Genomic DNA, 55,428 nt, shown 5'->3' with positions numbered 1-55,428 from the left:
AGGCACGCCGCCAGCGTTCGTCCTGAGCCAGGATCAAACTCTCCGATAAAGTAGTTTGACTGACTACGCACATCGCTGTGCGATTTATAAAAAATGAATTAACAGGTACGTTTTGTCTTGTTTAGTTTTCAAAGATCATTTTGTCCACTTCGTTCAAGCGACTTTATTATTATAACTCGTTGACTCAGTGAAGTCAATAACTTTTTTTGAAGTTCTTTTTTCGTTATCGCCTTGTTTAGCGGCAACGAATATTAATATACCACCTTGTAAATAATAGTGCAATAGTTTTTTTGAAGAAATACTAAGAATTTAAAAAGAGCGGTATCCTCCATAGAGAAAGGATACCGCTCTTCTTTATTAGCGTTGTCTCATTTGCGGGAATAACAGCACATCGCGAATAGAAGGGGCATTCGTCAACAGCATCACCAGACGGTCGATACCAATGCCTAAACCTCCTGTTGGCGGCATACCGTATTCCAGAGCTTCAACAAAGTCTTCATCCATTAGATGAGCTTCATCATTACCGGCTTCACGTTCTTTTAATTGGGCTTCAAAGCGTTCTCTTTGATCAATAGGATCATTCAGCTCTGTAAACGCGTTGGCATGTTCACGGCCGACGATAAACAGTTCAAAACGGTCTGTAAAACGCGGGTCCTCAGGGTTTTTCTTAGCGAGAGGAGAAATTTCTACAGGATGCCCGTAAATAAACGTTGGCTGAATAAGCGTTTCTTCAATTTTTTGTTCGAAGAATTCGTTAATGATATGGCCTACTGTCATAGAGTCTTTAATTTCCACTCCATGTTCTTTTGCATATTCACGCGCCTTTTCAACAGTAACCTCTTCCCAGAAATCAACGCCAGTCGCTTCTTTGACTGCGTCAACCATATGGATTCTTTTCCACTCCGGTTTAAGGTCGATTTGCTCTTCCCCGTATTGAATTGTAGTTGTGCCAAGCACTTCTTGGGCGATATGAGCGACAAGGTTTTCAGTTAAGCTCATGATATCTTTATAGTCCGCATATGCTTCGTATAATTCAATCATCGTAAATTCAGGGTTATGGCGTGTAGAGACACCTTCGTTACGGAAAACACGGCCGATTTCATATACTTTTTCTAAACCGCCGACAATTAGGCGTTTTAGGTGTAGTTCAATTGCAATACGCATATAGAGTGGAATATCTAATGCATTGTGGTGAGTGATAAATGGACGTGCAGAAGCTCCCCCAGGAATGCTGTGCATTGTAGGTGTTTCTACTTCTAAGTATCCATGATCATCAAGATATCTTCTCATAGCTTGAATGATCTTGCTTCGGGTAATGAATGTATGTTTGCTGTCCGGGTTTACGATAAGATCCAGGTAGCGTTGACGATAGCGCTGCTCAACGTCTTTTAAACCATGGTATTTGTCAGGAAGCGGACGAAGCGCTTTTGTCAGCAATTCAAAGGAAGTTGCCTTAACAGACAATTCGCCTACATTTGTTTTGAAGACTTTTCCGGTTACGCCGATCAGATCACCAAGGTCAGAAGACTTGAAGATTTCATACTGGTCGTCACCGACACTGTCTTTTCTTACGTAGATTTGGATTTGCCCTTCTAAGTCCTGAATATGAGCAAAGCCGGCTTTTCCTTTGCCGCGTTTTGTCATCATGCGGCCTGCGATTGTAACTTCAATCGCTTTTTCTTCTAACTCTTCTTTGGTTAGATCTTGATATGCCGAAATAACTTCTTGAGACTGATGAGTTCTTTCAAAACGTGCCCCAAATGGATCGATGCCGTTATCTCTCAGCTGATTCATTTTATCGCGTCTGACTTGCAGCTGATCATTCAATTCTTCATGGTTATGCTCTTCTTGACTCATTGTTATCACTCCATTACAGTTATTGTTTCATGAAAAAAGCAGAAAAACTGCCAGCGCAAAACTAGCAGTGAGCAGCAAATAGAGGTGGGTATTATCCTACTTTTGCATTTTGAAGCTCTTTTGCCTCAACTTCAACCGTAAACGCATCTAAAAGCTGTACAAACTCTTCTCTTGTCTCGCAATGATTGATTTCATTACGAACGTTCGCATTGCCTTTTACACCTTTCAGATACCATGCAGCATGCTTTCTCATTTCTCTTACCGCTACGTTTTCACCTTTTAAGTCAATCAGGCGGTCAAGATGCAGTTTGCATACGGCCATTTTTTCGCGTACTTGCGGCTCTTCTTTTAATTCACCTGTTTCAAGATACTGAACCGTACGGTAAATCATCCACGGGTTGCCCAATGCAGCGCGTCCGATCATGACACCGTCTACTCCTGTTTCATCAAGCATGCGCCTTGCATCCTGCGGTGTTTTAACATCGCCGTTTCCGATAACCGGAATCGAAACGGATTGTTTCACTTCCTTGATGATGTCCCAGTTTGCCGTTCCTTCATACATCTGCACTCTCGTACGACCGTGAAGCGCAACTGCTTTACCGCCCGCACGTTCTACAGCTTGTGCATTTTTCACCGCGAAAATATGGTCTTCATCCCAGCCCATTCTCATTTTCACTGTTACTGGTTTATCGACGGCATCTACTACTGCAGAAACCATCTCATAAATCTTATCAGGATCAAGAAGCCATTTGGCTCCCGCATCGCATTTTGTAATCTTTGGCACAGGACATCCCATGTTAATATCAATGATATCAGCAGTTGTGTTCTGGTCTACAAACTTCGCCGCTTCCACAAGGGTATCCTTTTGCCCTCCGAAAATTTGTAGGCTTAGAGGTTTCTCACGTTCATCGATATAAAGCATACCCATTGTTCTTGCATTGTTGTAAAGGATCGCTTTGTCACTGACCATTTCAGCGCATACCAATCCGGCTCCGAATTCCTTTACAGTCAATCTGAACGCAGAGTTGCAGACACCAGCCATAGGCGCGAGCACAACCCGGTTTTTCAATTGAATATCTCCGATTTTGAACAATTTTTCTCCTCCTTTCGTTTGTTCTATTTTTCTGGCGGTGCCAATTCGTCCGCACTTATATTTAAAACATCTGCCGCATCTTGAATGATGACAGCCGACGGCAATCGGTTTCCGCGTTCAATTTCGCCGAGAATAGAAACTGATATACCTAACGCCTTTGCAAATCCTTCTTGAGTATAACCTTTCAGCTTTCTGAATGCACGAATTCGTCTACCCCAGATTTCTGCTTCCATACTCTTACACCTTCTTGGTTTGTTTCAGCGCTTGTAGCCTCTTTTTCAACCTGCTGGCAAATTTCCGCAAGCGGCGCAAGGACAAACAAACGCTCATACATTCTCGGATGCGGAACAATTAGTTGCTCTGTTTCAATATTTTCACGATTAAATAACAAAATGTCAAGGTCTGCCGTCCGCGGCCCCCATCTTACTTCCCTTGTTCTGCCTAATTCGTTTTCTATCTGCTGCGTCAGTTCAAGGAGTTCAAAAGGGTTTAGTGATGTTTTGATTTCAACAGCCATATTCAAAAACTCATCTTGGTCTTCGTATCCGACCGGGTCAGTTTCGTAAATTGACGACACTTTAGTGACTGTCACTGCAGCATGCTGATGCAGCAGGGCCACTGCTTGCCTTAAATACGTTTCTCTATTTCCAATGTTAGATCCAAGTGCAATATAAGCTATGTTGTTCATGACTTTTTTCTCGTGATTTCAATTGCTACTGATTTATAGTGTCCCGGAATTGGCGGATCTGGCTTAATGACTTTCACCGTACATTGCTGAACCGGCTGAAATTGTTTGAGCACAGTTTCGGCAATACGTTCTGCCAGCGTTTCCACCAATTTTACAGGCTCCCCTTCCACGATATCTTTACATACGTGATAGAGCTCAGCATAGTTGATCGTTTGCTCAAGGTCGTCTGTTTGTCCGGCTTTGCTTAAATCCAGCTCAGCGGTTAAATCGACTTTAAACCGCTGGCCAAGTTTGTTTTCTTCTTTGAACACACCGTGATATCCGTAAAACTCCATACCTTCTACATAAACTTTATCCATGGTGCACCCCTCCCTTATTCAGCATCGCGTCCATCATTTTCGACATTCTGGCAATTTGTTTTACATCATGGACCCTGACAATGTCACAGCCTTTTTGAATGCCGAGACACACAGTCGCGCCCGTGCCCTCAGCCCGCTCCTCGGGCGGAAGATCCAGAACACGTCCGATGAATCTTTTGCGGGAGGTTGCCAGAAGAACCGGATATCCCAATCCGCTGAAAATCTCCAGCTTGTTCATCACTGCCAAGTTGTCGTGATAGGTTTTCGCGAAACCGATACCGGGATCAAGAATAATGTTCTTCTCGTCTACTCCAGCCTCAACAGCAATTTTTACACTCTCCATTAAGTCCGACAGCATATCCGGCAATAAGTCATTGTAGTTTCTTTCTGGGCGGTTATGCATGAGAACAATCGGAACATTGTGTTCAGCTGCAACGGAAGCCATCCTCGGATCATGTTTGGCTCCCCAAATATCATTGATAATGGATGCGCCGGCTTTCACAGCTTCATCTGCGACAGAAGCCTTGTACGTATCTACAGAAATAGGAACACCAAGCTCCTTTGTTATTCTCTCAATCACCGGAATGACTCTGGACATCTCCTCATCTTCAGACACGCACTCAGCGCCAGGCCTTGTCGATTCTCCTCCGATATCTATGAGATGGGCACCGTCATCGATCATCTCTTTCGCGTGCAGCAATGCCTTGTCCAAGCTGTCATACTTCCCGCCGTCCGAGAAAGAGTCAGGCGTTACGTTTAAAATTCCCATCACCAGCGTCTTCTCTTTATATGATAAAGCGCTGGGCTTGGTGTGGATGACTTGTGTTTGATTTATCGTTTGCTGCGCCATGCTCTTCCTCCCTTTTCATGTATCATGTTCTTTATCTCTTTTTTATATAGCAATTGAAGAGCGGAGACTGCTTCTCCGCTTTGGCTTCCATAGGTTACTTCTTCTATTTTAGTAAACGGGATGATTTCAAGAACCGAGTTCGTCATCCACGCTTCGTCAGCTGTCAAGAGAGCTTCTAGCTCATATCGGCCCGTTTTGAGATCCAGACCTGCATTCTTTGCATTTTCTATGATAAAACGCCTCGTGACGCCGTCCAGAATACCAGTATCAAGCGATGGCGTATAGATACAGCTGCCTTTTCTCCAGAAGACATTAGATATGATACCCTCTGCAACCGCTCCATCCTTCGTTAAGAATATTCCCTCGACACGGGGGTCATTTCCAATCTCCCGTTTCGCATACATATTATTTAGATAATGATGAGATTTTAACCGGAACGATCCCTCTGGAGTGTTTCTCCGTATCGATAAAACCTTTCCTTCTTTGTGCAATGGGAGGCTTTCTGGTTTCAGCTGATTTACAAAGCATAAAACGGTCGGCTTATCGTACGTCTGGGCGACAAAGCCTTTATCGCTGATCCCCGCTGATATATTCAGTCTGACACGGGCATTTCCATCCTTAATATCATTTAGCTTTAGCAGCTTGTCCAACATCTCAAGGATCTCATGCTTTGAAACAGTATATTCAATTTGCAGATCCTCAAGCGCGCGTTCAAGCCGTTCTATATGCCAATCAATCAAAAACGGACAGCCTTCGTAGAGCCTGAAGGTTTCGAAAACACCGATTCCGTATAAAAACCCATGGTCAAAAGGAGAAAGAACTGCATCTTTCTCCTCCATATACCGGCCGTTCACATATATCATCACGCAATAACTTCCTTGCGGTATGTCTCAATAAAATTTCTGAGCATTTCTTTTCCAAAGGAGGTCATGATAGACTCGGGGTGAAATTGCACGCCCTCTATCGGGAGGTCATTGTGGCGAATAGCCATGATTTCTCCTTCTTTCGTTTGGGCTGTTATTGTAAAACAGCTTGGCAGCGTCTCAGGTTTTACGATCAGCGAGTGGTAACGTGTCGCAACAAGGGGATTCTTCAACCCTTCAAAAATGGTCTTGCCGTCATGCTCGATATCCGAGGTTTTCCCGTGCATAAGCCGTTCTGCCCTAACCACTTCGCCACCGAACACTTGTGCAATGGACTGATGTCCAAGGCACACACCGAAAATAGGAATTTTCCCTGCAAAATGTTTAATGGCTTCGAGGCTGATTCCCGCCTCATCAGGGCTGCACGGTCCGGGAGATATCATCAGAAAGTCCGGAGACAGTTCTTCAATTTCTTCGATTGTGATGCTGTCATTGCGTTTCACAACCAGCTCTTCCCCAAGCTCGCCCAAATACTGTACCAAGTTGTACGTGAATGAATCGTAGTTATCAATCATTAAAATCATTTCTCCGCTCACCTCATCTAATTTTTGTCTCTTCTTTGCTCAGCTCTAACGCCTTTTGCATCGCAAAAGCTTTTTTGAATGATTCCCTGTATTCATGCTTTGGAACAGAATCAATCACAACTCCTGCGCCGGACTGCATAAATGCCTGCCCTCCGGTTGCATAAATGGTTCGAATAACGATATTAAACTGCAGATCGTGATTATATCCAAACCATCCTATAGATCCAGTATAAAGCCCGCGGCGTGTCGGCTCAAGTTCTTCTATAATTTCCATTGTCCTTACTTTTGGTGCACCTGTAATGGTCCCCCCAGGAAACACAGCATGAATAATATCTACAGCATCATACCCATCCTGCAGTTCACCCTGGACGTTAGACACAATGTGCATCACATGCGAGTATTTTTCAATCGCCATGAATTCATTCACGCGCACAGACCCGTAACGTGATACTCTTCCCAGATCATTTCGCTCAAGATCAACCAGCATGACATGTTCCGCGCGTTCTTTTTCGTTGTGGATCAATTCGTTTGCAAGCGCCTCATCTTCTTCATTCGTTTTCCCTCTGGAACGGGTGCCAGCGATCGGTCTCGTCTCTAATCGTTTGCCGTTTTTGCTGACAAGCAGTTCAGGCGATCCGCAAATGATTTGGAAATCAGGCGTTTCTAAATACGCCATGTACGGAGAAGGATTTACTTCTCTCAAGGTTTTGTAAATTTGATATGGATGAGCTGGCAGTGACTGTGACTGCCTTATTGATAGATTAACTTGAAACACATCTCCGTTGGCAATGTATTGTTTGATTTTCTCTACAGCTTGTGAGAATCCATCCTCGGTAAATGGCGCCGCGAAGGAACCATCCGTTTTAGGCTTCATCTCTCGCGAAGGGACAGCGGGAAGCTCAGTCAGCCACATCTGCTCTAACTCAGATAGCTTCACATCCGCTGTTTCCTGGTCAGAACCATTTACATGAGTAATCAGCCATAGAGACTCTTCTTGATGGTCATAAACCGCTATATCATCAAAAACAAGAAAATAAATATCTGGCGTTTCTAGATCATCTAACGAGAGCATTTTAAAATTTTCAATATAACGTGCGTAATCATAGCTGAGAAACCCAATTGCTCCGCCTTGAAAGTCGGGGAACTCATGATTCGTTTCTGTTTCCAGTGTTTTAAACCAGCTGTGGAAAGCCCGTAATGGGTCACCTTCTCTAAACAGCATGTCATCACCATGCTTAATAGTCGTTATTCCGTCTTTTCCTTTTACAGTCGCAATTGGATCAAGACCGGCTATACTGTATCTGCCGCCTCTTGCACTTTCGAGAAGTACATGGTGTTTTCGGGATTGCGCAAGTTTCTCAAATTGTTGTAAGAATGAGTCTTTTTGAAAAGGTACCTTTTTGCCTGCCGGTCTGCGTTGTGCCATTTGTATCATTCCTCTATTTTCTTTTTTGCTTGTTTTCATTGTAAAGCAATGTTGTTAGTGAAAAAAGTGAATTTCTCTTCCAAGAATAACATTCGTCGCAGACATGGCATATTTGATGCACGAAATAAAAAAAACTCCCGGCGTACCGGGAGTTTTGGCTTTTTTAATCGAATTGATACAGCGGCGTGCTTAGATAACGTTCACCGTTACTTGGAATGATGGCCAATACTTTTTTGCCTTTTCCGAGTTTTTTCGCTACTTGAAGTGCAGCATAAATTGCCGCACCTGATGAGATGCCTCCGAGAATTCCTTCTTCACGTGCAGCTCTGCGGGCATATTCGAATGCTTCTTCATTCTTCACCGGGAAGATTTCATCGTATACTTCAGTGTTTAAGATGTCCGGCACGAATCCAGCTCCGATTCCCTGAATTTTGTGGGGGCCTGGTTTTCCTCCTGAAAGCACTGGGGAATCTGACGGTTCAACAGCGTAAATCTTGATGGAAGGGTATGCTTCCTTCAGTACTTCGCCCGCTCCCGTAATCGTTCCGCCTGTGCCAATTCCGGCTACAAATGCGTCAAGCTGGTCGTCACCGAATTGCTCGACGATTTCTTTACCCGTTGTTTGGCGGTGAATTTCTGGGTTAGATGGGTTGTTGAACTGCTGCGGCACAAAGTATCCATGCTTTTCAGCAAGCTCTTCAGCTTTCTGAATGGCACCTTTCATGCCTTCCGCACCAGGAGTCAGCACAAGCTCTGCGCCGTATGCGCGAAGAAGGTTGCGGCGCTCCATGCTCATTGTATCAGGCATAACCAAAATAGCTTTTAATCCTTTAGCAGCAGCAACCATTGCAAGCCCGATTCCAGTATTTCCGCTTGTCGGTTCAATGATTGTATCACCGGCTTTTAATTTTCCTTCTTTTTCAGCCGCTTCAATCATGGCTAAACCGATACGGTCTTTTACACTGCTTCCAGGGTTCATGTATTCAAGCTTTAGATATACATCCGCACTGTTTTCATCTGCAAGGCGATTTAATTTAACGATTGGCGTATTCCCAATTAATTCAGTAATGGAGTTTGCTACACGTACCATTCTCGACACCTCAATTTCCGACTATTTGTATTGGTATTATGTATATAATCTATCAATTTCAAAATTTTTTGTCAATCACTTAGTACTTTTTTCCCCATAAAACCAAGATACATCGGCTTCTTTCCAAAGTGTTTTAACTGTCGCTTTATCGCCAAGCTGATCCATTGCGATTTGCCGTCTGATCTGGTCCTTTACTTCATCATATGAGAATGTTCTTGCTTTTAGTTTTTCTTTAAGCTGGATAATGGCATATCCATTGCTGACCTTGATGGGTTCCTGAGACCATTCATCCGTTTTGAGTGTTTTCGCCTCTTCAATGTATGCTGACGGAATGTTGTCTGATGCCTCTGTGACAAAACCTAAATCTCCGCCGTATGGTGATGTATATCTGTCAGTAGATCTCTCCGCCGCGACAGCTTCAAAGCTTGAGCCGCCTTTCAGTTCTTTCAGGACTTCTCTCGCTTCTTCTTCATCTTTTACAACAATGTGCCGAATTCGATACGAATCATCAAACTGATATAGTTCCTTATTTTTATGATAAAATGATTCCAATTCTTTGTTTGAGATGTCGATATCCCTTGTTAACAATTGTTCAAGGAGGATATTATAACGAATTTGGTCTTTCCACTCTTTCTCAGTCGTATGTTCATCTTCGTAAAAGGAATTATTGACCGCTTTGATCAGCAAAAACTCCCGATCAATTTCGCTTTTGGATACTTTAAGATTGTTCTTTTTGGCCAGCTGCTCAACGACTCGGACATTGATCATATCTTCAAGCGTTGACTTCCCATACTGGTCTTCCATTTCTTTCAGCCATTCTTCTCTTGTCACACTCTTGCCTCCGATAGTCGCAATAGACTCACCGGATGACGATGCGCCGGCTTGGGATTTCGTCAGCGTATACGCAACAGCAATACAGCAAACCAACAGCGCCCCTAAAATAATGGTCCAAATTGTTCTTGATTTCAAACCTGCTTTCAGCCCCTTTTCTCAAATTAAAAACCCGCTAAAGAGCTTAGCGGGTAGTTTGGTCACGAAGCCCTTCCAGCTCTTCTTTTGTAAATAAGTACTTTTCATTACAAAAATGGCATACTGCTTCGGCTTGTCCATCTTCTTCTATCATATCTTGAATTTCTTTTTTGCCTAGTCCTAAAATGGCTGTTTCGAACCGTTCTTTTGAACAAGGACAATGGAATCTGACAGGCATTGTTTCCAAAATCTCTGGTTTCTCACCTAGGACTTCTTCTAAAATTTCTTCGGGTGTCAATCCCTTTTGGATGAGCTTAGAAATCGGCTCAACTTGAGATAGGCGCTGTTCAATTTTTGTGATGGTTTCGTCATCTGTTCCCGGCATCAGCTGAATAATAAAGCCCCCTGCCGCAAGAATGGTATTGTCAGGATTGACGAGCACACCTACACCCACTGATGAAGGTACCTGCTCAGATGACACAAGATAGTAAGTAAAATCATCTCCTAATTCTCCTGAAACGATTTCTACTTGTCCTGTGAAGAACTCACGCAAACCTAAATCTTTTACAACACTTAACGTTCCGCTTGTTCCAACCGCACGTCTGACATCAAGCTTGCCTTGTTCATTTAAATCGAAATGAACTTGTGGGTTAGAGACATAGGCTCTGACTTCTCCTTTGGCATTGGCATCAGCTACAATAGCTCCAATCGGACCTCCGCCCTCGACTTTCACAGTCAGCTTATCTTCGCCCTTCAGCATAGCGCCGAGCATAAGTGAAGCTGTCATTGTGCGCCCTAATGCAGCGGATGCTGTCGGCCACGTACCATGGCGTCTCTGTCCTTCATTTACCATATCAGTCGTTCTCGCTGCATAAGCCCGAACTTTTCCGTCATACGCAAGTGCTTTTACTAAATAATCCATTACAAAACCTCCTATACACTTCCTACGCGGTTTCTTTCATAAATCAATTCCAGCCCTTTTAGGGTTAGGAATGGATCAACGATATCAATACAATCTGATTCGTTTGCAATGAGCGGCGCCAGTCCTCCTGTCGCAATGACCTTTGGTTCCTGTTTTGCCTGCCATTTCATTCGCTTAACGATTCCTTCCACTTGGCCGACATAGCCAAATAAAATTCCAGATTGCATCGCGCTTACAGTGTTTTTTCCGATAATATTGTCGGGCCGGGTAATTTCGATACGCGGTAGCTTCGCTGCACGTGAGTAAAGCGCCTCTGTCGAAATTGTAATCCCAGGAGCGATCGCCCCGCCCATGTATTGTTTGTTTTCGTCAATATAGCAGTACGTTGTGGCTGTTCCAAAATCAACGACAATTAATGGATTGCCGTATAAGTGTATCGCAGCGACAGCATTTACGATTCTGTCTGCCCCCACTTCTTTCGGATTGTCGTATTTTATATTTAAACCAGTTTTCATACCCGGACCGACAATTTGCGGTTCGATATGAAAGTATTTTGTGCACATTCTTTCTAACGCAAACATGATTGGCGGCACTACTGATGAAATAATGATGCCATCTATCTGTTCAAACATAAGCCCGGAATGCTCAAATAACGAGCGTAAAATCATTCCAAACTCATCTTCTGTTTTATGCCTGCTTGTTTCTATACGCCAGTGATATTCTAATTTTCCATCATGATATACACCAAGTACAGTATTGGTGTTCCCAACATCGATAACCAGTAACAACCTCTATCACCACTTTTGAATAGTTTCTCTACTTTACTTTTTACAAACATTCTACAATACCATACACGATCAGCGGCTCATTTGTAAACAAATCGATACCAGAATTGGATGATTGTAAAAGACGCAGCTGAGCCCATCATTTACATAAAAAAACTGCCAGCGTCAGCCGACAGTTTTTAGAGAGAAAGCGAATTATTCTTTCGTATCGTCTTTCTTTTCTTCTGTTTTTGTCAGAATGTTTACTTTCACATCATCATTCTTCTCATCATCAGAGAAATTGCGTTCTGGCAATGATCCGTGATCGACAAGGTGTTTGATTTGTTCAGCGTCAAGCGTTTCAACTTTCAGAAGCGTTTGGGCAATCAATTCAAGCTTGTCACGATTTTCAGTCAGGATTTGTTTCGCGCGCTCATAGCACTCTTTGATAATGCGCTGAATTTCCTGATCAATTTCGTAAGCGATTTGATCACTGTAGTTCTGTTCGTTGTTGAAATCACGGCCTAAGAATACCTGACCGCCCTGAGACTGTCCAAATTGCAACGGCCCCAGTTTTTCTGACATACCGAATTCCGTAACCATTCGTCTTGCAATATTCGTCGCACGCTGGAAGTCATTGTGCGCTCCTGTGCTGACTTCACCGAAGATAATCTCTTCAGCAACACGCCCGCCCAAGAGGCCGACAATTTTATCAAGCAGCTCCGGCTTCGTTTGGAAGTAACGGTCTTCTCTTGGCAGCATAACAGCATAACCGCCAGCCTGACCCCGAGGTACAATCGTTACTTTATGAACCATGTCTGCCTCATCTAAAACGAGTCCGATAACAGTGTGTCCGCCTTCGTGATAAGCCACGATATTGCGTTCTTTCTTGGAGATAACGCGGCTCTTCTTAGCAGGTCCGGCAATTACACGGTCCGTCGCTTCGTCAATATCACGCGCATCGATTTTTTTCTTATTTTGACGAGCCGCCACAAGCGCAGCTTCATTCAAGAGATTTTCTAAGTCAGCGCCTGAGAAGCCTGGTGTTCTCATGGCAATTGATTTAAGGTTAACCGTTTCATCCAGCGGTTTGTTTCTCGCATGGACTTTCAATACAGCTTCACGGCCAATGACATCTGGACGATCCACTGTGATTTGACGGTCAAAACGTCCCGGACGAAGTAAGGCTGGGTCCAAGATGTCCGCACGGTTCGTCGCAGCAATGATGATAATTCCTTCATTAGCGCTGAATCCGTCCATTTCAACAAGCAATTGGTTTAGCGTCTGTTCACGTTCATCGTGTCCGCCGCCGAGACCCGCTCCACGCTGGCGTCCCACTGCGTCAATTTCATCAATAAAAATCAAACATGGCGCATTCTTTTTCGCATTTTCAAACAAGTCACGCACACGGGAAGCACCGACACCTACAAACATTTCAACGAAATCAGATCCGCTGATGCTGAAGAAAGGTACACCGGCTTCACCTGCACAAGCCTTGGCGAGCAATGTTTTACCGGTACCCGGAGGTCCGACTAAAAGCACGCCTTTCGGTATTCTGGCGCCAAGCTCGGCAAACTTGCGGGGATCTTTCAGAAACTCAACAACTTCAACGAGTTCTTGCTTTTCTTCGTCAGCCCCTGCAACGTCTTTAAATTTGACGCGTTTCTTTTCCTCTGTATACAGCTTCGCCTTACTCTTACCAAAGTTCATGACACGGCTGCCGCCGCCTTGAGCCTGATTGAGCAGGAAGAAAAACAGAATAAAGATAATAACAAACGGGATGATGGTCGTCAGGAATGTCACCCATCCGCTTGTTTCTTGAGCGGGATCAACCTTTACGTCCGTTTTTTTCAAAGCGTTAAATATCTGGTCTGCTCCCTTTCCTTCAGGAACATGAGTCAAAAAGTATTGATCTTTGTCGTAGTTTTTCAGCTGCCCTTTTACCTCATAAACACCTCTGACAGGCTGAACCGATACGCTATCAACTTTCCCGTCATCCAGGTTTTTGATGAACGTACTGTACGACATATTTTCTGTTTTCGGATTTGAGGTCTGGAAGTAGCTCACAACCCCGATTACTACTAATAAAATAAGTAAATAAAAAATGGTATTACGGAAGACCCGATTCATTCCTTACCTCCTCCCACAGTAAGCACAACTATGTTCAATAGTACCATAGAAAATCATTCCAATACAAACAATAACCATCTCGGAAGCAGGCTGCCGATCAGCTTTCATAAACTGCCGGTTTTAACACTCCGATATAAGGCAGATTGCGATAGCGCTCAGCATAATCAAGTCCGTAACCCACTACAAACGCGTCAGGAACTTCAAAACCTACAAAGTCTGCTTTGATGTCCGCTTTTCTTCCGCTCGGTTTATCCAAAAGGGTAACAATCTTAATTGATTTTGCTTTACGGTATCGGAAGAGCTCTACGAGATAACTTAAGGTTAACCCACTGTCGATGATATCTTCAATAATTAAGATGTCCCGGCCCTCTACAGATGTATCCAAATCTTTAATGATTTTGACTTCTCCAGAAGAAACCGTAGAATTTCCGTAGCTTGATACATCCATGAAATCCATTTCCAAATATGTATCAATATGCTTGATAAGATCCGCCATAAAAGGAAGTGCTCCTTTTAACACACCGATTGCCAACGGAAATGTATCTTGATACTCGCTCGTTAATTCTGCGCCTAACTCTTTTACTTTCTCTTGTATCTCTGCCTCTGAGATCAGTACTTTTTCGATATCATGTTTCATCATGATTTTGCTTGCCCCCTACACTTTTCATGCTGTCTATATTGTAATACAATGCGGTCGCTGTTTGGAATCACAAGATCTTCAAAAATTGATTTTTTCAAGCCAGGTATCCAGATAATTTCACCGCTTGCGTCCGTCACAATCGGCCAGTTGTCTCTTTCTTGGAGAGGCATTTTCTTATCAATAAATATATCCTTTACCTTTTTTGAGCCGTTCATCCCTTTTAGTTTGATCCGGTCTCCAGCTTTTCTTGTCCGGATTGTTAAGGGAAATTGCACCTTTTTTTCACTTGTGATAAAAACAGCATTCCCATGTTCTTCAGGCGAATCCGTATAATGCTTTGCCTCTATCAGATATCCATTGGGGAGCACTGCCGTTTCATCAGCAGCTCCGCTTATTTGGTATTCAAAGGGAACATTTTTGCACTGCCATTGTTCAAATGTAAACAAACATGTCTGATATGATTTGACCACCTTCAGCCCTTTCGGAAAGTCCAATACTCCTGAAGGACCGCCATTTTCCGCCCAATCAAGAAACTGTTGAATGTGATGGGCTGAAAAGGATGATGGAACGTTTTCATAAAGATAGTTTAATATTAGTTGAACTCCTCTTCTTTGTAAAGGCATCGGGAGGGCAAGCAATTGAGAGGAATTGATTTCAACTGATGTATTAGACTGGCTTGTGATTACTTTATTCATTTCATCTTTCGTTAATGACTGTAAGAATTGCTCATCTTCCGTCAGTGCTTCACTCACTTTCTGAAACCTTTTATGCACATCCGGAGACTCCTTTTTCAAGAACGGGAGCACTGTTTTTCTGAATCTGTTTCTTGTGTAGTCATCTTTGGCGTTGCTTTCATCCGTCCGGTAGCTCAAGCCGTTTTCACGGCAATAGCGAAGGATCTCTTCCTTTGTAATCGTTAGGAACGGCCTGATGATCCGCCCCGTCCCAAAACGTCTAACCGGCTGCATTCCCGCAAGCCCCGTTCCAAGCGCGCCCTTAGCCAATCTCATAAGCATTGTTTCAACCTGGTCATCTCCATGATGAGCAAGCGCCAGATAGTCCGCTTGGTGCTTTGACATGATTTCCTCAAAAAACTGATAGCGGCAATCACGTGCTGCAGCCTGCTTATTGAGTCCTTTTTCCTGTGCATATGCGGTTACATTGATTTGAGCCGTTTCACACACGAGCTGTTGAGCCTTACAATAAGCTTGGACAAAACGCATATCCTCCTCGGATTCCGCGCCTCTGAACCGATGATCAACGTGAGCTGCAATAATATTTGCTGAACGGCCGCATAAAGTATGCAATGCGTGAAGAAGAGCCATTGAGTCCGGACCGCCGGAAACGCCTACAATAATTGTCGCCCCTTTTAACGTAAGATTGTGTTTGCTTAAAAAATCTTTGACACTTTTCACAATGTCCTCCTCACAATGAGCAGGTATTTTAAAGATATTCATATCCTATCACTTTCAATCCCTCCAAGCAAAGAAGAAGCATAGGCTCTGGAGTTTGCGCCATTCAGATTAAGAAAAAGATAATGTAGGCGAAATAAAGCGCTAAAACACTGATCACGATGAGCGTTGTTTCAAATAACCCCCCAGACTTAGCCGGTTTCTGTTTTGGGGTGTACCGGGTCTTCGCTACTTTTCCTTGACGAGGTTTTTGCTGCCTCTGTCGTGCGGCAGGCTGCGGTGATGTTTTTATAGGTTGTTTTCTTTGTACTGCTTTTTGCCCCGCGTCGAGCATATCCTTCTTCATTTCATCTGCCGATTGATATTCTCCGTTCAAGGCTGAAAGAAGCACTTTTTTATACTTATGCAGCAACGGGTTTCCTTCAACGAGCGACCTAAGCTGTTCTTTGGGCTGGTTTGTTTTCTTAAATTCTTTTTTGTGCACACTGTTGATCATAATCATAGCAACCGCGAACAAATCGTAGGATGGCTCTGCCTTTCTTGTTCCATACCCCCAATAGCCTCTGTCATAAAACTCCGTATACTCTTTTATCGCCCGGCCCTCCTTTGTCGTGCCGCCCACATCAATACAGCGGATCCTTGCGGGGGGGCCAGTTACGATCAGATTATCAGGTTTAAGATCGCCGAATATCCATCCTTGCTGGTGAAGCAGCGATAAACTGGATAATAGCTGAATCATTAATACCGGTATCCATTCTGCTCCTTTATCACTGACATACTTCAAAAGCAGCGGCCCTTTTATGTATTCCATTGCATAAAATGAAACTTTCGTATTGGCACTGGGAATATAGGCATCATCCGTATCAAAAAAAGAAGGCCCCATCGTAACGGACTGGGCCTTTGAGAAAGATTTCAAGACATTCACTTCAGAAGTAATCGACAGGCTGTCATCACTCACCTTTAAGGCAACATGTCCATCTGATGCTTCTGCCAAATACACAATTCCATTGGCCCCTTTAACAAGCTGTTTACGCAATGTATAAGTGTTTCCATTCCACTTGCCTTTGATTGTCGTACCAGGCTTTAGGCTACATGCCAAACTCGTCAAAGCGTCGTTCATCATCTGCCAGCATGCCCCTTCTTGAGCGTATTTTTTCAAATTGCAGTGTCGCTTCACGAATCGCCGGACCTGTCGGCGTGATGCCTCCTGTCGAAAGCTTTGCAAAGAGGGTGGAAAGAGATTGCAGCTTCGGTGTCCAGTTCAGCACAAGCTCGACCTCTTGTTTTTTCCCGGGAAATATACACATCGCAAATTCGTTATTCCCGATTCGGGAATTGAGGCTGACAGACAAATCAATCAGCGCCTCTTTTACTGTTGGAAGCTTTGGCGCCATACTTGCACTTGTATCAACAAGAACCAAAACCTGAAGATGCACCGTTTCTCCAAGCTCGTCTACCACTTCCATGACTTCGCCGCGTTTTTCCGGAGAAAGCTCTTCCATTTCCACATTCTTTCCGAGAATTTGTTTCAGTTCTTGATTGACGACACCTTGCAGGGTTTGCGTCATCGCTTTTTTTGTTACCATTTGAACGGTTTGTGAAAGCTGAGATGCATAAACGACCTGGTGCACGCCGCCTCCGGCAAGTGCAATCCCTTCAACTTCCTTCATAGCCTCAGGGTCAATTTGATTTTCTTCCATTATACCTATGACGTTTACCGTAATCCCCTGCTCTTTAGCAAAAGCAGCCATTGCAAGCGGGTCTTCCCCATGGTTCGAGCAGCCATCCGTTATCAGCAAAATTTGATTTAAATGTCCGTTATTCACATTCATTCCTCCTGGAGAATACGAGGATTCTCAGATTCATATATTCCCATCTTCGCCAGAAGAAATTTGATTTATACGGAAGCGTTATGAAATTTCTTGTTTGTTTTGAAAGATTGCCGGAACAGGAATGGATGCCCACTTCGGTGTATTGTGATCAATCCGGACGACAACAACAGTCATATCGTCCTCAATTTGGCCGGACCTTGTGCGGATGACTTCTTCCATAAGCAAATCGGCAATCTCCTGCGGGTCATTTGTTTTCAACCCTTTCATTTTACGCTTCATCCATAAGTCGTGATTTTCCACATGCTTAGGCCCCTCAAAAATGCCATCACTCATCATAATTAAGAGGTCACCCGCTTTTAGCTGTTCACTCACAACCTCCACATCGAATTCATTAATAATACCGATTGGCAGATTGCTCGCTTGAACTTTCATGACCTGGTCACCCCGTTTGATAAAGCTAGGCGTCGATCCAACCTTCAGAAATTTACAGCTTGCATCTTGTAGATCGATAATAGATAGGTCAAGCGTGGAATATATCTCGTCAGTTGTCCTTAAGGACAATATGCTGTTAATGGTTTTAATTGCTATTTTTTCATCAATGCCGGATTCAAGGATTTTCTCAAGAAGCTTGATCGTTTCATTGCTTTCAAAGTGCGCTCTTGCGCCATTGCCCATTCCGTCACTGATTGCCGCAGCATATTTTCTGGCTCCTAGCTCCATCATGCTGTAACTGTCGCCGGAGACAAGGCCGCCGCCCTTCGCAGCGTGTGCTGCACCTGTAGACACCCTGTATGATTTAGTTGATCCAAAGGCGACATGGCTGTATCCATTCGGATGCGGAGAGTGCTGTTCGGCTTTCACAAGAATTTGTTCTTCCAGAATGTCAGAAAGCATAGGGGCAATGATTTTTTCACTTTCTCCATGTCCGCTGAACGGAATCGTCATTTCAATATCGATATTTCCTTGTTCAAGGCTATAGATCTCTACATGCTGAATCTCAATTCCGAAATGCTGAAGTGCCTCTATGATTTGCTCTTCCTGCAGAAAGTGCTGTTCTCGCTCTCTTTTTATTTCCCGAGAAAAGTCGGCCATGACCTCAGAAACGCCTAAAAGCTGTTCGGCAACAAGACGCCTGCTGTCCTGGACTTTTTTCTTGAGCGTCAAATGGGCATGATGATGTGCGAGCTCATCCTCAATCAGCTCTTCAACCTGCTTTGATTTAGAACAATGCTGATGAAACTCTTTTTTCAGCCTTCGGTTTGATGCATATTCTTTTTCTTCTGTTTCAAGCATAACTTGTTTCATTAAGTCATATGTTTTATCAAAGTTCTGTACCCAGCACCTGTTTTTCTTGTAACACGTCTGACAGGAATGCTCCGTGATTTTGCTTAAAAACAGATCCACTTCGCTGTCATCTGTCTGTTCGTCTGATGCTTGGTAAAAGGTTGCAAAGCTTTCAGACAGCGCGTGAAATACATTGGAGAACTGGTCTACCTTCTGAGCAGTGACATCTCGGATTTTTCTTGCGTATTGCTGCTGCTCTTGAAGATGCTCCACAGTTCCCGGAATATATCTCGCCACTTTCCTTGTAATAGATTGAGGTGTGAGCAAAAACAGGCCGACTGCGATTAGTGACTCATAGAGCGTTGTCATCAGACCGGCAGAGCCTTCACCATATAAAGATATAAGGAGCGACCCAACGATCAGGCCGATCGCCGCACCTGCTTTTTTCCCTTCCTTCAGCAAGCCGCCTAATAAACCGGAAAAAGCAAGCAGACTCATTTGATAGAGGTTTCCGATATTCGCTAAGCCAAGAATCAGGCCGGTCACGACGCCAACCGTACATCCAATGCTTGCTCCGCCAATAAAGGAAAAACTCAATACAACATAGCGAGCCAATATATGTTCTGCCTGCATCCCTTGGTAGGACAAGCCGGCCAGTCCCGTTAACACAGAAGCAATCAGGATCATAAAGCAAATGATTTCCTCTATTTTTAATGATTGTTTCACTTTTTTCACAGTGAAAACTGGAAGGCTCTGAAGGAAAATCAATGTTAAGATAAACGATAGTCCAGCCTCAACGACAGCCATTACATAATCATAGGTTGTAAATGCGCCATTTTGGGCATAAACAAACCCGGCTCTTGCTGCAGCCATGGAGAAGAACACGACAATCGGGAGTGCTTTTACGCGATCGTCGGTAATGAAAGCAGCCACTTTAGAAATTACGAAGAATGCCAGCAATGCCGCTAGTATGAGCAATGAGTGCTTCGGAGATATAGTCAGCGCACCTGCAAGCACGGCCAAAACCGCATAAAACGCTTTGTCTCTTCTGATGAGAAGCATCGCTCCAAAGAAAGGAAGTGCGAAAGGAAGCACCTCGGATAATATGAAAGCTCGTCCAAGCAAAAATCCGATGACGACATAAATGAATCCTTTATAGAAAAACAGTGAATGCAAATGATGGGTCACCAGCTTCGTTCCCCTGTTAAAAAACGATTGGAGTTTTTCCAAAGCCTGTCCCGCCATTGGCCCGTTCACTCTTCTTTCTGCTTTTTCCATTCCTCTCATCTCCCACCTGTTATATTCGTTGCCTGTCATTATAGCGAATACACAGATAGGATTTTGTCAAAAGAAGGTAACAATACCGAAGAAATCTTCGACGGTTTCTGCCTTGATATTCGTTTATCAAAAGAATTTCTGGAATGTTGTCTAAAAATGAAAAAAATCGGTTTCTGCAAGAGAAACCGATTTTCTTAGGATGACCCGTACGGGATTCGAACCCGTGTTACCGCCGTGAAAGGGCGGTGTCTTAACCGCTTGACCAACGGGCCAAACAAATATGGTAGCGGCGGAGGGGATCGAACCCCCGACCTCACGGGTATGAACCGTACGCTCTAGCCAGCTGAGCTACACCGCCATATTGTTTTGTGCTTCTAAGCACAAGTTATATAATACAAAGGTTTGTCTCTTTCGTCAACAGAAACTTTAATGTTGTAATTTTCTAACTATTAGAGAGGGTGAGGATAATAAAAAAGCATCCGTCGGGATGAACGGATGCTTCATTTATTTTATAGAAAGCAGCAAGTTATCCTCTTCTTGCTCCGCGCCCTCCACGTTTTGATTCCGTATTGCGTTTTAAAGATGACAAGCGATCTTCGCTGTCTTTTAAAAACTTATTCATTTTCTGTTCAAAAGATTCTTTCGGACGGAAATCATTTCTAGGTCTGGCTTGCGGACGGTCTTTAGCTTTTTTAATAGATAAACCAATTTTCCCGTCTTTTTCAACGTTGATGACTTTCACTTCAACTTGGTCGCCGACTTTTAAGTGGTCGTTAATGTCTTTGACATAATTATCAGCTACCTCACTAATGTGAACGAGACCGGTTGAGCCTCCAGGCAATTCAACAAATGCTCCAAAATTTGTAATACCTGTAATTTTCCCTTGCAACTTGCTGCCAACTTCAATCGACATAAAAAAAGTGCTCCTCCTTAGGCTTATAAAAAGATCGTTTGCTTAATTATACCTAAATAAAAATTTAAGTGTCAACAAGGCTACTTGCTCTTCTTCTCCACATTGAAGATAATTTCTCCGTCTCCAGACATGAATAAGTCCCTTCTGGCAAGCTCTGTGACGTAATCCTCATCCTTCAATTTGGATATTTCTTCTTTTAAATCCGCTTGTTTTGTCTTTAAATTTTTCAGTTCTTTTTCAAGCTGTTCTTTCTTTTCTTCTTTTGCGCTAAGGGAAGATGTTTGGGACCATACAGAGCTTGCCAGCACAATTGCCGTCAGGAATACTAGGGCGCCGAATACAGTCAACCGTCTGTACAGCCCTTTGCGTCTTCTTTTCTTCAGCTGATTCTGCCGTTCCACTTGTTCTTTATAGTCGTTTTGTATTTCAGTTATCGTTCGTTCCCTGGAAAAATTCAAACCAGACGGTCCTCCTTTCATCTCTTCAAAAAACTTGTGATGGTCGTTCTTATGGTTATCAATAGTTTCTTCTTCTTTTTGAGAAATCCTGCACCTTTTTCAAATAAACGTCTAAAAGTTAGACGCATTCTCACAGGAAGAAGTTTCAAACATTGTTTCACGATAAAACGGATCGGAAAACACAGAACCATGACTATTTTATAAAGACACAGCAGGAGAAAACAGATCAGGCGGTATGTTTTCTTGAATAAAAATGCCACCATCCAGATGATCGCTCCGCATGTCCACACAATAGGACGAAATAACACGTGCTGAATGAGTTTTTTGAAGAATTGATAAACAGAAACAACAAGGTAAATGACGAATTTCAGTATTTTTATATAGATTCGTTTGCAAAGGCTCTGATACGTCGCAATGCCCAGCAGAACCGCTAAAAAGATGTAAATCCTGAATTCTCCCTCATTTACATGAAGCAAGACATAAAAGAAAAGCAGCCCTTGCACAATCCAGAAAAGAATATCATGAATAAATAATAGCCATCTGGCTGTTTTAGCACGAATGACAAAGAGCCGGTATGTATCAAGCGAAGCACCAAGCCAGAGACCCATACCGGACATCGCCAGCATTGTATAGAATTGTGTCGTCAGCGTCATTTAAACAACTTGCTAAAAAATCCTTTAGCTTTATCCCCTTGTTGTTCGTCTAAGTACACTAAATCAAATACCCTGCCTTTAATAGAAACAATCCCTTTTTCCACATCTAGATTTTTCATCTGCAGGTTTTGGCCTCTGACGGAGAGCATTCCCATCACCGTTTCTAGCAGGAATTCTTCATTATCGAAGCTCTCCACATGCTTAACCCCAGAAATATCTAAATGCTTCCGGCCTTTCATTGTCACATCATGCTGTTCCGGAACAGACGAAGAACCTTTTTGATCATAATATGAATTCATCTATTCAGCCCCCATATCCTCGATACTTTTAGCACTATTACTGCATTGTATGAGGAGGGGGATTTTTTTAGAACAAGCCTATTCGCCGAGTTTTTCTTCTTTTAGAATCGTATACATGTTTGCAGCTTCTTCTTTTTTCGTTGTGTCTTTCAATTCATTAACTTGAACCGTTACAAGCTTTTGTCCGAAGCGGACCGTTAGTTCATCTCCCGGTTTTACGTCAGAGCTTGCTTTCGCCTGGTTTCCGTTTATAGAGATTCGTCCTTGGTCAGCTACTTCCTTCGCTAGTGTACGTCGTTTGATCAGCCGTGATACTTTTAAAAATTTATCTAATCTCATATCTATGATCTCCTCTCAGTTTCTTTTGCTTCGTTCCACAGTTTGTCCATGTCCTCAAGAGACATATCAGCCAGCTCGATTCCCTTTTCCTTCGCTGTTTCTTCAATGTATGAGAACCGTCTCCGGAATTTGTCATTAGTCATAGTCAGCGCTTCCTCTGGCTCTATTTTGTAGAAGCGGGCTACATTCACCAGCGCGAACAAAATGTCGCCAAACTCGGCTTTAAGATTGTGTTCATGAGGAGCTTCAGAAACCTCAGAAGAAAATTCCTGCATTTCCTCACTTACCTTTTCCCAAATATCGCTGACGTCTTCCCAGTCAAAACCGACCTTCGCTGCTTTTTTCTGCAATTTAGCAGCTTTCGAAAGAGCTGGAAGAGTCTTCGGTACGCTGTCTAATAACGATGATTCAGATGTGTTTTTTTCAGCCTTTTTTATATCTTCCCAATTTGCCAATACATCGTTCTCATCCTGAACCTTAACATCTTTAAACACATGGGGATGTCTTCGGACCATTTTTTCACTGATTCCTTTTATGACATCATCAATTGTGAAATAACCTTCATCTTCACCAATTTGCGCGTGAAGCAAGACCTGAAGCAAAACGTCGCCAAGCTCTTCGATCATATGGTCTGTGTCTTCTTCGTCAATTGCTTCGAGAAGCTCATAACATTCTTCAATCATGTACTGCTTTAATGACTGATGCGTCTGCTTTTTATCCCACGGACATCCATTAGGTCCGCGAAGCTCTCTGATGATGCTTCGGAACGTGGAGAATTCGTGATAAAGCAGCTTCTCTTCTTTAATCGGCGGAATATACACACTTGTTAAGTTATTCAAGGCGACATTGCGGTCCAGCTCAAATAATGGCACTGTCCTGATATCTTCGTCACGGCTGCCTGCTGCAGTCACGATCACGACCTCATAATCATCAGGCAGCTTCTCCATTAATGTCAGCTTCACTTCTGAGGCCGTCATTTGGTCGTAAACCTGACATATAATCAAATGATGGCTGAGCTCTAGCTCATCCGCGGACAATGTGCCGGCATCCACAAATTGAAAACCTTCAATCGGGTCGATTTGCAAGGCATTGAATGTGGCATCAAGGAAACTTTGTCCCCCTGCGACTTTCACTTGAACATTTTCCTTTTCCTGCCGCTCCGTCAGCAGCTGAACTGTTTTTTCTGCGACAAACGGGTGTCCCGGTACAGCATAAACCACGTCCTCACGCTGCGCCGCTTCAAAGAGGATGTCAGCAATTTCTTCATATACCGCCTCAAACTGATCATGCTTCTCATATATATCGTCAAAGTAACGGATGTTCTTCGTTTCTTTTTCAAGCTCCTCAATTAAAGGATGATCCTTGGTTCTGACATACAGCGTATCTGCCTTCGTCAGCAGCTTGTGTATACCAATTGTCAATTGGTCCATGTCTCCGGCACCAAGTCCGACGACAGTAATTTTACCCGCCATTTTGTTCTCTCCTTCTCATGAATTTGCTTAACTTGCTGCCGAATGGCACACTGTTCAGCTCTTCATCTGTAAATATTCCCAATCTCATCATACAATAAATAAACACCGCGCCACCAATAGCAACAGCAGAAAGACTCTCAATCACAGCCGCTCCTCTTCCTGTTGCAGGAAACAAGAAAGTCCAGAGACGCGTATACACAAGCAAAACAGCTGACATCAAAAGAGCAGATCCAATAATCGGAATCAAAACACCTCTAAGCTTATCGAGCCATTCCTTTTGCCGAAGCTGATACAAGTTAAGGCCGGCGACAGCAGCAAAGGAAGCCGCTGTCGCAAGCGATGCACCTTCAATCCCATAGCGCGGAACCAATAGAGTGTTTAACACCCATTTCACTGCAACACCCATGCCTACCGCTATCGCAGGAAAAACTGTGTACCCCGCGCCCTGTAAGACTGCCGCTGCCGTTACCGCCATAGATGCAAACAAAATGGAGCTGCTAAATATTTGTAACGCACCTGTCCCTTCTCCATTTTGAAACAACATGATATTCACCGGCTTAAGAATACAAATTAACCCAGCCGATGCGCCTGTACCGAGCACAAGGCACAGTTTCAAAGATGACGTGATTTTTTCTTTCATGATCTTCAGCTCTTTGTTTTTTACAGCCATAGAAATATACGGAACGAGTGACGTCGCAATGCTTATGGCAAACACTGAGCCGAGCTGCAGCAAGGGCTGTCCCCGATCATAAATTCCCTTTAGGCGTTTCGCTTCTTCGCTTGCCTCACCACCTGATAGCAAAGCATATAAATTCAAAGCATCAACAAGCTGGATAAACAAAAGCAGCAAACTGCTTACACAAATTGTAACCGAATATAACAGCAGTTTTTTCGTCAATTCTTTTGTGGTGATGTCATTTTCATTTTGCCTACCCGTTTGCTTGTCTCTTTTCATTTTGAACCAAAAAAATCCGAGTATTATCAATGCAACGAAACTTCCGGCAAGAGATCCGGAAGCTGCTGCCGCTCCCGCAGTATAAAGTGAGGCTCCTTTTTTGACGAGCCAAAATGATAATCCTAAGAGCACCGCAACTCGCAGAAACTGCTCTGTCATCTGTGATAGGGCCGAAGGGAGCATTTCGTGCCGCCCTTGAAAACCGCCTCTAAGCAACGCGACAAATGGGAACAACAGAAATGCATACGCGGTCACTTGAATTAACTCAGCGAGATGCGAATCCCCCATAAAGAGCGCGATGGGAACAGCACCCAAATATAAACAAAGAAATAATAACATACCGATTAAAGACAAAAACCACGCTGATATTTTTAATATAGTGTGATGATTTTTTTCGCTATAATCATTCATCAGTTTCGAAATAATGACCGGAAATCCTGATGTTGATAGCATAACCGCAATACCAAGAAAGGGATATACCTGCTGATATATATAGAATCCAACATCGCCGACAATGTTTTGAAACGGGACTCTGTAAACGGCGCTTAAAATTTTTGTGATGACGCCTGCCAGAATTAAAACAAATGCCCCCTGCCAAACCCAATGCCGTTTAACGCCTATTGAATCGTCCATCCAAAAGCTCCTTCCCAACGTCAAGGGCAATACGGTTCACGTATTACCGCGGCACAAATAAAAACGAGGTTATTATACCATATCCCAACCCTTGGAATCCTATTTCGGCACGCATGAAAAAGAACAGCGTCTCAAAGGAGAGCTGTTCTTTTCATACCTATTTTCGATAAAAGGAATAAGACCTACTGTTCCATTTGACGAGCCAAAAATCCAGCTGCTGTTTCAACGGCTTTATGCTCTACTTCGCCCATTGATTGATCTTTTGAAAAAATCACCACAGCACCTATCGGATCGCCATTCGCCACTATTGGGCCGACAGTATAAGAATTCATGTCCTCATCTATGCCATTCACAAGCTGCACTGATTTCGCATCACTCTCAAGCACAGAGCTGCGCTGATCCATTATTCTTTCCAGCATTTCGCTGATTGACTTGTTTAAGTAATCTTTTTTGGAGCTGCCAGACACGGCAATATATACATCACGATCACAAATCAGCACTGAATGGCCGAGACTGTCGTAAAGCGCGTCTGCATACTCTTTTGCAAAGTCTCCAAGCTCACTGATCGGAGAGTACTTTTTCAAAATCACTTCTCCGTCACGATCCACAAAAATCTCAAGCGGATCGCCTTCCCTGATTCTCAGAGTTCTTCGAATTTCTTTAGGAATCACGACCCGACCTAAGTCATCAATACGACGTACGATACCGGTTGCTTTCATCTCTGGTGCCTCTCTTTCATTTGATGGTATATATGTGGGAAAGACCTAAAGCAGTTACTTTATGTACCTTCCGCCTCGCTTGAAATTAGTATCCGTCACATCAAATGTAATATACACCAGAGAGTAACAAAATTTACGTTGATGAAATGGTTTGCTTTTTCACATTTTTTAAGCCCTTCAGCATGCCCAGCACGGTGTCGAGCCACTCATCGGCACTACGGCCTTTCGTCTGTATGGAGATTTTGAGTTTTTTCCCTTCCATTCCCAGTCCGATTTGTCTGCCATATTGATTGCCAAGCTCAAACAGCTTCTGTCCGTCAATTTCAGCACTTGCTTCTTCAGAGATCGTCAATCTGACAGCGTCTTTATCCTGCTTAATCAGCTCGACACGTTCCTGTCTCGCATAAACCTTCATTTCTGCAACAGTAAACAAGTATTCGACTTCTTTTGGATAGTTTCCAAAGCGGTCGATCATTTCATCCTGAAGCTCGTTCTTCTCTTCGATTGTCGCCACAGATCTAAAGCGTTTATACATATCAATTTTCTGTTTGCCGTCTTGAATATATGTTTCTGGAATATACGCATCAAGCTCGACATCAATTTCTGTTTCAAACTGCTCTGTCTTCGCTGTGTCTCCTTTACGTTCTTCAATGGCCTCTTTCAGCATTTGGGAATAGAGGTCAAATCCGACCGAATCGATGAAGCCGTGCTGCTGGGCGCCAAGAAGATTCCCCGCTCCGCGAATGGTTAAGTCACGCATTGCGATTTTAAAACCGGAACCTAGCTCTGTGAATTCTTTAATGGCCTGCAGCCTTTTTTCAGCTACTTCTGTCAGCACTTTATCCCGACGGTATGTGAAGTACGCATACGCCACACGGTTAGAACGGCCGACACGCCCCCGCAGCTGGTAAAGCTGAGAAAGCCCCATCTTGTCGGCGTCAAATACGATCAGCGTATTGACGTTCGGGATGTCCACGCCTGTTTCAATAATGGTTGTACTGACGAGAACGTCTGATTCTCCTTCAAGGAAACTTAGCATAACGGTTTCTAATTCATTTTCTGTCATTTTTCCGTGGGCGTACGTCACCTTTGCGTCAGGGACAAGCATTGAGATCTCATCCGCTTTCCGCTCGATGTCCTCTACCCGGTTGTACAAGAAATAGACCTGGCCCCCGCGTGCAAGCTCACGTTCAATTGCCTCTCTGACAAGAGCGCCATTGTATTCCACAACATACGTCTGTACGGGGAAGCGGTTTTCCGGCGGGGTTTCGATGACTGAAAGATCCCTTACGCCAAGCATAGACATATGCAGCGTACGCGGAATCGGCGTTGCTGTTAGCGTTAAAACATCAACATTGGCTTTTATTTGCTTGATCTTTTCTTTATGGGTTACACCGAAACGCTGCTCTTCATCAATGATGAGGAGCCCTAAGTCTTTATACACGACATCTTTTGATAGCAGCCGATGCGTCCCGATGACGATATCAACCGTCCCGTTTTTCAATCCTTTGATTGTTTCGTTTGCTTCTTTTCTTGTTCTGAACCTGCTGAGAAGGCCGATATTAATCGGATAGTCCTGGAAGCGCTCTTTAATGGTTTCATAGTGCTGCTGTGCCAAAATGGTTGTCGGGACGAGCAGAGCTACCTGCTTTCCGTCGCCGATCGCCTTAAACGCGGCACGTATGGCAACCTCTGTTTTACCGTAGCCCACATCTCCGCACAGCAAGCGGTCCATCGGACGTTCTCTTTCCATGTCTTTTTTGATTTCGTGAATCGAACGAAGCTGATCCTCAGTCTCTTGATAAGGGAAAGCTGATTCGAATTCACGCTGCATCTCATGGTCAGGAGAAAACGCGTATCCCTTGCTCGCTTCTCTTTCGGCATAGAGCTTAATTAAGTCATCAGCAATATCCTGAACGGATGTCTCTACTTTTTTCTTAACCCGTTTCCATTCGCTTCCGCCTAATTTATATAGCTTTGGCTCTTTTCCTTCGGAGCCGACATATTTTTGCACCTGATCAATTTGTTCTACAGGAACGTAAAGCTTGTCACTTCCCTGATAATGAATATTTAAATAGTCTTTATGAATTCCGTTGATTTCAAGGGTTTCAATTCCCAGGTATTTTCCGATCCCGTGATTAATATGAACGACATAATCACCAATTTGAAGCTCAGAATAGCTCTTGATGCGCTCTGCATTGGTAAGCTTCTGTTTTCGCGGCTTCTTTTTCACACGGTTTTTGAACAGTTCTTCTTCCGTAATAACAGCAAGCTTCATTAATGGCAGCTCAAATCCCGATTGGAGCTCGCCTTCCATGATATAGACCTGTCCCTGAACAAGCGCTTTTTTGCTGTCTGTCACGGCGGCCTCGATATCATAATCAGCCAAAACAGATGACAATTTCTGTGTACGTTCCTTGTTTGCTCCTAAGAACACAACAGTGAAATTTGATTTTTTAAAACGCTCCATTTCACCCGCGAGCACGTTCATTTGCCCATGGAAACTCTGCATTTGACGGCCTGACACATTGACGATATTTTGCGGGCTCGTATGCTGTACATGCCGCAAAAATAAAGAATAGTACAGCAGAGGCCGTTTTTGCTCAGCCACTATTTTTTGGAAGCTGAATGACAAACGAATGTCATGCAAAATCTTGCCTTCCTCAAGAAGATTTGTTATAAACTCTGCTTCTTCTTTTTGAAGCTGTTCTTCCATCTCATGAATCCGGCTGACTTCATCCAAAATCAGAAGTGTATTTTCAGGTGTATAATCTAGTAAACTAGCAGGCTTTTCATAGAAATATGAGAGATACTTCACGAGCTCCTGATCTGTCTGGCCTTCAGACAAGCGTTCTTTATCGTGAGAAATATTCGCATGAAGTATTTCTTTTTGCTTGTCAGCCTTTAATTTTTTCAAGCTCGCAGCAAGACCGCTATCGATTTTCTCCATCGCCCGTGCTTTTTCTTCCGGTCTGATAATTAATTCCTTCGCAGGACCGATATTGATCGAAGTAAGGGTCTCAATTGACCGCTGATCATCTGAATTAAAGCTGCGGATTGAATCGACTTCAGTGTCAAAAAGTTCAATTCTCACCGGATTTTCTGAAGTAAGCGGATAAATATCAATGATTCCTCCGCGAATACTGAATTCTCCGGGCGCAGATACCATATCAGACCGTTCATACCCTACCTCCACCAGCCGTGACGCTAGCTGGTCAGGTTCGATATCATGCCCTACTTGAATGAGCATCTGGCTGCTTTTCCACACCTCTACAGGCGGCAGCATTCTTCTGATGGCAGCTACAGGAGCAACGACAATCGGCGCTTCTCCATTCGTTAATCTATTAATGACATCTAATCGCTGCGCCCGTAATTCAGGGCTTGCCACTGCGATTTCTGATGAAATGAGTTCATTGACGGGGTACAAAAGGACAGACCGATCCTCCAGAAGTGAAGTCAGATCATCTGTTACTTTCTGGGCTTGATATAAGTTATGGGTGATGAGAAAGATAGGCTTATTCGTTTCATTAGCCAGGGCAGAAGTAAAAACAGAACGCGCGGAACCCGACAGACCCGCGAGCAGTTGTTCCTTCAGGCCCTCGTGTAAACCGTTGATGATGGATTTAAAGTCATCGCTTTCTTTTATAAAGGTTTGAATGTTGTCCATATGGCCCCTCCTCTCTGTTTCCTGTGAGAACAGAAAAACGCTTTGGTCTAGTGTCTACACCAAAGCTTTTTATTGAATAAATGTGTGATATTCGTGGTAATGCGGATTTCGGTCAAGCGCCTCTTGGCAGTCTTCACATATCGTCAAAACATGGACATCTCCATTTTCTTTATAAGAAATCATATCGTTTCTTTCCTCATTTGTTAAGTGCTGAAATCCAAGTGAGTCTGTCGATACCATTGAAGATTCGAGACTGCCTACTTTCACTCCGCAATGACGACAATAATAATGCAAAGCCATACAAGGGACCTCCTGATCAAAAAGTCATTTTGGTGTAGTATGGACTTTGTTGTTTCATTTTATACCTTTGCGTTAAATTCGTTCATGACTTCTAAAAACGGTTTACTCAGAGAAGCCTCACAAGCCTTCACAGATTTATCAACCGCTTCCCCGATCTCAGGTGCCTCCTCCTTTGTAAAGGAGCCTAACACATAATCAACGACCTTCATGCCGTTTACAGGCCGGCCGATTCCGATGCGGATACGGTCAAACTCGGATGTTCCAAGATGCTGGATCAGTGATTTGATGCCGTTGTGCCCTCCGGCGCTTCCTTTCGTTCTTAACCGAATCTTGCCAGTCGGAAGGTCGAGATCGTCGTAAATGACTGTCAAATCTTCGTTATCGACATCATAGTAATCCATTAAAGGCCGCAAACATTCTCCTGATAAATTCATATATGTAAGCGGTTTAACAAGTAGAACCTTTTTGCCGGAAACAAATCCGGTTCCGTATAATCCGTTAAATTTATTTTGATTCAGCTCTATATTCCATTCCTTTGCAAGCTGATCTATCACCATAAATCCGACATTATGCCGTGTATTTTCATAGTTCTTTCCCGGGTTTCCGAGACCGGCAATCACAAGCATGGCGAATCCTCCCTTAGTCACATAACTCCCGTCTTCATAAACGGGCTATAATTCTTCTCATTCTAGCACAAAAGACGTAACCGCGGGAGGGTTACGCCTTAAGCTATTATTGTTCTTTGTTTTCACCTTCAGGCTGAGCATCAGCAGATTCCTCTTCATCGATCTCAGCTGCTTCCTGCTGCTGCGGAGGAAGGATAGAAGCCACGACCTCATCTGATTCATGATGAAAGGAGTAGTCACCGCCAGCAGGCAAATCCGCGATCGTCAGTACTTCATTTACATCGAGATTAGAAATATCAGCCTCAATCGTTTGCGGAATGGCTTTTGGCTTAGCCTTTACAGTAAGTGCATATAGCGGCTGCTGCAATACGCCTCCGTTTTTCACACCAATGGCTTCTCCGGTCAGATGAATCGGAACTTCCACTTCAATGTCCTCACTCATATTGACTACTTGAAAATCAGCATGAGTGATTTCATTTTTCAGCGGGTCCGTTTGCAGGTCTGTCACCATGACAGAGTGTTTTTCTCCGCTGACCTCAAGCGTAATGACTGCATTTTTGCCTTCGTCCCTCAGCGTTTTGATCAGCTCCACACTGTCTAATGACACTGGTTTGTTGCCAGTATCCTTCCCATATATGATACCTGGAACATGTCCTGAAGTACGGATATTCCGAAGAGATGAACGAGTAAAGTCCGTTCTTTCTTTTGCCGTTAAAGTTGCCATATTCAGCACCATCCTATTATCGTTTTAATTGTCCTATTACAAACAATACCCATAACGATTAGGATTTAAACCTCAAAAAACGGTTTAGCTGAACAGATAGCTGACTGATTGCTGCTCATGAACGCGAATAATCGCTTCAGCCAGAAGCGGCCCGACTGAAAGCTGCTTAAAGCGTTCAATTTTCTTTTCTTCAGGAAGCTTGATGCTGTTTGTCACAACGAGCTCTTTAATTGTTGAATTATTAATTCGTTCAACCGCAGGGCCTGATAGTACAGGGTGTGTACAGCATGCATATACTTCTTTCGCTCCGTTTTCTACGAGCGCATTAGCAGCAAGTGTAATCGTACCTGCAGTATCAATAATGTCATCGATGAGGATAGCAGTCTTCCCTTCGATATTACCTACAATATTCATAACTTCCGCCACGTTTGGACGCGGACGGCGTTTATCGATAATCGCAATCGGCGCTTTTAGTCGGTCAGCCAGTTTGCGGGCACGTGTCACACCGCCGTGGTCTGGTGAAACAATGACGATATCTTCAAGGTTTTTGCCTTCAAAATATTCTCCTAAAATCGGAACACCCATTAAGTGGTCAATCGGTATATCAAAGAATCCTTGAATTTGCGGCGCATGCAGGTCGAGTGCAATCACACGAGTCGCACCAGCTGTTTCAAGCAGGTTAGCGAAAAGTTTAGCTGTGATTGGCTCACGGGATCTTGCTTTTCTGTCTTGACGCGCATAACCGTAATAAGGAATAACAATGTTAATCGTTTTTGCAGAAGCGCGTTTTAACGCATCTACCATAATCAGCAGTTCCATAATATGCTCGTTAACGGGGTCACTTGTAGACTGGATGATGTAACAATCACATCCGCGAATACTTTCTTCGATATTAATTTGGACTTCCCCGTCACTAAATCTTGTGACAGAACATTTCCCTAATTGAACTCCAACTATATCTGCGATTTCTTTTGCAAGCTCTGGATTCGAATTCAAAGAAAAAATCTTTAAATTCTTATCTCCGTATTGATTAGACATGGATAAACCTCCGAATTTAGGATTATTTTTTATGAATATTTTTCACATAATCGTCTTTATTAACTTGTCTCGCTCTGGCAATAGCAAGCGCTTTTCCAGGTACATCTTCCGTAACAGTTGAACCTGCCGCCACATAAGCGCCTTCTCCGACTGTGACAGGGGCAACCAAGTTGGAGTTGCAGCCGATAAACGCGCCATCTTCAATTTTTGTCAAATACTTATTCTTCCCATCATAATTGACAGTAATTGAACCGCAGCCCAGGTTTACATCAGTGCCTACCTCAGCATCACCGACATAGCTTAGATGAGATGCCTTGCTTCGGTCTCCGAATTGAGTCTTTTTAATTTCTACAAAGTTTCCGATCTTCACTTCATTCCCGATGACAGAATCAGGTCTGATGTGAGCAAAAGGTCCTATGTTTACATCATTCCCCACTTTACTGTGATTGACTACCGATTGTTTAATAACCGTACGGCTGCCGATGGAACTATTCATAATCTCCGTATGAGGGCCAATTATCGTATCTTCTCCGATTTGCACCTCACCTTTAATTACAGTTCCAGGATAAATCACAGTATCGCTTCCGATAACAGCGTCAGGAGAAATATACGTATTCATCGGGTCAATCAACGTCACGCCATTTTGCATATGCCGTTTATTAATACGCTCTTTCATAAATTGTTCTGCTTGAGAAAGAGCAACTCTATCATTAACTCCGAGCGTTTCTTGGAAATTACCAGTCTGGTAAGCGGCAACAGTTTCGCCTTCATTTTTAAGAATCTCTATGACATCCGGCAAATAATACTCGCCTTGGGCATTATCATTAGACACCTGATCAATAGCCCGGAATAGCGCTTCATTGTCAAAACAATACGTACCGGTATTGATCTCAGTTACAAGACGTTCTTCTTCAGAGGCGTCCTTATGCTCAACGATTTTTTGAACCGCTCCGTTTTGGCTGCGAATAATGCGGCCATATCCGGTTGGATCTTCTGCAACCGCAGTTAAAATCGTAGCTTTCGCTTCTCTTTGTGTATGTTCTTTCAGCATCTCTTCCATCGTCTCTGCTGTTAAAAGCGGCGTATCTCCGCAAATGACAATCGTGACGCCTTTTTCGTCAGCAAGAAATGGCTGTGCCTGTTTTACAGCATGAGCAGTGCCAAGCTGTTCTGCTTGAAGCGCGTACTCGCTTTTATCACCAAGCTGCTTTTTCACTTCTTCCGCACCATGTCCGACAATCGTGACAAGCTTCGATAAAGATAATTTTAAGGCTTCGTCCACGACGTGCTCTACCATAGGCTTACCGCAAACTGGATGAAGGACTTTATAAAGCTTCGATTTCATTCTCGTTCCTTGTCCAGCCGCTAAAACAACTGCAAACCGCTTATCCATTTATTGGCCTCCAATATCCCTTTTATCCATAGAAAAATATATCCTAAATATCTTCTGATTTCAAGGAGACTTCATGAAGTGCAAGAATTTTCTATTGAGTGCAAATACGTTTGAAAAATCAGAATTAAAAAAGGACCGCCGGCAAAAGGCTTATGTCAGCCCTTTCAGCAGTCCTTGCTTTTTGGTTATTTTTTAAGAAGCTCCAGCTTCTTCGAATTCTAATGCTTCAGTGTCACCCAGACGATGATACTCATTTAACACGGCATCTTGAATCTTTCCTCGCGTGCTTGAATTAATAGGATGAGCAATATCGCGGAACTCTCCATCAGGGGTGCGTTTACTCGGCATCGCAACGAAAAGACCATTGTTTCCATCAATCACACGAATATCATGTACAACAAATTCGTGATCCAGCGTGATGGATGCAATCGCTCTCATGCGACCATCGGTATTCACGCGGCGTAATCTTACGTCAGTAACTTCCACAGTAGTTCACCACCTTTTCCCTATATAAAAGCATTAGTGTATCAATTCCACGATTTTCTCTGAAATCCTGCTCGTTTTTAAAATATTTTTTGAAAAAATAGGATATAGTTACACAATTAGGTCATATCGCTTTTATTTCGGGCATAAGGTAAATAAAAAAGTGATCCCGGGCACTCCCAGAATCACTTTTCTTATTATTTTACCAATGCAATAACTTCAATTTCGACTAGCGCATCCTTCGGGAGTCTTGCGACTTCCACACAAGATCTCGCCGGTTTGTGAGTATCAAAATATTGTCCGTACACTTCGTTTACTTCCGCAAACTGTTCCATATCCGCGATAAACACAGTTGCTTTTACAACTGTTTCAAAAGAAGCACCCGCTTCTTCCAGAACCGCTTTTAAGTTGCTGAATACTTGATGAGTCTGCTCCTTAATATCTCCGTTCACCATTTCGCCTGAAGGAGTCAAAGGAATTTGACCTGAGCTGTAAAACATATTGTTGACGATAATCCCTTGTGAATAAGGCCCAATTGCCGCTGGGGCATGTTTTGTGTGGACTGCTTTTGTCATGATTCTGTCTCTCCATTCTTTAAAAGATTGTCTTTAAAAAAACGCAGAAAATTGCCATTCTGAATTTCAATGGACTTCTCTTTCATGTTGATGGTTGAAAGAGTAAGAAGTGACATATATTCATCAACAAGACGTTCATCTACTCCTTCGGCCTCTACTAAGACGCCGATTCCCGCCACATTTGCGTTAAACTCATCCAACAGGTTAATCATACCATTTATTGTGCCGCCTGCTTTCATAAAGTCATCAATAATGAGTACGTTTGAACCCGTTTTCATGCTTCTTTTCGCAAGTGACATTGTTTGAATGCGGTTTGAGGAGCCTGAAACGTAATTAATGCTGACTGTGGAGCCTTCTGTTACCTTATTGTCTTTACGAACGATCACAACAGGCACATTCAAATAGCTCGCAGCTGCGTACGCAAGAGGGATGCCTTTCGTGGCAACGGTCATGACAACATCAATATCGCGCTCTGCAAACACGGAAGCAAACAGCTTCCCTACCTTGGAGAGTACAGATGGCTTTCCTAAGATATCCGTTAAATATACATAACCGCCCGGAAGGATACGTTCAGGATTTGCCAGCGACTGTCCAAGAGTCTGCACAAACTCTTCAGCTTCAGCCTGCTTCATTTTCGGAATATATTTAACGCCTCCGGCAGCACCGGGAACAGTAAGCAAAGTACCGATCCCCTGCTGTTCAAAGGTTTGTTTAATAATTGTTAAATCTTCACTGATCGATGATTTTGCAGATTCATACCGCTCAGAGAAAAAGGTTAGCGGTATTAACTCGTGCGGATGGGTTAACAAGTAATTTGTTAAGTCCACCAATCTGCCGCTGCGACGAAACTTCATGAACTTACCCCCAAAATCCGAATATTTTAAGATCAATATAACTTAACATACGGATTTAATCAAGAGCGTTCTGTTCGCCGATCATTCTCACCGCATAAACTTGATCGCAGAAGCCTCTTAACCCGTTATAAATTCTCTGCACCTTCGACTCATACTGAACCAGTCCAAACACTGTCGGACCGCTCCCGCTCATTAACACGGCATCTGCACCAAAGCGTTTCATCTGGTTTTTGATCATCGCGACTTCAGGATGCATATCAAGCGTAACAGATTCGAGCACATTGCCTAAACGGCTGCACATCTTTTGAAAACTCTTTTCCTCTATCGCCTCGATCATGCCTTGTACATCGGGATGCTCTATGTCATCCAGTTTCAGCGCTCTGTACACTTCAGCAGTTGAAACACCGATTGTCGGCTTCGCTAAAATGACCCAGCAGTGCGGAGGCGTGCTGATATGTTTAATTTTCTCGCCGCGCCCTGTTGCAAGTGCAGTTCCTCCATAGACACAAAATGAAACGTCGGAGCCAATTTCCGCTCCAAGCTCAGCAAGCGTTTCCGCAGAAAGATTTAAATTCCACAGTCTGTTCAGCCCTCTGAGCGTCGCCGCCGCATCACTGCTTCCGCCGGCAAGACCGGCAGCCACCGGAATTACCTTCGTAATCATGATGGAAACTCCCTTTTTCACGTTGTATCTGTCCTTGATCAGCTTGGCGGCCTGATAAGCTAAGTTTCTTTGGTCATCAGGCACAAAACGGTTGTGGGAGGAAACCCTCACTTCATCCTCTGCCAGCTCCGTCAATTCAATTCGATCAGCTAAATCAATTGTCGTCATGATCATTTCGACTTCATGATAACCATCCGGGCGTTTTCGGGTGACGTCAAGTGACAGATTGATCTTGGCTGGCGCTTTTTCTAAAATACGCATAGCTTTCACCTACTTCTCCATCTAAACATAAGTATGAACATTGTATCACATTTGAAGTACAGGATGAACATATCCATATTCAGCCCATTATGTATTTATATCCAATATAAAAAACCGGGGAACGGCACGTCCCCGGGTCACATCCTTATCGGTTATTATGATTCTGAGCCATTTGCTGTTCAGCGATTTCAATGGCGCGCTTTACCATATTACCAGCATCGCGGGCCCGAATTTCGCCCCAACCGCCATTTTTTACTGTGTCATAAAAACCAAGGTCCTTAGCCAGCTCATATTTAAACTCATCTGACATAACTCCACGACGTCTGCCCAAACGAAACAACCCCTTTTTTAGAAGTGATAGCCATTCGTGCACGTCACGATAATATGTGACTGTTTTATCTTTTGTTAAATCAAATGGAACTTTCGTTAAAATTACTGGAAACCAAAAAAGGGCAAAACAAAAAGCAGTAAACAAAAGGTTCACTGCCCGTTAAAATGCCACTGAGCTTGCTGCGTCATCATTAAATGTCAGCTCAACAGTCTCAGTCAAAATATCAGCATAACTGTATGAAACTCTTTCAAACGAGTTCTCGTCTTGATCTAGTTGTATCACAAAAACAGAAGGGTACGTCTCAGCTAAAATGCCCGAACGCTCAATCGTTTTTCGGCGGCCACCGTTTGCTTTTAACGTCAGCCTTTTACCTAAATTCCCATCAAGCGATCTTTTAATATCGGACAACGTCTTCGCCATTGCATCCACCTCACTACATTTATTGTACAACACGAGCCCATTTTTGTCAAATAAAATTTAAATTATATCAACGTTAATAAGACGTTGTCAATAAAATTATTTTGACAAAATTCTATGATTCCTCAATTATGTTCCGCAAGTTTCGGTAAATTATGTATCATTATGCAAAATAAAAAACCCGCATAGATCTACTATGCAGGTTTTCAACTGTTAATTGGACTTATAAGGCATGCCAATTCTCAGTACTCCTCTTGTTTCAATACCTCCAAGCCCTTTCTCTCTTGTCAGCGTATTACGGAGCACTTCCCATACATTGATCCGTTCCATAAACGGTGTAAAGCTGATCTTCGCGACGATATATACCGGATCAAGCGCATGAATATTTACTCTTGATGGTGAACTCGCAAAATTTGCACCCGCTCTGATGAGTGATTCAAAATGGGATTGGCAGGCCCCCGCAAAAATAACAAGCTGATCTAAGTGAGGGATCTTTTTTCGGGCTTTATGAACGGTTTCAACAAAGTGCTTAGAATGTCTGTACGCGTTCAAATCATCAATGCCGCCCTTTTGCTTCGAATACGCATCATGCCCTGTGATCACCAGGATATCTGGTCGATATTTGTCGAGCAATTCTTCAATAGAAGCAGACATTTTCTTTTCGTGGCAATGGATGCCATAGACCGGCACTCCTATTTTTTTATAGACATTCAAGCATTTTTTCAGATATGCTTCGTCACCATCCAGATGAAGCACTTTGCCAGGCATATGGAAATAATGCTCCTGATGCTGATATTGGCTTGTCGCAAAGTACTCCTGCTTTTCTCTGAGCAGCTTATAATCCTGGCGGAGCAATTCGAGCGACTCATTCATTCTGCTCTCATCTTTCTTTTTCCGCATCATCTGCTCATCCTTTTTCACTGCCACCAGATCAGAAAAATCCGAATCAGCAATCAGCCTGACTTCATCTCCATGCAAAATGGCAATTGAATTTCCTTTGCTTGTTTGCTCTATTCCTATAATTCGAAACAAAACATCCATCTGATAGGATTTTCTGGCTACCATATCCCCTATTTGAAATTGCACGTTCCTCACTCCACACATAGACTAAGCCTCATCATGAAAGAAAGAGCCTTGAGAAAGCGCCTTTTTTCGCTGAGTCCAAGTTTTTTCTTATCATTGAATGAAAGGTCCTTCTCTAGCCTATGTAGCGGCAGTCCATGTGGTGCGCAAAACAAAAAGCCCTTTTAGAAAAGGGCTTTCCTATTGTTGAAAACCCTTGAAGTCTAGGAAAGGCGAGCATCGGAGCGCAGCGAATGTTATAATTCGTGAGCATTGAAGCGCAGTCTTGACAACGAATGCGAGGGTTTGTCGATACGCTGAAAGCCCTTTTAGAAAAGGGCTTTATACAATCCGTTAGACAGCGCTGCGAACTCCTCGATAGACAGGGATTCACCTCGGCGCTTGCCGTCAATATTTGTTTCTTTAAGCACTTGCTCAATCGTTGATTTATGTGCTTTTCCTTCAGGCAGATTGTTAACTAAGTTATTGAGCAGCGTTTTACGGCGCTGTGCAAAGCTTGCCTTGATGAGCTGAAAGAAAAAGGATTCGTTTTCTACGTCCACTGCCGGGCCGTCTCGGAGAATCAGACGGATGACTGCGGAATCGACATTAGGCTGAGGGACAAATACGGTTTTCGGAACGATCATCACCGTTTTGGCTTCTGTATAAAACTGCACCGCGATTGAAAGCGAGCCGTATTCCTTAGATGAAGGATCAGCCGCCATGCGCTCAGCCACTTCTTTTTGCAGCATGACCACAATCCCTTTCAGCGGAAGATGCTCTTCAAGCAGTTTCATGATAATCGGTGTTGTTACGTAATAAGGAAGGTTGGCTACTACCATGATCTCATCGCAGTCTTGAAATTGTTCTTCAATGACCGATTTGACATCAGCCTTTAACACGTCCTGATGAATGACAGTGACATTGTCGTAAGGTGACAGCGTGTCCTTCAGAATCGGCAGTAAACGCTGGTCAATCTCAAATGCCACGACTTTTTTCGCCCGCTTGGCAAGCTGTTCGGTTAAAGCACCGATTCCTGGGCCGATTTCAATGACACCTGTTTTCTCCGTCACTTCTGCGTGATCGACAATTCGGTTTAAAATGTTCGTATCAATTAAGAAATTCTGTCCTAAGCTCTTTTTAAAAGAAAAACCGTATTTCTTCAATATCTCTTTCGTTCTAATCGGTGTCGCAATATCTTTATTCATTCTGTTCCTCCCGCATAACGGTATCGAGCGCACTCATAAAATCACTTTTTTTAATTTGAAACATTTGCAGCCGTTTTTGAAGTTGTTTGCCATTTGTATAGCCGATTTTCAACAGATCACCCAGTCGTTCGCGGCGGCGTTTGGCCGCAGATCCGCCTATTAGTCCGGCATGAATCAAATCCTCAGCCGAAATCTCACTCGGCTGCGCTTCCATCTCTTCATGGACATTTTCTAAACATGCCCTAATGCTTTCAACCGATGCATGCTCCACACCAATTCCCCGCTTGTTTTTAGGTTTGGCAAGGTGCTTTGGCAAAAATGCATGCTTACAGCCGGGTACAGCCTCTGAAATGGTTTTGCGGATCTTCTCTCCCGGAAAGTCCGGATCCGTTAAAATAATCACGCCTCTGGTCTTCTGAGCCAAACGGATTTGGTCAATCACATGATCGTCGATAGCTGAACCATTTGTTTCAATTGTGTCTGCATCAACAGCCAATTTGATGCGGGCCGTATCGTCACGCCCCTCGACCACAATGATCTCTTTTATTTTCATTATTTCCTCCAAGACAAAATAAAAACTTTTGTATATTTATGAAACTTTTTCTTATGTCGAGCGTCTAATAAGCATAAAATACACTTTGTCTATTATAACGAAAAAAACAGAGGGCGCAAAACCCTCTGAATCATAAGTATATATTAATTTAAGACTTTAATTTTGACTGTTTTATTTCCCCATCGGTACGCCGATGATTTCTCTGGGAAAAAGACGTCTATTTTGTTCCCTTTAATCGCTGAACCAGTATCTGCAGCAATGGCATATCCATAGCCTTCCACGTGGACTTTGGAGCCTAGCGGAATGACATTGGGATCCACAGCGATGACTTTGGCATTCGGATTATTTTTTAAATTGACGCCTGTCGCTGTATGTCCTGAACAGCCGCTGCAGCTTGCCGTATAAGCCGTAGAAGATACAGTCATGACTTTTCCTGATGATTCATTGCTGCGGGACACAACTGTTTTTGAATCACCTGAAGCGCTGACCTTTTCAACTTTTGGACTGCTCTGCTTTGTGCCGACAGCAATGACTTTATCTTTGCTTTGTTCAGCTGTTTCTTCTTTTACAAGCTCTCTGGACACTTCTTTGCCGTTTTCTTTAACGACCTCGAAATGTTTCTTAAGCTTGCCTTCTTTTCCTTTTTGGACGACCTTTTCTTCCCCTTTTTCAAGAGAAGCGTCTTCTTGCTTTTTCACATCGAACGCAATCTTCTCTTCAACTACATCGGTGACCTTTTCGATACGAGTAATTGTAATATCAGCCTTTCCTTTCGTCAGCTTTGCATCTAACGCAGGCTTGATTTTATCTTCGTCTTTTATGTTCATCTTTTGCTGTTTTAAAAAGTCAGCGACCGTAGTCGAAGTCGTCCAGATCTTCTTTTGTTTTCCTGCATCATTCACAGTAACCTGAAATGCGGGCTCTATGTTAATCTTCATGTCTTTCGAAATATCTGTATCTATTGCGGGATCAACTTGATCTTGTTCTTTCACATCAACATCTTGTTCGTCCAGTAATGCACCGACCGTTTTTGCTGTTGACCATAATGTCTTTTCTTCCCCGTTTATTGTAAGCTTCACAGGTTTTGCAGCCTCATACACAACGTCCATATCTGCTGTTATCTTTGTCTGTTTAGCAGGTGTGATCTTGTCTTCGTCTCTTGTTTTGATATCAAGCGTCTCCAAAAGATCACCGACTGTACTTGCATGTGTGCGTATATGTTTCTTTTTGCCATTGATAGAAACTGAGACTGATTGTTTCGTCAGCTCATGAGCCGCGTACGCAGTCCCGCTTCCTGCCAAAAGCAAACAAGCAGCAACCAGAATGACTTTGCTTTTGCTAAGCTTTACGGAAAACAGCTTTTTCATTTTTTGTGTGATGAAAAACGCCTCCTTCTCCTCGGAGAGATTATATAGAGTATCTAAAAGGCTGTCAACCCTCCCTTCTCTTTCTCCCAAAAGCTCAGTGTCTTCTTCATTATCCTGAAATACACTGAGAAACGGAAGAAAGACTTGTCGACAAACCTATCCTATGAGGAGAAGAAAGCATGTAGAACTTTTATAGAAAAACGCTGTAAGGGACAAGCTCTTACAAAACCCGCTAGCGTTTTTTGTCAGTTTATACGGAAAAGTCTTTTCGCATTTTCAGTAGTGATTGAGGCAATCTCCTCAAATGTCATTTCTTTTAATTCTGCGATTTGTTCTGCCACATATTTCACATAGCTCGGTTCATTTCTTTTCCCGCGGAAAGGGTGAGGCGTGAGAAACGGGCAGTCCGTTTCAATCAGCAACCGGTCATTCGGAATTTCCTTCACTACTTCCTTCGGTTTCTTCGCGTTTTTGAATGTCACCGGCCCTCCAAATGATAAATAAAAATTCATTTTCATGCATTCTCTTGCCACTTCCGCACTTCCTGTAAAGCAGTGCATGATTCCGCCCACAGCTTCTGCGCCTTCCTCTTTCAGAATAGTCACGACATCCTCCGTTGCATCACGGTTATGAATGATAATAGGCAGATTGACCTCTTTCGCTAATGCAATTTGTTTTCTAAACACCTCTTTTTGAATGTCTTTAGGTGATTTATCCCAGTGATAATCAAGTCCCATTTCACCTATCGCTACCACTTTCTCATGAGCAGAAAGCTCTTTAATCCATGCTAAATCTTCCTCTGTCATGTCAATCGCGTCAACAGGGTGCCAGCCGATGGCTGCATAAATAAAATCATATTCCTCAATCATTTCCATCGCACGGGTAATCGTTGGACGGTCAAAACCAACTACGACAATTCGTTCAACTTTTTCAGCTTTTGCCCGTTCAATAACCTCTTCCAGATCAGTATCATATTGTTCCGCATTTAAATGCGCGTGTGTGTCAAACAACATAAGTGAAAAACTCCTTTCTTGTCGAAACACAAAAGGTGTTCGACGAATTGTTACACGTGAAACACCTTTTGTTTATCATTATTTAATTCTTGTGCCTTTTGGTAACGACTGATCGATAGATACGACTTTTAAAACGCCGTCTGCCTCCCCTGCAAGGATCATACCTTGAGAAAGCTCGCCTCTCAGTTTAACCGGTTTTAGATTTGTTACACAAACGAGTTTCTTTCCAACAAGCTCTTCAGGCGTATAATGCTTCGCTATGCCAGATACCACTTGGCGCTTTTCAAAACCAAGATCCAGCTGCAGCTTCAATAACCGGTCTGCTTTTTTCACTGGCTCTGCCTCAATGACCTCAGCTACGCGAAGCTCTACATCCATGAATTGATCAATCGTAATTTCAGGTAAACGATCGACCTCTTGCGGCTCTTCTTCTTTTGTTTCTTCTTTCGCTGGTGCCGAACCTTGCATTTTCCCTTTGATATAAGCAATTTCTTCCTCTGCCTCTAAACGTGGGAACAACGGCTCGCCTTTTTGTACTTTTGTATCTTTCAGCTGGCCGAAAGCTGTAATGCTGTCCCAAGCTTTTAAAGATTCATCAGTAATGCCCAACTGCTCGAACATTTTTTCCGGTGTTTTTGTTAAGAATGGCTGAAGCAGTACCGCTGAAATACGCAATGATTCAGCGAGATGATACATAACGGATCGCAATTCTTCTTCTTTTGCCGGATCTTTCGCAAGCACCCATGGAGCTGTCTCATCAATGTATTTGTTGGTGCGGCTGATGAGCTGCCATAAAGTCGAAAGTGCTACCGAGAATTCCATGTTTTCCATTGCTTTCTCATAAGCTTTCACTGTTTCTTCAGCAACCGAAGTGAGCGTTTGGTCAAATTCCGTAACAGCACTTTTGTAAGAACCGATCTGTCCGTCAAAATACTTATTGATCATCGCAACAGTACGATTCAATAGGTTTCCTAAATCATTCGCTAGATCATAGTTGATCCGCTCAACAAATCCTTCCGGCGTGAATACACCGTCAGATCCGAACGGCACTTCGCGAAGCAGGTAATAGCGAAGCTCGTCTAACCCATAGCGTTCAATTAATGTAACCGGATCTACAACGTTTCCTTTTGATTTCGACATTTTTCCGTCTTTCATCAAAAGCCAGCCATGAGCGAATACTTGCTTTGGCAGAGGCAGATCCAGAGCCATCAGCATAATTGGCCAGTAAATCGTATGGAATCGTACAATCTCCTTACCGACTAAATGAACATCGGCAGGCCAATATTTTTGATACAGCTCATCATTTTCTGTATCATAACCTAGTGCTGTTAAATAGTTAAATAGTGCGTCAATCCAAACATATACAACGTGCTTTGGATTTTCCGGCACCTTTACGCCCCAATCAAAAGTGGTACGTGATACTGCCAAATCCTCGAGTCCAGGCTTGATAAAGTTATTAATCATTTCGTTTTTGCGTGATTCCGGCTGGATGAAGGTCGGATTTTCTTCATAGTATTTCAAAAGACGATCCGCGTATTTGCCCATACGGAAGAAATAAGACTCCTCTTTGATCAATTCAACTGGGTGACCGCTGTCAGGGCTTTTTCCGCCGATGACCTCTCCCTTTTCATTCCGCTCGATATCAACAAGCTGCGTTTCCGTGTAGAACGTTTCATCAGGGATGCTGTACCAGCCTTCATACTCATCAAGATAGATGTCCCCATTATCAAGAAGCTTTTGAAACACCTTTTCAATGACAACTTTATGCCGTTTTTCTGTCGTACGGATAAAGTCGTCGTTTGAGATTTCAAGCTGCTTCCACAGTTTTTGAATATCTGCCGCTGCGCGATCCACATACTCCTGAGGTGTAATGTTTTCCTGTTCAGCTTTTTGCTGAATCTTTTGTCCATGCTCGTCCGTTCCCGTTAAATAGCGAACATCGAACCCTTTTAATCTTTTATAGCGTGCCATTGCATCTCCCGCGACTGTCGTATATGCATGGCCGATATGTAATTTTCCGCTCGGATAATAAATCGGTGTTGTAATGTAAAAAGTATTGTTTTCTTGCGGCATCTTGAAACCTCCTAATCAGAATGTCAAAAAGCTCCCGCCCAAAGGACGAGAGCGGCGATAAGTGCAAATCATATCTGCATATTTTTTATATTTATCCTTTATCTATGATACCATCTTAGCCTTTAAGATCAAGAATATATACATATGCCCTGAAAAAGAATAATTAAAATTAAAAATCTTTAATGAAAATAAAAAAAGTCTGTTCGTGTCGAATTTTGTCGTATATAATCAAATGAAATAAAAAACTTTGGTTCGAAAGTCTTGATTTAAAAGGATTTTTAGTAGGATAATAGCTTTATTAAATATTTATAAAATGCTGTTATTTCGGTAGTTTCCAAGACATTACTGACTATAAGAACTAATTCTTACAATCAATAGTAAACAAAATGATTGACGATTATTGGAAACCTTGTTATGCTATGAAGGTAAGGATTTTGTCGAATAATGACGAAGAAAAATATAATTTAAACAAATAAGTATCTCTTGGGAGGAGAATGTTTATGAAATCTACTGGTATTGTACGTAAAGTTGATGAATTAGGACGTGTAGTTATTCCTATCGAATTGCGTCGTACTCTCGGAATCGCAGAAAAAGATGCTCTTGAAATTTATGTTGATGATGAAAAAATCATCCTTAAAAAATATAAACCAAACATGACTTGCCAAGTAACTGGTGAAGTTTCTGATGATAACCTTAAACTTGCAGGCGGTAAATTGGTTCTTAGTAAAGAAGGCGCTGAGCAAATCATCAGCGAAATCCAAAACCAGCTTCAAAACCTTAAATAATCATTTCTTGTACAAAAAACGTTCTTGTTATGACACAAGAACGTTTTTTTATTGCTTAATATGGTAAGCATCGTACATTTCACGCTTTGGTACATTGCGGTCGACTGCTGCTTTTTTAATGGCTTCTTTAGAAGTAGCGCCTTTCGAGATGTAATGCTCGACATGTTCTTTCGCAGTGAGGGTTTCCCACCATTGTTCTTCCTCATCTGCTTCTTCATTATTACTTCCTTCTACGACAAGACAAAACTCGCCGCGTATCTGATCCTCGTTTGCCCATTCGATGACCTCGGATATCGTTCCTCGGATAAACTCTTCATATTTTTTAGTGAGTTCACGCGTTACAGCGATTTCTCGATCCCCTAATATCTCTGCCATCGCTGACAAGGTTTCCTTCAATCTGTGAGGCGCTTCATAAAAAATGATCGTTTCCCGCCGTTTTTTAAGGGCTTCAAGCTCCTTCTTCTTTTCTTTTTTCTGTCTGTTGAGAAAACCGTAAAAGAAAAAAGGCTGCGGTACAATACCTGAAGCAATAAGAGCTGTTAATGCAGCGTTGGCTCCAGGCAACGGAACAACATAACCGCCTATATCCGTAAAATCTTTCACGATTTCAGCTCCAGGATCAGAAATTGTCGGCAGACCGGCATCACTGACAAGAGCAATGTTTTTTCCCGATTTCAGCCATTCAATAATTTTGTGCCCGCTGCTTTCTTTATTGTGTTCATGATAGCTGACCAGCGGTGTTTCAATTTCATATACATGACAAAGCTTTTTCGTTTGCCTCGTATCTTCCGCAGCAATCGCATCCACTGATTTCAGCGTATCGATCGCCCGGAATGTCATATCCTCTAAATTTCCGATTGGGGTTGGGACCAAGTAAAGAATTCCCATGTCCGACTTTCCATTAAAGCTCATTTGGCGCCTTAACATATACAGCCTCCTTGCTGTTCCGCTTTTCTTCTATATAAAGCTCTTTTTTCTTTCGAGTTAGTTTTTTGAAATAATATTCAGCCTGCATAGCTTCTCGTTTGGTATCGAAAGCTTCAGCAAAAATCAATTCAACCGGACGTCTTACTTTTGTATACTTTGCGCCCTTTCCGTCATTGTGTGTTTTCACCCGTTTATGCAGATCGTTGGTATACCCGGCATACCAGCTATTGTCCCTACATTTCACGACGTAGAAGAAATGATTATTTGTCTCCATATAAAATGGTCCTGATCTCTTTTGTATATTCATTTTGTTCATCATAAACGAACAAAGGAGGAAGAATTTTCAAATCTGGACGCCCACCTTTGATCCCTTCAACCAAAATGGTATTGGCTTCTTTCCCTTGCTTCGGATAGACAAATTGCACACGCTTTGGCTCGATTTGATAAGCCTTCATCAGTTCAAAAATCTCGAGAAGCCGTCCCGGCCGGTGAACAAGCGCTGCTTTTCCTCCTTGTTTGAGCAGCTTGCTGCTGACTGAAATGACATCCTCCAGTGTGCAGTGAATTTCATGTCTTGCAATTCGGAGATGCTCGTTCATGTTTTGTTCAGTTTGTTTCGGCGTTTTAAAATACGGCGGGTTGCAGGTGACAACATCATATCGATTATGTCCAAGTTTCTCCGGCATATTTTTCAGATCATCATGTATGATCTGAATCTGACCCTGCAGCTTATTGTACTCCACACTGCGAATAGCCATATCATACAGCCTTTCTTGAATTTCGACTCCAAGAATGTCTGCTTTTGATCTTGTACTGAGCAGCAGCGGCACAATGCCATTGCCGGTACACAAATCAACAATTTTTCCTTTTTGTATCGGAACGTACGCAAATTTGGACAGAAGCACAGCGTCCAATGAAAAAGCAAACACCGTTGGACTTTGTATGATTTTCATGTCCTCTGCCAGCAAATAATCTAATCTTTCATCATCACGTAATGAAACCATCTTCTTATCCTTTCAGTACCTTTGAAAAAGGCTTCCGTCTTATGCGGAAGCCTTTTCCCTATTTTTTATTTAAGAATGACAGACAGAAAAGACAATCTTCTTTTCGAACACTTCCATAGTGGACATTGCAGATATGAAATCCTTCTTGATACAGTCGTGCCAGATTATCATATCCTTCCCCTATATCAGTTTGCTCTGTCTTCTGTGTTTTTGATTCTTTTTTATCAGCTTTGAACTTTTCAATCTGCTGCGTCGTATCGTCCAGCCGTTTGCGCAAATGCTTGTTTTCAAGCTGTAAATGATGATTTTCCTCAATCATCTCACCGATATGCTGCTTCAAATCCCCCAGCTGCCGGTACAGTGAACCAATTTGTTCTTCTAAGTTAATGACTGTATCAAATAACTCTTTTTTATCCAAGGTTCCACACCTCGTTAATCTGTGGTTTGTGCGGATACGACGCCCTCTTCCAAGAGCTCTTCCCAAGTATATTCTATCACTTTTTCACGGTTTATCAGTTCCACCTGAAGCACCCGTTCCAGAATATTTAGTCCGACGACCTTCGCGGGACCGTTTGCTGTCGTAATCATTTCTCCAATATCCGGAAGCTGTTCTTTTGCGGTCTCATACTCATCGTTCTCATATTTTAAACAGCACATCAAACGTCCGCAAAGACCTGAAATCTTCGTAGGATTTAAAGACAAGTTCTGATCCTTGGCCATTTTAATGGAAACGGGTTCAAAATCTCCAAGAAACGTTGAACAGCAAAGCATTCTTCCGCAAGGACCGATTCCTCCGAGCATTTTCGCCTCATCCCTCACTCCGATTTGGCGCAGCTCAATTCTTGTCTTAAAGATAGAAGCCAAATCCTTTACAAGCTCTCTAAAATCCACTCGGCCGTCAGCAGTGAAGTAAAAAATGACTTTATTGCGATCAAACGTGAATTCAACATCGACCAGCTTCATATCCAAGCCGTGTTCAATCACTTTCTTTTGGCAGATATCAAATGCTGATAGTGCTTCTTGTTTATTCTCTTCTACAATGAGAAGATCGCGCTCGTCAGCCACACGTATCACTTTTCGAAGGGGAAGCACCACATCATGCTCATCCACCTGTTTATTTGCAATCACGACCTGGCCGTACTCAACGCCTCTGACAGTTTCTACAATTACGCAGCTGTCATGTTCTATATGAAATCCATTCGGATCAAAATAATATATTTTACCCGCTTTCTTAAAGCGGACACCAATTACATTGTACAAGCTTATCCCTCCTGCAACATTAACACCAAGTGCTCCATTAATCCTTGTACATTCACATTGGAATGAAGCCGTTTCTTTGCTTCTAAAACAGCAAGTATCTGATTCGTAACGCTTTGTTGTGTTGATTGTAGCGCATGCTGTTTTATTGATTGGAATAAGTCTTGATAAATCAATTTATCTTCATTTCCTATTTGGATGGACAACACATCACGATATATCAATAAGAGCATATCAAGACCCATTTCTTGATGGGTTTTTTCTTTGAAAAAGGGCATCCATTGATCTTGAATAAAGAAAAAAGCATGTCCTTTCCGCTGGTGTAGGACTTCATACAATTTTATCACTTTCGCTCTAGACTCTGCAAACTCATCATTTCGACTTAATTCGACTGCTTCTGCCACATTATTGGTCATGTTGGCCAGAAGCCTTGCCATATGAGGCGAGACGTCCTGTTCGATCAGTCTGTCTTCAATTGCTTGTGGCTGCAAAGGTTGAAAGGGAAGGGTTTGGCATCTTGAAATGATGGTATCCAATAACCTTTGGGGCTGCTCAGTGATGAGGATGGCCATTGTGTCTTTATTCGGTTCTTCTAAAAATTTCAGCAGGCTGTTCGCCGCATTTGCTGTCATTTGATCTGCGTGCGAAATAATATACAGCTTTTTATGCGATTCAAGTCCAGTCTTAGAAAACTCTTCTTGCAACGCTTGAATTTGCGCCTTTTTGATTGATAAGCCATCAGGCTGAACAAGATGGAGATCGGGATGGTTCCCCGACTCTATCCGTTTACAGTTTCGGCAGCTCTCACAAGGCTCCGCGCCATCCTCCAAACAAAAGAAGCTTTTTGCAAGAAGCAGCGCGGCATCAAGCTTGCCTGTTCCTTTTTTCCCCTCAAACAAATAAGCGTGTGATAATCTGTCCTTCTCAATACTATTATATAAAAGCTTCATCACTCTGGGCTGAAGCTCGTTCATTTCCTTCCAGGATATTGCCATTGTATCACTCTCTATGTGTAAAGGTTAATCAATAAACCTTTTATTTCGCCAATACGCTCCAGCAAATCAATTGCCGATTGTTCCTGATCCATCATCTCTTCTGTAAGCTGTATCAATTTTTCATCTATTTCTTTCACAAGTCCCAGCGTTCTGCTGTTCCCGTAAAGATCAAAGCTTTTCGACGTTTCATGTGAAAGGCCGCTGTCCACAGCTTCTTTGACAAAACGTTTCACAAGTCCTTTAAATCTCGCTAAGTCTTTAAAGTTCCGCGATTTCGTTAGCCTTTTTCCAAATGCCTCTATGTCGGATAACAGCCTGGTAAGCTGATCAAGCTTCAATTTGCTGCTTTGGTTTTCCATTGATGTTTTAAATGATGCTGTGATCTCAGATGTTTTCACAGAGGGAAGCTGCTTATTATCTATAAATGTACGTATATCTTTATTAATTTTCACAGTTTCAAATCCTTAAAATTGATGAAATTCATCGACTGGAAGGACAAATACTGTCGCTCCGCCAACTTCAACTTCGACTGGATAAGGGACATAAGAATCAGCATTTCCGCCCATTGGAGATACAGGGGCAATCATTTGGTCACGTTTCTGTCCGTTTTCTTTAATAAGACTCAACGCTTTATTGACGCGTATATCCTCAACACCAATCATAAACGTTGTATTGCCTGATTTAAGAAATCCTCCCGTCGTCGCAAGCTTCGTGACCCTGAAGTTGTGATCCGTTAAGGTTTTCAAAAGTCTGTTGCTGTCCTGATCTTGTACAACTGCCACTATCAATTTCATCTGTGAAGGCCTCCTTTAGATTGGAAACAACATGATCTCGTTTACATTATTATATCAACTATTGGGAAACAGGTCACAATTGAATTTTTTTCAATGCTTCATTGATCACCTTTAGAACATCCTGAACGACAAGGTCTTTAGATTGCCCGGCATCAACTGAATGGAATCTTTCCGGAAATCGTTTCATCAGCTCTTGATAACCTTCCTGTACCTTTGTATGAAAGTCCAGTTTTTCTAAATCGAGCCTATTTTTCTCCCGTGAGCCGTTTGCATAAATACGCTTCAGTCCTTCTTCCGGATCAATTGAAAAATAAACCGTTACATGGGGCATCATATCTCCAATGGCAAATTCATTAATTGACAGGACCTCATCAATCCCAAGTCCTCTTGCATATCCTTGATACGCAAGCGAACTGTCTATGAATCTGTCGCAAAGAACGACATGCCCCTCTTCTAAAGCAGGTTTTACTTTTTCAACTAAATGCTGGCGTCTCGCAGCCGCATATAAAAGCGCTTCTGTTTTTGGGTCCATTAATGTGTTGTGCTCATTCAGAATAACCTCTCGAATTTGTTCTGCAATATCTATTCCGCCCGGCTCTCGAGTTGCCATAACCTGAAGGCCTTCAGCTGACAGTATGTTTTTGATTTCCTGGAGAACAGTTGTTTTCCCCGCCCCTTCAGGACCTTCGAATGTAATAAATAAACCGCTCATGATTTCTCCTCTTCTATATAAACAAGTAGTTGTTTCTCTTTGATTTTCATATTCCCTTGAACATGCGTTTTCATGCTGATCAAGCGGCTGAGCTTTTGCACACTTTCTTTTGTTATTCTTTCTCCCGCCATAATCATCGGGATACCCGGAGGATAAGGGATGATATCCTCTGCATTCAGCCGGCCTGCTGCTTCCCCAAAGTCCACATATTCTTTCTTAAACGAATATAAGACCTTTTTTTGATAAGGCAAGACAGTAACAGGCTGCGCTCCCCATTCAGCAGGCACAAACGGCTGATCCGGAGGCGTTTTCTCAATCTCCTCATCAATGCTTCTAATGGTTTCAGCGTTTATTCTCCGTTTTCCTCCCAGCGGGAGAACGAGCAGTACTTGATTTTCGTCAGCAAGCTCAGTGAATATGTTGGCACGCTCTAATATGCTTTGCAGTGTATAGCCAGAATGCCCGCGTTTTGAACGAATGGTAAGCTTCAGCGGGTCCGCTATAACCTGTGTATTAGCAGGGTTAACAACTTCTGCATTTGTAAGTGAATCAAACGTTTGTTTAAGTGTTTGTATTCGCTGCAAAATGTCAGGAAGCTTTTGTTCTTCTATAATATGCTGTACATAAGCACGGGCAATGTCTAACGAAGCCATAATCGGATAAGACGGGCTGCTGCTTTGTAATCGGTTTAAATACTCTGCCACCCGATCCCTGTTAACTCTGCAGCTGCTGTTGAGGTGCAAATAAGAGCCCATCGTCATGGCAGGCAATGTTTTGTGGGCCGACTGAACAACAATATCTGCCCCCATTTTTAAAGCTGAGACTGGAAAAGGCTCTCCTAAAATAAAATGTGCGCCATGTGCTTCGTCCACCAAAACAGGAATCCCGTAATGATGGGCCTCCGTAATGATCTCGGTCAAATCAGCACTATGCCCATAATATGTGGGATTGGTCAGTACCAAGCCTTTCGCATCAGGATATGCTGCCAAGGCTTCTTTAATTGTACCAAGCGGAACATGCATAGGCACATGCATCGCTGGATCAACGTCAGGTGCGAGATAAACCGGCTCTGCACCAGCCAAATCAACAGCATGAAATACAGACTTATGACAGTTTCTTTGAACCAAAATTGTATCACCAGGTTCACAAACAGATAAAATCATCGCTAAGTTTCCGACAGTCGTACCGTTCACCAGAAAAAAACTTTCGGCCGAACCATATAATTGACTGACAAGCTCCTGAGCTTCCTTAATTACCCCGGAAGGATGATGGAGATCATCCAGCCCTGCCAGTTCAGTTACATCAATGGTGAGAAGAGGATCGAATATTGACTTGGCGTCATCAAAAAAGACATCTCCATTGTGATGTCCCGGAACATGAAATGAATGAGAATTTCTTCTCGCATGTTGAATTAATGCTTTATATAAAGGTGTGTTCATGAAAACAATCCTTTGAATGTGTCTTCTTACACTTTATTATATCGTGCCTCTGACAGAACTTAAAGCCAGACTTATTGGTAACTATCTTTCCTTTATTGTAAGCAGCTTTTGCTTTAGGTCGCCTTCCATCATCATGAGCTCTTCTTCTGCCTGACGGCGTTTGATCCGTCCTTCTTCTTGTATAGTCAATGTTTCTTCAAGCGTGCTTATTAAGCTTTCCTGCACCTTTTTTAAGGTATCTATATCAACTAGGCCTCGTTCATTTGCCCGTACGGTTTCAATTGTATTGGTTTTTAAAAGCTCCGCATTTTTCAGCAAAAGCTCATTGGTTGTATCCGATACTTTCTGCTGTGCATCCACTGCATTCCGCTGCCTTAAAAGTGTCAGTGCGATCGCAACTTGATTTTTCCAAAGCGGAATCGCTGTCACAATGGATGACTGGATCTTTTCAGCTAACGCTTGGTTTGTATTTTGAATCAGTCTGATTTGCGGAGCACTTTGGATTGTAATTTGCCTGCTCAGCAGCAAATCGTGCACCCTTTTATCTAACCGGTCAGCAAATTGCATCAAATCATTTACTTCTTGAACGGCCATTTGGTTATGATCACTCGATTCAGCCTGTTGCTTCAGTTCAGGAATTGTTTTTGTTTTTAATTCCTCCAGCTTCAGTTCTCCTGCAGCAATATAAACATTCAGCGCTGCGAAATACTCTTTATTTTTTTCATATAACTGCTCTAATAGCTTATTGTCACTGATTAAAGCATTTTTAGAATGCTCCAGCTTCAAGCTGATTCTGTCTATCTGCACGCTGGTCTTTTGATATTTAGACAGCACCTCTTGAAGAGAATTTGATACTCTTCCAAACATGCGTGCCAAAAAACCCTTTTTCTTAGATTGAAGATCATCAGGATTTACTTGCTCCAGCTTTTTCATCAGCTCTCCAAGTATTTCGCCAATCTCTCCGACATCCTTCTTTTGAACATGGTTAATCATATCATGAGAAAAGTTCAGCAGTTTAGACTGAGCTTGTGAACCGTATAAGACAATGCTTTGCATATTTTTATGATCAATCTGTCCAGCAAGCTGAATTGCTTTTTCCTTGTTTTCCTCAGGAAGAACATCAACAAGCCGTACTTGCTCTTTCTCTGCTTTTACAGCCTCCGAACCTGATATCTCTATATCACCACCAAAAGGGTCTGCCAATAATTCATCTATATGAAGGTCGCTTTGATCTCGGTTCATCGCTTTTACCCTCTTCCATTATTTCTTTAATGAATGTTTTGCTGCATCTAATTCAAATTGCAACTCGTCAATTTCATCACCCATTACTTGAGTTAAATCTTCCTCTAAACGCTTGGTCAATTCAGTAAGAGTGATGCGTGTCTCACTTAACGACATCGACAATTCTTTGCTTTTTTTCGGGTGAGATGATAGAAAAGCATACTTCTCTGTCAATTCAACAACCGAATCGAGAGTTTGATAAAAAAATCGCTCTGCCTGATAAAACCGCTTTGGTTCTTTTTTTGTTAGCAAATAAATCCTTCTGACAAGCCTAAGGATTTCCGCATTTTGCTTAAACATTTGAATGCTTTTAGCCTGAAACAATGCTTTTCTAAGACGTATGATTTTCCGCCTTGCTTCCTCTAGGTTTTCCTTAATGTAAGCGTACTCTCTTCCTGTCAATTCATGCTTTTTAAGAAATAACCGTCTTGCATTCCAGATACCTGCTGTGTATACGACTGCTCCTGAAGCAAGCCCATAAACAAGAGATAAAAAAAGCGACTGATTTAAACCGAAAAAGCACAATATCCCTATGAAAACAAAAGTCGCACTGCTAGTTAAACTCCACATTAAAAAGTGAAAAAATCTCTGCATGAGATAATCGACTCCTGTGTCTATACTCAGTTTTAATATTATTATCTACTACGTTCAATTCTTAAACAAGTTTCATCTTCTTTTTATTATGAAGCGTACAAAAAAAGACCTTTTCAGGTCTATGAATATAATGGCGGTGTATGAATGCTCTTTAGTTTTTTCACGTAAAAGGCATATTCAGGATCAGAAGTTGATGTAGAAATTACTTTTCTCTCACAATCTAAGCATATGAATTTCGTATAAAGATGAATGCCTCTATTCTTCTCTTGATCACAAATCACACATGTATGATTAAGTTTAGCTGTTTCGTCCACCTTCTCCACCTCCGTACAATTAGCCTCCCCTTAAAATGGCTATTGTATACACTATTTAGACCTTTTTGAAACTTGGAATCAGTATATGGGCTACATAAGCTCTCGGTGTTTGTATTTGTTTGTTTTTCTCGATCTTGGGTAAACAAAAAACCCAACTCAATGAGTTGGGTTTAAACTTGCTTGGCGGCGTCCTACTCTCACAGGGGGAAACCCCCGACTACCATCGGCGCTGAAG

At 42.7% G+C, this 55,428-nt stretch carries 59 protein-coding genes and 2 tRNA genes; 1 reads left to right on the top strand and 60 read right to left on the bottom strand.

The window, feature by feature from the left end; genetic code table 11:
- Nucleotides 1-357: 357 nt before the first annotated feature.
- The 47 genes from lysS to metG all read right to left on the bottom strand — a co-directional run bounded on the left by lysS (nucleotide 358) and on the right by metG (nucleotide 45,091).
- Nucleotides 358-1,857 carry a lysine--tRNA ligase gene (gene lysS, locus NZD81_RS21075; protein ID WP_243572850.1) on the bottom strand — a complete coding sequence of 500 codons (1,500 nt, stop codon included), beginning with the start codon at nucleotides 1,855-1,857 and terminating at the stop codon, nucleotides 358-360.
- A gap of 91 nt (nucleotides 1,858-1,948) precedes the next feature.
- Nucleotides 1,949-2,950, bottom strand: coding sequence for a tRNA dihydrouridine synthase DusB (dusB, locus tag NZD81_RS21070; protein WP_289861132.1), 1,002 nt, complete (start codon nucleotides 2,948-2,950; stop codon nucleotides 1,949-1,951).
- 23 nt (nucleotides 2,951-2,973) lie between these two features.
- Nucleotides 2,974-3,183: a helix-turn-helix domain-containing protein gene (locus NZD81_RS21065; protein WP_014662507.1), complete on the bottom strand. Its 210-nt coding sequence runs from the start codon at nucleotides 3,181-3,183 to the stop codon at nucleotides 2,974-2,976.
- Entirely contained in the window at nucleotides 3,135-3,638 is a 504-nt protein-coding gene (gene folK, locus NZD81_RS21060) for a 2-amino-4-hydroxy-6-hydroxymethyldihydropteridine diphosphokinase (RefSeq protein ID WP_014662506.1), read from the bottom strand. The genes NZD81_RS21065 and folK overlap by 49 nt, the downstream gene beginning before the upstream one ends.
- Nucleotides 3,635-3,997: a dihydroneopterin aldolase gene (gene folB, locus NZD81_RS21055; RefSeq protein ID WP_103031383.1), complete on the bottom strand. Its 363-nt coding sequence runs from the start codon at nucleotides 3,995-3,997 to the stop codon at nucleotides 3,635-3,637. Before folB ends, folK begins: the two co-directional genes overlap by 4 nt.
- Nucleotides 3,990-4,847: a dihydropteroate synthase gene (gene folP, locus NZD81_RS21050; protein ID WP_040081051.1), complete on the bottom strand. Its 858-nt coding sequence runs from the start codon at nucleotides 4,845-4,847 to the stop codon at nucleotides 3,990-3,992. The genes folB and folP overlap by 8 nt, the downstream gene beginning before the upstream one ends.
- Nucleotides 4,829-5,710, bottom strand: coding sequence for an aminodeoxychorismate lyase (gene pabC / locus NZD81_RS21045; RefSeq protein WP_103031382.1), 882 nt, complete (start codon nucleotides 5,708-5,710; stop codon nucleotides 4,829-4,831). The genes folP and pabC overlap by 19 nt, the downstream gene beginning before the upstream one ends.
- The gene (gene pabA, locus NZD81_RS21040) at nucleotides 5,710-6,294 is read right to left on the bottom strand and encodes an aminodeoxychorismate/anthranilate synthase component II (RefSeq protein ID WP_282373900.1); all 585 of its coding nucleotides are present in this window, start codon (nucleotides 6,292-6,294) and stop codon (nucleotides 5,710-5,712) included. The genes pabC and pabA overlap by 1 nt, the downstream gene beginning before the upstream one ends.
- A 13-nt stretch (nucleotides 6,295-6,307) precedes the next feature.
- Nucleotides 6,308-7,720 (bottom strand): anthranilate synthase component I family protein, encoded by a 1,413-nt coding sequence (locus tag NZD81_RS21035; protein ID WP_103032377.1) that lies wholly within the window; start codon nucleotides 7,718-7,720, stop codon nucleotides 6,308-6,310.
- Nucleotides 7,721-7,883: 163 nt separating this feature from the next.
- Nucleotides 7,884-8,810: a cysteine synthase A gene (gene cysK / locus NZD81_RS21030; protein ID WP_014662501.1), complete on the bottom strand. Its 927-nt coding sequence runs from the start codon at nucleotides 8,808-8,810 to the stop codon at nucleotides 7,884-7,886.
- A gap of 75 nt (nucleotides 8,811-8,885) precedes the next feature.
- Nucleotides 8,886-9,779 (bottom strand): peptidyl-prolyl cis-trans isomerase, encoded by an 894-nt coding sequence (locus NZD81_RS21025; RefSeq protein WP_040081053.1) that lies wholly within the window; start codon nucleotides 9,777-9,779, stop codon nucleotides 8,886-8,888.
- Nucleotides 9,780-9,825: 46 nt separating this feature from the next.
- Nucleotides 9,826-10,701, bottom strand: a complete 876-nt coding sequence (hslO, locus tag NZD81_RS21020; protein ID WP_014662499.1) for a redox-regulated molecular chaperone HslO — start codon at nucleotides 10,699-10,701, stop codon at nucleotides 9,826-9,828.
- Between the two features lie 11 nt (nucleotides 10,702-10,712).
- Nucleotides 10,713-11,489, bottom strand: coding sequence for a type III pantothenate kinase (locus NZD81_RS21015; protein WP_003218395.1), 777 nt, complete (start codon nucleotides 11,487-11,489; stop codon nucleotides 10,713-10,715).
- Nucleotides 11,490-11,681: 192 nt separating this feature from the next.
- Nucleotides 11,682-13,595 (bottom strand): ATP-dependent zinc metalloprotease FtsH, encoded by a 1,914-nt coding sequence (ftsH, locus tag NZD81_RS21010; RefSeq protein WP_069150733.1) that lies wholly within the window; start codon nucleotides 13,593-13,595, stop codon nucleotides 11,682-11,684.
- Between the two features lie 97 nt (nucleotides 13,596-13,692).
- Entirely contained in the window at nucleotides 13,693-14,235 is a 543-nt protein-coding gene (gene hpt, locus NZD81_RS21005; protein WP_014662497.1) for a hypoxanthine phosphoribosyltransferase, read from the bottom strand.
- Nucleotides 14,232-15,650 (bottom strand): tRNA lysidine(34) synthetase TilS, encoded by a 1,419-nt coding sequence (tilS, locus tag NZD81_RS21000; RefSeq protein WP_136655085.1) that lies wholly within the window; start codon nucleotides 15,648-15,650, stop codon nucleotides 14,232-14,234. The genes hpt and tilS overlap by 4 nt, the downstream gene beginning before the upstream one ends.
- A gap of 103 nt (nucleotides 15,651-15,753) precedes the next feature.
- Nucleotides 15,754-16,770, bottom strand: coding sequence for a serine/threonine protein kinase PrkT (prkT, locus tag NZD81_RS20995; RefSeq protein WP_289861131.1), 1,017 nt, complete (start codon nucleotides 16,768-16,770; stop codon nucleotides 15,754-15,756).
- Nucleotides 16,736-17,473 (bottom strand): vWA domain-containing protein, encoded by a 738-nt coding sequence (locus NZD81_RS20990; protein WP_003243782.1) that lies wholly within the window; start codon nucleotides 17,471-17,473, stop codon nucleotides 16,736-16,738. Before NZD81_RS20990 ends, prkT begins: the two co-directional genes overlap by 35 nt.
- Nucleotides 17,474-17,557: 84 nt before the next feature.
- Nucleotides 17,558-20,041 (bottom strand): stage II sporulation protein E, encoded by a 2,484-nt coding sequence (gene spoIIE, locus NZD81_RS20985; protein ID WP_069150731.1) that lies wholly within the window; start codon nucleotides 20,039-20,041, stop codon nucleotides 17,558-17,560.
- Nucleotides 20,042-20,241: 200 nt separating this feature from the next.
- Nucleotides 20,242-20,313, bottom strand: a tRNA-Glu gene (locus NZD81_RS20980).
- Nucleotides 20,314-20,322: 9 nt separating this feature from the next.
- Nucleotides 20,323-20,399 (bottom strand) — tRNA-Met (locus NZD81_RS20975).
- Between the two features lie 168 nt (nucleotides 20,400-20,567).
- Nucleotides 20,568-20,954, bottom strand: a complete 387-nt coding sequence (locus tag NZD81_RS20970) for a S1 domain-containing RNA-binding protein (RefSeq protein ID WP_003218379.1) — start codon at nucleotides 20,952-20,954, stop codon at nucleotides 20,568-20,570.
- 80 nt (nucleotides 20,955-21,034) lie between these two features.
- The gene (gene divIC, locus NZD81_RS20965; RefSeq protein WP_040081060.1) at nucleotides 21,035-21,412 is read right to left on the bottom strand and encodes a cell division protein DivIC; all 378 of its coding nucleotides are present in this window, start codon (nucleotides 21,410-21,412) and stop codon (nucleotides 21,035-21,037) included.
- Nucleotides 21,413-21,429: 17 nt separating this feature from the next.
- Entirely contained in the window at nucleotides 21,430-22,065 is a 636-nt protein-coding gene (gene yabQ, locus NZD81_RS20960) for a spore cortex biosynthesis protein YabQ (protein WP_282373898.1), read from the bottom strand.
- Nucleotides 22,062-22,364, bottom strand: a complete 303-nt coding sequence (gene yabP, locus NZD81_RS20955) for a sporulation protein YabP (protein ID WP_003226714.1) — start codon at nucleotides 22,362-22,364, stop codon at nucleotides 22,062-22,064. The genes yabQ and yabP overlap by 4 nt, the downstream gene beginning before the upstream one ends.
- A 78-nt stretch (nucleotides 22,365-22,442) precedes the next feature.
- Nucleotides 22,443-22,703, bottom strand: a complete 261-nt coding sequence (locus NZD81_RS20950) for an RNA-binding S4 domain-containing protein (protein ID WP_003226716.1) — start codon at nucleotides 22,701-22,703, stop codon at nucleotides 22,443-22,445.
- A 2-nt stretch (nucleotides 22,704-22,705) separates the two neighbouring features.
- Nucleotides 22,706-24,175: a bifunctional methyltransferase/pyrophosphohydrolase YabN gene (yabN, locus tag NZD81_RS20945; protein WP_289861130.1), complete on the bottom strand. Its 1,470-nt coding sequence runs from the start codon at nucleotides 24,173-24,175 to the stop codon at nucleotides 22,706-22,708.
- Entirely contained in the window at nucleotides 24,165-25,763 is a 1,599-nt protein-coding gene (locus NZD81_RS20940; protein WP_282373897.1) for a putative polysaccharide biosynthesis protein, read from the bottom strand. The genes yabN and NZD81_RS20940 overlap by 11 nt, the downstream gene beginning before the upstream one ends.
- 182 nt (nucleotides 25,764-25,945) lie before the next feature.
- The gene (spoVT, locus tag NZD81_RS20935) at nucleotides 25,946-26,482 is read right to left on the bottom strand and encodes a stage V sporulation protein T (RefSeq protein ID WP_014662490.1); all 537 of its coding nucleotides are present in this window, start codon (nucleotides 26,480-26,482) and stop codon (nucleotides 25,946-25,948) included.
- Between the two features lie 133 nt (nucleotides 26,483-26,615).
- Nucleotides 26,616-30,149 carry a transcription-repair coupling factor gene (gene mfd / locus NZD81_RS20930; protein ID WP_069150727.1) on the bottom strand — a complete coding sequence of 1,178 codons (3,534 nt, stop codon included), beginning with the start codon at nucleotides 30,147-30,149 and terminating at the stop codon, nucleotides 26,616-26,618.
- A gap of 69 nt (nucleotides 30,150-30,218) precedes the next feature.
- On the bottom strand, nucleotides 30,219-30,449 hold the full coding sequence (gene fin, locus NZD81_RS20925; protein WP_003243417.1) for an anti-sigma-F factor Fin: 231 nt from the start codon (nucleotides 30,447-30,449) through the stop codon (nucleotides 30,219-30,221).
- A 59-nt stretch (nucleotides 30,450-30,508) separates the two neighbouring features.
- Nucleotides 30,509-31,075: an aminoacyl-tRNA hydrolase gene (pth, locus tag NZD81_RS20920; RefSeq protein ID WP_040081067.1), complete on the bottom strand. Its 567-nt coding sequence runs from the start codon at nucleotides 31,073-31,075 to the stop codon at nucleotides 30,509-30,511.
- A 106-nt stretch (nucleotides 31,076-31,181) separates the two neighbouring features.
- Nucleotides 31,182-31,799, bottom strand: coding sequence for a 50S ribosomal protein L25/general stress protein Ctc (locus NZD81_RS20915; RefSeq protein WP_041521232.1), 618 nt, complete (start codon nucleotides 31,797-31,799; stop codon nucleotides 31,182-31,184).
- Nucleotides 31,800-31,883: 84 nt separating this feature from the next.
- Nucleotides 31,884-32,837 (bottom strand): ribose-phosphate diphosphokinase, encoded by a 954-nt coding sequence (locus NZD81_RS20910; protein ID WP_003218353.1) that lies wholly within the window; start codon nucleotides 32,835-32,837, stop codon nucleotides 31,884-31,886.
- A 22-nt stretch (nucleotides 32,838-32,859) separates the two neighbouring features.
- Nucleotides 32,860-34,230, bottom strand: coding sequence for a bifunctional UDP-N-acetylglucosamine diphosphorylase/glucosamine-1-phosphate N-acetyltransferase GlmU (gene glmU / locus NZD81_RS20905; RefSeq protein WP_040081070.1), 1,371 nt, complete (start codon nucleotides 34,228-34,230; stop codon nucleotides 32,860-32,862).
- A 192-nt stretch (nucleotides 34,231-34,422) separates the two neighbouring features.
- Nucleotides 34,423-34,716 (bottom strand): septation regulator SpoVG, encoded by a 294-nt coding sequence (gene spoVG, locus NZD81_RS20900; RefSeq protein ID WP_003218346.1) that lies wholly within the window; start codon nucleotides 34,714-34,716, stop codon nucleotides 34,423-34,425.
- 194 nt (nucleotides 34,717-34,910) lie between these two features.
- Nucleotides 34,911-35,288 (bottom strand): 2-iminobutanoate/2-iminopropanoate deaminase, encoded by a 378-nt coding sequence (ridA, locus tag NZD81_RS20895; RefSeq protein WP_003226738.1) that lies wholly within the window; start codon nucleotides 35,286-35,288, stop codon nucleotides 34,911-34,913.
- Nucleotides 35,285-36,142 carry a pur operon repressor gene (gene purR, locus NZD81_RS20890; protein WP_014662485.1) on the bottom strand — a complete coding sequence of 286 codons (858 nt, stop codon included), beginning with the start codon at nucleotides 36,140-36,142 and terminating at the stop codon, nucleotides 35,285-35,287. Before purR ends, ridA begins: the two co-directional genes overlap by 4 nt.
- Nucleotides 36,143-36,197: 55 nt before the next feature.
- On the bottom strand, nucleotides 36,198-37,067 hold the full coding sequence (gene ispE, locus NZD81_RS20885) for a 4-(cytidine 5'-diphospho)-2-C-methyl-D-erythritol kinase (protein WP_071582136.1): 870 nt from the start codon (nucleotides 37,065-37,067) through the stop codon (nucleotides 36,198-36,200).
- 145 nt (nucleotides 37,068-37,212) lie between these two features.
- Nucleotides 37,213-37,398 (bottom strand): small, acid-soluble spore protein, alpha/beta type, encoded by a 186-nt coding sequence (locus NZD81_RS20880; RefSeq protein WP_040081073.1) that lies wholly within the window; start codon nucleotides 37,396-37,398, stop codon nucleotides 37,213-37,215.
- A gap of 159 nt (nucleotides 37,399-37,557) precedes the next feature.
- On the bottom strand, nucleotides 37,558-37,818 hold the full coding sequence (veg, locus tag NZD81_RS20875) for a biofilm formation stimulator Veg (protein ID WP_003218330.1): 261 nt from the start codon (nucleotides 37,816-37,818) through the stop codon (nucleotides 37,558-37,560).
- Between the two features lie 210 nt (nucleotides 37,819-38,028).
- Nucleotides 38,029-38,901, bottom strand: coding sequence for a sporulation-specific protease PrtG (gene prtG, locus NZD81_RS20870; protein ID WP_040081075.1), 873 nt, complete (start codon nucleotides 38,899-38,901; stop codon nucleotides 38,029-38,031).
- A gap of 305 nt (nucleotides 38,902-39,206) precedes the next feature.
- Nucleotides 39,207-40,085, bottom strand: coding sequence for a 16S rRNA (adenine(1518)-N(6)/adenine(1519)-N(6))-dimethyltransferase RsmA (gene rsmA / locus NZD81_RS20865; protein ID WP_282373895.1), 879 nt, complete (start codon nucleotides 40,083-40,085; stop codon nucleotides 39,207-39,209).
- Nucleotides 40,078-40,638 carry a ribonuclease M5 gene (rnmV, locus tag NZD81_RS20860; protein ID WP_014662481.1) on the bottom strand — a complete coding sequence of 187 codons (561 nt, stop codon included), beginning with the start codon at nucleotides 40,636-40,638 and terminating at the stop codon, nucleotides 40,078-40,080. Before rnmV ends, rsmA begins: the two co-directional genes overlap by 8 nt.
- A gap of 143 nt (nucleotides 40,639-40,781) precedes the next feature.
- Nucleotides 40,782-42,095, bottom strand: coding sequence for a ubiquitin-like domain-containing protein (locus NZD81_RS20855; RefSeq protein ID WP_040081079.1), 1,314 nt, complete (start codon nucleotides 42,093-42,095; stop codon nucleotides 40,782-40,784).
- A gap of 155 nt (nucleotides 42,096-42,250) precedes the next feature.
- Nucleotides 42,251-43,018 carry a TatD family hydrolase gene (locus NZD81_RS20850; RefSeq protein WP_014475570.1) on the bottom strand — a complete coding sequence of 256 codons (768 nt, stop codon included), beginning with the start codon at nucleotides 43,016-43,018 and terminating at the stop codon, nucleotides 42,251-42,253.
- Between the two features lie 78 nt (nucleotides 43,019-43,096).
- A complete protein-coding gene (gene metG, locus NZD81_RS20845) occupies nucleotides 43,097-45,091 on the bottom strand; it encodes a methionine--tRNA ligase (RefSeq protein WP_071582140.1) in 1,995 nt (664 codons plus the stop codon).
- Between the two features lie 494 nt (nucleotides 45,092-45,585).
- On the opposite strand from metG, the gene abrB reads away from it, so the two are divergent.
- Nucleotides 45,586-45,876: a transition state genes transcriptional regulator AbrB gene (abrB, locus tag NZD81_RS20840; protein WP_003226760.1), complete on the top strand. Its 291-nt coding sequence runs from the start codon at nucleotides 45,586-45,588 to the stop codon at nucleotides 45,874-45,876.
- A 48-nt stretch (nucleotides 45,877-45,924) separates the two neighbouring features.
- Here abrB and rsmI read toward each other — a convergent pair whose 3' ends face one another.
- The 13 genes from rsmI to csfB all read right to left on the bottom strand — a co-directional run bounded on the left by rsmI (nucleotide 45,925) and on the right by csfB (nucleotide 55,193).
- Nucleotides 45,925-46,803: a 16S rRNA (cytidine(1402)-2'-O)-methyltransferase gene (gene rsmI, locus NZD81_RS20835; RefSeq protein ID WP_014662478.1), complete on the bottom strand. Its 879-nt coding sequence runs from the start codon at nucleotides 46,801-46,803 to the stop codon at nucleotides 45,925-45,927.
- Nucleotides 46,778-47,077 (bottom strand): GIY-YIG nuclease family protein, encoded by a 300-nt coding sequence (locus NZD81_RS20830; RefSeq protein WP_014662477.1) that lies wholly within the window; start codon nucleotides 47,075-47,077, stop codon nucleotides 46,778-46,780. Before NZD81_RS20830 ends, rsmI begins: the two co-directional genes overlap by 26 nt.
- Nucleotides 47,064-47,807 carry a tRNA1(Val) (adenine(37)-N6)-methyltransferase gene (locus NZD81_RS20825; protein ID WP_282373894.1) on the bottom strand — a complete coding sequence of 248 codons (744 nt, stop codon included), beginning with the start codon at nucleotides 47,805-47,807 and terminating at the stop codon, nucleotides 47,064-47,066. Before NZD81_RS20825 ends, NZD81_RS20830 begins: the two co-directional genes overlap by 14 nt.
- A gap of 58 nt (nucleotides 47,808-47,865) precedes the next feature.
- Complete coding sequence (yabA, locus tag NZD81_RS20820; protein WP_003218308.1) at nucleotides 47,866-48,225, bottom strand: replication initiation-control protein YabA; 360 nt, start codon at nucleotides 48,223-48,225, stop codon at nucleotides 47,866-47,868.
- A 14-nt stretch (nucleotides 48,226-48,239) separates the two neighbouring features.
- Nucleotides 48,240-49,067: a competence/sporulation regulator complex protein RicT gene (gene ricT, locus NZD81_RS20815; RefSeq protein WP_003226767.1), complete on the bottom strand. Its 828-nt coding sequence runs from the start codon at nucleotides 49,065-49,067 to the stop codon at nucleotides 48,240-48,242.
- A 2-nt stretch (nucleotides 49,068-49,069) separates the two neighbouring features.
- Complete coding sequence (gene holB, locus NZD81_RS20810; protein ID WP_069840443.1) at nucleotides 49,070-50,059, bottom strand: DNA polymerase III subunit delta'; 990 nt, start codon at nucleotides 50,057-50,059, stop codon at nucleotides 49,070-49,072.
- 11 nt (nucleotides 50,060-50,070) lie between these two features.
- Complete coding sequence (locus NZD81_RS20805) at nucleotides 50,071-50,511, bottom strand: YaaR family protein (protein ID WP_071582142.1); 441 nt, start codon at nucleotides 50,509-50,511, stop codon at nucleotides 50,071-50,073.
- A gap of 12 nt (nucleotides 50,512-50,523) precedes the next feature.
- On the bottom strand, nucleotides 50,524-50,853 hold the full coding sequence (gene darA / locus NZD81_RS20800) for a cyclic di-AMP receptor DarA (protein ID WP_003242755.1): 330 nt from the start codon (nucleotides 50,851-50,853) through the stop codon (nucleotides 50,524-50,526).
- A gap of 73 nt (nucleotides 50,854-50,926) precedes the next feature.
- Nucleotides 50,927-51,565: a dTMP kinase gene (gene tmk / locus NZD81_RS20795; protein WP_014662473.1), complete on the bottom strand. Its 639-nt coding sequence runs from the start codon at nucleotides 51,563-51,565 to the stop codon at nucleotides 50,927-50,929.
- Nucleotides 51,562-53,004 carry an aminotransferase class I/II-fold pyridoxal phosphate-dependent enzyme gene (locus tag NZD81_RS20790; protein WP_282373893.1) on the bottom strand — a complete coding sequence of 481 codons (1,443 nt, stop codon included), beginning with the start codon at nucleotides 53,002-53,004 and terminating at the stop codon, nucleotides 51,562-51,564. The genes tmk and NZD81_RS20790 overlap by 4 nt, the downstream gene beginning before the upstream one ends.
- 81 nt (nucleotides 53,005-53,085) lie before the next feature.
- Nucleotides 53,086-54,246: a toxic anion resistance protein gene (locus tag NZD81_RS20785; protein WP_071582144.1), complete on the bottom strand. Its 1,161-nt coding sequence runs from the start codon at nucleotides 54,244-54,246 to the stop codon at nucleotides 53,086-53,088.
- A gap of 18 nt (nucleotides 54,247-54,264) precedes the next feature.
- Nucleotides 54,265-54,879, bottom strand: coding sequence for a 5-bromo-4-chloroindolyl phosphate hydrolysis family protein (locus NZD81_RS20780; RefSeq protein ID WP_014662470.1), 615 nt, complete (start codon nucleotides 54,877-54,879; stop codon nucleotides 54,265-54,267).
- Between the two features lie 119 nt (nucleotides 54,880-54,998).
- Complete coding sequence (gene csfB / locus NZD81_RS20775; protein WP_014662469.1) at nucleotides 54,999-55,193, bottom strand: anti-sigma-G factor; 195 nt, start codon at nucleotides 55,191-55,193, stop codon at nucleotides 54,999-55,001.
- Between the last annotated feature and the right edge of the window lie 235 nt (nucleotides 55,194-55,428).

The sequence above is a fragment of the Bacillus sp. B.PNR1 genome (assembly GCF_030386235.1).
Classification (GTDB): Bacteria; Bacillota; Bacilli; order Bacillales; family Bacillaceae; genus Bacillus; species Bacillus stercoris.
The sequence above is the reverse complement of the archived record's forward strand: the minus strand, read 5'-3'. Positions and strand labels throughout refer to the sequence as shown.

Bases quoted from the DNA above. Each gene is read 5' to 3' on its own strand.
- lysS (WP_243572850.1), bottom strand. From the start codon at position 1,857: ATGAGTCAAGAAGAGCATAACCATGAAGAATTGAATGATCAGCTGCAA.
- NZD81_RS21065 (WP_014662507.1), bottom strand. From the start codon at position 3,183: ATGGAAGCAGAAATCTGGGGTAGACGAATTCGTGCATTCAGAAAGCTG.
- folK (WP_014662506.1), bottom strand. From the start codon at position 3,638: ATGAACAACATAGCTTATATTGCACTTGGATCTAACATTGGAAATAGA.
- folB (WP_103031383.1), bottom strand. From the start codon at position 3,997: ATGGATAAAGTTTATGTAGAAGGTATGGAGTTTTACGGATATCACGGT.
- folP (WP_040081051.1), bottom strand. From the start codon at position 4,847: ATGGCGCAGCAAACGATAAATCAAACACAAGTCATCCACACCAAGCCC.
- pabC (WP_103031382.1), bottom strand. From the start codon at position 5,710: ATGATATATGTGAACGGCCGGTATATGGAGGAGAAAGATGCAGTTCTT.
- pabA (WP_282373900.1), bottom strand. From the start codon at position 6,294: ATGATTTTAATGATTGATAACTACGATTCATTCACGTACAACTTGGTA.
- NZD81_RS21035 (WP_103032377.1), bottom strand. From the start codon at position 7,720: ATGGCACAACGCAGACCGGCAGGCAAAAAGGTACCTTTTCAAAAAGAC.
- cysK (WP_014662501.1), bottom strand. From the start codon at position 8,810: ATGGTACGTGTAGCAAACTCCATTACTGAATTAATTGGGAATACGCCA.
- hslO (WP_014662499.1), bottom strand. From the start codon at position 10,701: ATGGATTATTTAGTAAAAGCACTTGCGTATGACGGAAAAGTTCGGGCT.
- ftsH (WP_069150733.1), bottom strand. From the start codon at position 13,595: ATGAATCGGGTCTTCCGTAATACCATTTTTTATTTACTTATTTTATTA.
- hpt (WP_014662497.1), bottom strand. From the start codon at position 14,235: ATGATGAAACATGATATCGAAAAAGTACTGATCTCAGAGGCAGAGATA.
- prkT (WP_289861131.1), bottom strand. From the start codon at position 16,770: ATGATGAACGACGCTTTGACGAGTTTGGCATGTAGCCTAAAGCCTGGT.
- spoIIE (WP_069150731.1), bottom strand. From the start codon at position 20,041: ATGGAAAAAGCAGAAAGAAGAGTGAACGGGCCAATGGCGGGACAGGCT.
- NZD81_RS20970 (WP_003218379.1), bottom strand. From the start codon at position 20,954: ATGTCGATTGAAGTTGGCAGCAAGTTGCAAGGGAAAATTACAGGTATT.
- yabQ (WP_282373898.1), bottom strand. From the start codon at position 22,065: ATGACGCTGACGACACAATTCTATACAATGCTGGCGATGTCCGGTATG.
- yabP (WP_003226714.1), bottom strand. From the start codon at position 22,364: ATGAATTCATATTATGATCAAAAAGGTTCTTCGTCTGTTCCGGAACAG.
- NZD81_RS20950 (WP_003226716.1), bottom strand. From the start codon at position 22,703: ATGAGATTAGATAAATTTTTAAAAGTATCACGGCTGATCAAACGACGT.
- yabN (WP_289861130.1), bottom strand. From the start codon at position 24,175: ATGGCGGGTAAAATTACTGTCGTCGGACTTGGTGCCGGAGACATGGAC.
- NZD81_RS20940 (WP_282373897.1), bottom strand. From the start codon at position 25,763: ATGGACGATTCAATAGGCGTTAAACGGCATTGGGTTTGGCAGGGGGCA.
- spoVT (WP_014662490.1), bottom strand. From the start codon at position 26,482: ATGAAAGCAACCGGTATCGTACGTCGTATTGATGACTTAGGTCGGGTC.
- mfd (WP_069150727.1), bottom strand. From the start codon at position 30,149: ATGGACAACATTCAAACCTTTATAAAAGAAAGCGATGACTTTAAATCC.
- fin (WP_003243417.1), bottom strand. From the start codon at position 30,449: ATGGCTTTGCATTATTATTGTCGTCATTGCGGAGTGAAAGTAGGCAGT.
- pth (WP_040081067.1), bottom strand. From the start codon at position 31,075: ATGCTTGTGATTGCCGGTCTCGGAAACCCGGGAAAGAACTATGAAAAT.
- NZD81_RS20915 (WP_041521232.1), bottom strand. From the start codon at position 31,799: ATGGCAACTTTAACGGCAAAAGAAAGAACGGACTTTACTCGTTCATCT.
- NZD81_RS20910 (WP_003218353.1), bottom strand. From the start codon at position 32,837: ATGTCTAATCAATACGGAGATAAGAATTTAAAGATTTTTTCTTTGAAT.
- glmU (WP_040081070.1), bottom strand. From the start codon at position 34,230: ATGGATAAGCGGTTTGCAGTTGTTTTAGCGGCTGGACAAGGAACGAGA.
- ridA (WP_003226738.1), bottom strand. From the start codon at position 35,288: ATGACAAAAGCAGTCCACACAAAACATGCCCCAGCGGCAATTGGGCCT.
- purR (WP_014662485.1), bottom strand. From the start codon at position 36,142: ATGAAGTTTCGTCGCAGCGGCAGATTGGTGGACTTAACAAATTACTTG.
- ispE (WP_071582136.1), bottom strand. From the start codon at position 37,067: ATGCGTATTTTAGAAAAAGCGCCAGCCAAGATCAATCTGTCACTTGAC.
- veg (WP_003218330.1), bottom strand. From the start codon at position 37,818: ATGGCGAAGACGTTGTCCGATATTAAAAGATCGCTTGATGGGAATTTA.
- rsmA (WP_282373895.1), bottom strand. From the start codon at position 40,085: ATGAATAAAGATATTGCGACACCGATTAGAACGAAAGAGATATTGAAG.
- rnmV (WP_014662481.1), bottom strand. From the start codon at position 40,638: ATGAAAATAAAAGAGATCATTGTGGTCGAGGGGCGTGACGATACGGCC.
- NZD81_RS20850 (WP_014475570.1), bottom strand. From the start codon at position 43,018: ATGTTGTTTGACACACACGCGCATTTAAATGCGGAACAATATGATACT.
- metG (WP_071582140.1), bottom strand. From the start codon at position 45,091: ATGCCGCAAGAAAACAATACTTTTTACATTACAACACCGATTTATTAT.
- abrB (WP_003226760.1), top strand. From the start codon at position 45,586: ATGTTTATGAAATCTACTGGTATTGTACGTAAAGTTGATGAATTAGGA.
- rsmI (WP_014662478.1), bottom strand. From the start codon at position 46,803: ATGTTAAGGCGCCAAATGAGCTTTAATGGAAAGTCGGACATGGGAATT.
- NZD81_RS20830 (WP_014662477.1), bottom strand. From the start codon at position 47,077: ATGGAGACAAATAATCATTTCTTCTACGTCGTGAAATGTAGGGACAAT.
- NZD81_RS20825 (WP_282373894.1), bottom strand. From the start codon at position 47,807: ATGGTTTCATTACGTGATGATGAAAGATTAGATTATTTGCTGGCAGAG.
- holB (WP_069840443.1), bottom strand. From the start codon at position 50,059: ATGGCAATATCCTGGAAGGAAATGAACGAGCTTCAGCCCAGAGTGATG.
- darA (WP_003242755.1), bottom strand. From the start codon at position 50,853: ATGAAATTGATAGTGGCAGTTGTACAAGATCAGGACAGCAACAGACTT.
- tmk (WP_014662473.1), bottom strand. From the start codon at position 51,565: ATGAGCGGTTTATTTATTACATTCGAAGGTCCTGAAGGGGCGGGGAAA.
- NZD81_RS20790 (WP_282373893.1), bottom strand. From the start codon at position 53,004: ATGAACACACCTTTATATAAAGCATTAATTCAACATGCGAGAAGAAAT.
- NZD81_RS20785 (WP_071582144.1), bottom strand. From the start codon at position 54,246: ATGAACCGAGATCAAAGCGACCTTCATATAGATGAATTATTGGCAGAC.
- NZD81_RS20780 (WP_014662470.1), bottom strand. From the start codon at position 54,879: ATGCAGAGATTTTTTCACTTTTTAATGTGGAGTTTAACTAGCAGTGCG.